General features: G+C 50.7%; 56 protein-coding genes (1 of these 56 cut by a window edge). 18 read left to right on the forward strand and 38 right to left on the reverse strand.

The genetic code is table 11. From position 1 onward, the window contains the following. Positions 1 to 180: 180 nt before the first annotated feature. The 14 genes from ptsG to yceD form a co-directional block, all read right to left on the reverse strand. A complete protein-coding gene (ptsG, locus tag GC128_RS00005) occupies positions 181 to 1,614 on the reverse strand; it encodes a PTS glucose transporter subunit IIBC (RefSeq protein ID WP_151992585.1) in 1,434 nt (477 codons plus the stop codon). 301 nt (positions 1,615 to 1,915) lie between these two features. After that, on the reverse strand, positions 1,916 to 2,710 hold the full coding sequence (locus tag GC128_RS00010) for a metal-dependent hydrolase (protein WP_151992586.1): 795 nt from the start codon (positions 2,708 to 2,710) through the stop codon (positions 1,916 to 1,918). A gap of 11 nt (positions 2,711 to 2,721) precedes the next feature. Continuing rightward, a complete protein-coding gene (gene holB, locus GC128_RS00015; protein ID WP_151992587.1) occupies positions 2,722 to 3,729 on the reverse strand; it encodes a DNA polymerase III subunit delta' in 1,008 nt (335 codons plus the stop codon). Beyond that, positions 3,729 to 4,367 carry a dTMP kinase gene (gene tmk, locus GC128_RS00020; RefSeq protein ID WP_151992588.1) on the reverse strand — a complete coding sequence of 213 codons (639 nt, stop codon included), beginning with the start codon at positions 4,365 to 4,367 and terminating at the stop codon, positions 3,729 to 3,731. Before tmk ends, holB begins: the two co-directional genes overlap by 1 nt. Next, positions 4,357 to 5,379 (reverse strand): cell division protein YceG, encoded by a 1,023-nt coding sequence (gene yceG, locus GC128_RS00025; protein WP_151992589.1) that lies wholly within the window; start codon positions 5,377 to 5,379, stop codon positions 4,357 to 4,359. Before yceG ends, tmk begins: the two co-directional genes overlap by 11 nt. Positions 5,380 to 5,389: 10 nt before the next feature. Next, positions 5,390 to 6,190, reverse strand: coding sequence for an aminodeoxychorismate lyase (pabC, locus tag GC128_RS00030; protein WP_151992590.1), 801 nt, complete (start codon positions 6,188 to 6,190; stop codon positions 5,390 to 5,392). 114 nt (positions 6,191 to 6,304) lie between these two features. Further along, positions 6,305 to 7,546: a beta-ketoacyl-ACP synthase II gene (gene fabF, locus GC128_RS00035; RefSeq protein ID WP_151992591.1), complete on the reverse strand. Its 1,242-nt coding sequence runs from the start codon at positions 7,544 to 7,546 to the stop codon at positions 6,305 to 6,307. Positions 7,547 to 7,633: 87 nt separating this feature from the next. Then, positions 7,634 to 7,870, reverse strand: a complete 237-nt coding sequence (gene acpP, locus GC128_RS00040) for an acyl carrier protein (protein WP_034456161.1) — start codon at positions 7,868 to 7,870, stop codon at positions 7,634 to 7,636. Between the two features lie 155 nt (positions 7,871 to 8,025). Next, the gene (fabG, locus tag GC128_RS00045) at positions 8,026 to 8,760 is read right to left on the reverse strand and encodes a 3-oxoacyl-ACP reductase FabG (RefSeq protein WP_034456162.1); all 735 of its coding nucleotides are present in this window, start codon (positions 8,758 to 8,760) and stop codon (positions 8,026 to 8,028) included. A gap of 13 nt (positions 8,761 to 8,773) precedes the next feature. Next, positions 8,774 to 9,703, reverse strand: a complete 930-nt coding sequence (gene fabD / locus GC128_RS00050) for an ACP S-malonyltransferase (RefSeq protein WP_151992592.1) — start codon at positions 9,701 to 9,703, stop codon at positions 8,774 to 8,776. Positions 9,704 to 9,720: 17 nt separating this feature from the next. Then, complete coding sequence (locus GC128_RS00055; protein WP_064517907.1) at positions 9,721 to 10,674, reverse strand: beta-ketoacyl-ACP synthase III; 954 nt, start codon at positions 10,672 to 10,674, stop codon at positions 9,721 to 9,723. A 5-nt stretch (positions 10,675 to 10,679) separates the two neighbouring features. After that, positions 10,680 to 11,714, reverse strand: a complete 1,035-nt coding sequence (gene plsX / locus GC128_RS00060; protein WP_151992593.1) for a phosphate acyltransferase PlsX — start codon at positions 11,712 to 11,714, stop codon at positions 10,680 to 10,682. An 11-nt stretch (positions 11,715 to 11,725) separates the two neighbouring features. After that, positions 11,726 to 11,896 (reverse strand): 50S ribosomal protein L32, encoded by a 171-nt coding sequence (gene rpmF / locus GC128_RS00065; RefSeq protein WP_034456167.1) that lies wholly within the window; start codon positions 11,894 to 11,896, stop codon positions 11,726 to 11,728. Positions 11,897 to 11,912: 16 nt separating this feature from the next. Then, positions 11,913 to 12,434, reverse strand: a complete 522-nt coding sequence (gene yceD, locus GC128_RS00070; protein ID WP_034456169.1) for a 23S rRNA accumulation protein YceD — start codon at positions 12,432 to 12,434, stop codon at positions 11,913 to 11,915. A 140-nt stretch (positions 12,435 to 12,574) separates the two neighbouring features. Between yceD and GC128_RS00075 the strand changes: the two genes are divergently transcribed. Continuing rightward, positions 12,575 to 13,159 carry a Maf family protein gene (locus GC128_RS00075; protein WP_151992594.1) on the forward strand — a complete coding sequence of 195 codons (585 nt, stop codon included), beginning with the start codon at positions 12,575 to 12,577 and terminating at the stop codon, positions 13,157 to 13,159. Between the two features lie 38 nt (positions 13,160 to 13,197). On the opposite strand, the gene rluC is transcribed toward GC128_RS00075, so the two are convergent. Further along, a complete protein-coding gene (rluC, locus tag GC128_RS00080) occupies positions 13,198 to 14,154 on the reverse strand; it encodes a 23S rRNA pseudouridine(955/2504/2580) synthase RluC (protein WP_193216209.1) in 957 nt (318 codons plus the stop codon). Positions 14,155 to 14,727: 573 nt separating this feature from the next. On the opposite strand from rluC, the gene rne reads away from it, so the two are divergent. Beyond that, a complete protein-coding gene (gene rne / locus GC128_RS00085) occupies positions 14,728 to 17,976 on the forward strand; it encodes a ribonuclease E (RefSeq protein WP_151992596.1) in 3,249 nt (1,082 codons plus the stop codon). A gap of 232 nt (positions 17,977 to 18,208) precedes the next feature. Here the strand turns inward: rne and flgL are convergent, their stop codons facing one another. The 11 genes from flgL to flgB form a co-directional block, all read right to left on the reverse strand. After that, a complete protein-coding gene (gene flgL, locus GC128_RS00090) occupies positions 18,209 to 19,165 on the reverse strand; it encodes a flagellar hook-associated protein FlgL (RefSeq protein ID WP_151992597.1) in 957 nt (318 codons plus the stop codon). 16 nt (positions 19,166 to 19,181) lie between these two features. Further along, positions 19,182 to 20,861 (reverse strand): flagellar hook-associated protein FlgK, encoded by a 1,680-nt coding sequence (gene flgK, locus GC128_RS00095; protein ID WP_151992598.1) that lies wholly within the window; start codon positions 20,859 to 20,861, stop codon positions 19,182 to 19,184. A gap of 272 nt (positions 20,862 to 21,133) precedes the next feature. Then, on the reverse strand, positions 21,134 to 22,075 hold the full coding sequence (gene flgJ / locus GC128_RS00100) for a flagellar assembly peptidoglycan hydrolase FlgJ (RefSeq protein ID WP_151992599.1): 942 nt from the start codon (positions 22,073 to 22,075) through the stop codon (positions 21,134 to 21,136). Further along, positions 22,075 to 23,169 carry a flagellar basal body P-ring protein FlgI gene (locus GC128_RS00105; RefSeq protein ID WP_151992600.1) on the reverse strand — a complete coding sequence of 365 codons (1,095 nt, stop codon included), beginning with the start codon at positions 23,167 to 23,169 and terminating at the stop codon, positions 22,075 to 22,077. The genes flgJ and GC128_RS00105 overlap by 1 nt, the downstream gene beginning before the upstream one ends. A 12-nt stretch (positions 23,170 to 23,181) precedes the next feature. Next, positions 23,182 to 23,877: a flagellar basal body L-ring protein FlgH gene (flgH, locus tag GC128_RS00110; protein WP_151992923.1), complete on the reverse strand. Its 696-nt coding sequence runs from the start codon at positions 23,875 to 23,877 to the stop codon at positions 23,182 to 23,184. 64 nt (positions 23,878 to 23,941) lie between these two features. Continuing rightward, a complete protein-coding gene (flgG, locus tag GC128_RS00115; protein ID WP_064517889.1) occupies positions 23,942 to 24,724 on the reverse strand; it encodes a flagellar basal-body rod protein FlgG in 783 nt (260 codons plus the stop codon). A 31-nt stretch (positions 24,725 to 24,755) separates the two neighbouring features. Next, positions 24,756 to 25,511, reverse strand: a complete 756-nt coding sequence (locus GC128_RS00120) for a flagellar basal body rod protein FlgF (RefSeq protein ID WP_151992601.1) — start codon at positions 25,509 to 25,511, stop codon at positions 24,756 to 24,758. Between the two features lie 19 nt (positions 25,512 to 25,530). Further along, positions 25,531 to 26,739: a flagellar hook protein FlgE gene (flgE, locus tag GC128_RS00125; protein WP_151992602.1), complete on the reverse strand. Its 1,209-nt coding sequence runs from the start codon at positions 26,737 to 26,739 to the stop codon at positions 25,531 to 25,533. Positions 26,740 to 26,766: 27 nt separating this feature from the next. Next, on the reverse strand, positions 26,767 to 27,444 hold the full coding sequence (flgD, locus tag GC128_RS00130; protein ID WP_064517883.1) for a flagellar hook assembly protein FlgD: 678 nt from the start codon (positions 27,442 to 27,444) through the stop codon (positions 26,767 to 26,769). Between the two features lie 11 nt (positions 27,445 to 27,455). Beyond that, complete coding sequence (flgC, locus tag GC128_RS00135; RefSeq protein ID WP_151992603.1) at positions 27,456 to 27,860, reverse strand: flagellar basal body rod protein FlgC; 405 nt, start codon at positions 27,858 to 27,860, stop codon at positions 27,456 to 27,458. Between the two features lie 3 nt (positions 27,861 to 27,863). Further along, on the reverse strand, positions 27,864 to 28,280 hold the full coding sequence (gene flgB / locus GC128_RS00140) for a flagellar basal body rod protein FlgB (protein WP_064517881.1): 417 nt from the start codon (positions 28,278 to 28,280) through the stop codon (positions 27,864 to 27,866). 152 nt (positions 28,281 to 28,432) lie between these two features. Here flgB and flgA point away from each other — a divergent pair, with 152 nt between their 5' ends. From flgA to flgN, 3 genes are all read left to right on the forward strand, one after another. Further along, on the forward strand, positions 28,433 to 29,092 hold the full coding sequence (gene flgA / locus GC128_RS00145) for a flagellar basal body P-ring formation chaperone FlgA (RefSeq protein WP_151992604.1): 660 nt from the start codon (positions 28,433 to 28,435) through the stop codon (positions 29,090 to 29,092). A 119-nt stretch (positions 29,093 to 29,211) separates the two neighbouring features. Further along, positions 29,212 to 29,532, forward strand: coding sequence for a flagellar biosynthesis anti-sigma factor FlgM (gene flgM / locus GC128_RS00150; RefSeq protein WP_151992605.1), 321 nt, complete (start codon positions 29,212 to 29,214; stop codon positions 29,530 to 29,532). A 100-nt stretch (positions 29,533 to 29,632) separates the two neighbouring features. Further along, positions 29,633 to 30,055 (forward strand): flagella biosynthesis chaperone FlgN, encoded by a 423-nt coding sequence (gene flgN / locus GC128_RS00155; protein WP_064517876.1) that lies wholly within the window; start codon positions 29,633 to 29,635, stop codon positions 30,053 to 30,055. A 47-nt stretch (positions 30,056 to 30,102) separates the two neighbouring features. Here flgN and GC128_RS00160 read toward each other — a convergent pair whose 3' ends face one another. From GC128_RS00160 to rimJ, 5 genes are all read right to left on the reverse strand, one after another. Then, positions 30,103 to 30,588, reverse strand: coding sequence for a cold shock domain-containing protein (locus GC128_RS00160; RefSeq protein WP_064517874.1), 486 nt, complete (start codon positions 30,586 to 30,588; stop codon positions 30,103 to 30,105). 112 nt (positions 30,589 to 30,700) lie between these two features. After that, positions 30,701 to 32,236 carry a murein biosynthesis integral membrane protein MurJ gene (gene murJ / locus GC128_RS00165; RefSeq protein WP_151992606.1) on the reverse strand — a complete coding sequence of 512 codons (1,536 nt, stop codon included), beginning with the start codon at positions 32,234 to 32,236 and terminating at the stop codon, positions 30,701 to 30,703. A gap of 118 nt (positions 32,237 to 32,354) precedes the next feature. Beyond that, positions 32,355 to 33,278: a Gfo/Idh/MocA family protein gene (locus GC128_RS00170; protein WP_151992607.1), complete on the reverse strand. Its 924-nt coding sequence runs from the start codon at positions 33,276 to 33,278 to the stop codon at positions 32,355 to 32,357. Positions 33,279 to 33,281: 3 nt separating this feature from the next. Next, positions 33,282 to 33,932 (reverse strand): YceH family protein, encoded by a 651-nt coding sequence (locus tag GC128_RS00175; protein ID WP_151992608.1) that lies wholly within the window; start codon positions 33,930 to 33,932, stop codon positions 33,282 to 33,284. 9 nt (positions 33,933 to 33,941) lie between these two features. Next, positions 33,942 to 34,526: a ribosomal protein S5-alanine N-acetyltransferase gene (rimJ, locus tag GC128_RS00180; protein WP_034456200.1), complete on the reverse strand. Its 585-nt coding sequence runs from the start codon at positions 34,524 to 34,526 to the stop codon at positions 33,942 to 33,944. A 241-nt stretch (positions 34,527 to 34,767) separates the two neighbouring features. Between rimJ and mdtH the strand changes: the two genes are divergently transcribed. The 7 genes from mdtH (at position 34,768) to solA (ending at position 40,914) form a co-directional block, all read left to right on the forward strand. Next, entirely contained in the window at positions 34,768 to 35,976 is a 1,209-nt protein-coding gene (gene mdtH / locus GC128_RS00185; RefSeq protein ID WP_151992609.1) for a multidrug efflux MFS transporter MdtH, read from the forward strand. Between the two features lie 75 nt (positions 35,977 to 36,051). Then, a complete protein-coding gene (gene grxB / locus GC128_RS00190) occupies positions 36,052 to 36,699 on the forward strand; it encodes a glutaredoxin 2 (protein ID WP_151992610.1) in 648 nt (215 codons plus the stop codon). A gap of 170 nt (positions 36,700 to 36,869) precedes the next feature. Beyond that, positions 36,870 to 37,430, forward strand: coding sequence for a lipoprotein (locus GC128_RS00195; protein WP_151992611.1), 561 nt, complete (start codon positions 36,870 to 36,872; stop codon positions 37,428 to 37,430). Positions 37,431 to 37,563: 133 nt separating this feature from the next. Beyond that, entirely contained in the window at positions 37,564 to 38,610 is a 1,047-nt protein-coding gene (gene pyrC, locus GC128_RS00200) for a dihydroorotase (protein WP_151992612.1), read from the forward strand. Positions 38,611 to 38,809: 199 nt separating this feature from the next. After that, positions 38,810 to 39,055 carry a DNA damage-inducible protein I gene (gene dinI / locus GC128_RS00205; protein WP_064517858.1) on the forward strand — a complete coding sequence of 82 codons (246 nt, stop codon included), beginning with the start codon at positions 38,810 to 38,812 and terminating at the stop codon, positions 39,053 to 39,055. Positions 39,056 to 39,406: 351 nt separating this feature from the next. Beyond that, the gene (gene bssS, locus GC128_RS00210) at positions 39,407 to 39,661 is read left to right on the forward strand and encodes a biofilm formation regulator BssS (RefSeq protein WP_034456211.1); all 255 of its coding nucleotides are present in this window, start codon (positions 39,407 to 39,409) and stop codon (positions 39,659 to 39,661) included. Positions 39,662 to 39,795: 134 nt separating this feature from the next. Then, positions 39,796 to 40,914, forward strand: a complete 1,119-nt coding sequence (gene solA / locus GC128_RS00215; RefSeq protein ID WP_151992613.1) for an N-methyl-L-tryptophan oxidase — start codon at positions 39,796 to 39,798, stop codon at positions 40,912 to 40,914. A 67-nt stretch (positions 40,915 to 40,981) separates the two neighbouring features. Here the strand turns inward: solA and trhO are convergent, their stop codons facing one another. Continuing rightward, positions 40,982 to 42,031 carry an oxygen-dependent tRNA uridine(34) hydroxylase TrhO gene (trhO, locus tag GC128_RS00220; RefSeq protein ID WP_151992614.1) on the reverse strand — a complete coding sequence of 350 codons (1,050 nt, stop codon included), beginning with the start codon at positions 42,029 to 42,031 and terminating at the stop codon, positions 40,982 to 40,984. A 229-nt stretch (positions 42,032 to 42,260) separates the two neighbouring features. Between trhO and GC128_RS00225 the strand changes: the two genes are divergently transcribed. From GC128_RS00225 to GC128_RS00235, 3 genes are all read left to right on the forward strand, one after another. Further along, entirely contained in the window at positions 42,261 to 43,181 is a 921-nt protein-coding gene (locus tag GC128_RS00225; protein ID WP_151992615.1) for a Kdo(2)-lipid IV(A) acyltransferase, read from the forward strand. 154 nt (positions 43,182 to 43,335) lie between these two features. Beyond that, complete coding sequence (gene mdtG / locus GC128_RS00230) at positions 43,336 to 44,562, forward strand: multidrug efflux MFS transporter MdtG (protein WP_151992616.1); 1,227 nt, start codon at positions 43,336 to 43,338, stop codon at positions 44,560 to 44,562. Between the two features lie 228 nt (positions 44,563 to 44,790). Continuing rightward, entirely contained in the window at positions 44,791 to 45,165 is a 375-nt protein-coding gene (locus tag GC128_RS00235; RefSeq protein ID WP_151992617.1) for a MysB family protein, read from the forward strand. A 3-nt stretch (positions 45,166 to 45,168) separates the two neighbouring features. Here the strand turns inward: GC128_RS00235 and GC128_RS00240 are convergent, their stop codons facing one another. The 3 genes from GC128_RS00240 to mdoG form a co-directional block, all read right to left on the reverse strand. Further along, positions 45,169 to 45,390, reverse strand: coding sequence for a YceK/YidQ family lipoprotein (locus tag GC128_RS00240; RefSeq protein WP_407643426.1), 222 nt, complete (start codon positions 45,388 to 45,390; stop codon positions 45,169 to 45,171). A gap of 68 nt (positions 45,391 to 45,458) precedes the next feature. Continuing rightward, the gene (gene mdoH / locus GC128_RS00245; RefSeq protein ID WP_151992619.1) at positions 45,459 to 47,990 is read right to left on the reverse strand and encodes a glucans biosynthesis glucosyltransferase MdoH; all 2,532 of its coding nucleotides are present in this window, start codon (positions 47,988 to 47,990) and stop codon (positions 45,459 to 45,461) included. Further along, entirely contained in the window at positions 47,983 to 49,518 is a 1,536-nt protein-coding gene (gene mdoG / locus GC128_RS00250; RefSeq protein ID WP_151992924.1) for a glucans biosynthesis protein MdoG, read from the reverse strand. Before mdoG ends, mdoH begins: the two co-directional genes overlap by 8 nt. A 294-nt stretch (positions 49,519 to 49,812) precedes the next feature. Here mdoG and mdoC point away from each other — a divergent pair, with 294 nt between their 5' ends. Beyond that, positions 49,813 to 50,964 (forward strand): glucans biosynthesis protein MdoC, encoded by a 1,152-nt coding sequence (gene mdoC, locus GC128_RS00255; protein ID WP_151992620.1) that lies wholly within the window; start codon positions 49,813 to 49,815, stop codon positions 50,962 to 50,964. Positions 50,965 to 51,109: 145 nt separating this feature from the next. Here mdoC and GC128_RS00260 read toward each other — a convergent pair whose 3' ends face one another. Together GC128_RS00260 and ymdB are read right to left on the reverse strand one after the other, a co-directional pair. Next, positions 51,110 to 52,597 carry a phospholipase D family protein gene (locus GC128_RS00260; protein WP_151992925.1) on the reverse strand — a complete coding sequence of 496 codons (1,488 nt, stop codon included), beginning with the start codon at positions 52,595 to 52,597 and terminating at the stop codon, positions 51,110 to 51,112. Next, positions 52,548 to 53,072 carry an O-acetyl-ADP-ribose deacetylase gene (gene ymdB / locus GC128_RS00265; RefSeq protein ID WP_151992621.1) on the reverse strand — a complete coding sequence of 175 codons (525 nt, stop codon included), beginning with the start codon at positions 53,070 to 53,072 and terminating at the stop codon, positions 52,548 to 52,550. Before ymdB ends, GC128_RS00260 begins: the two co-directional genes overlap by 50 nt. Positions 53,073 to 53,323: 251 nt before the next feature. Between ymdB and adiC the strand changes: the two genes are divergently transcribed. Next, positions 53,324 to 54,655: an arginine/agmatine antiporter gene (gene adiC / locus GC128_RS00270; RefSeq protein ID WP_064517817.1), complete on the forward strand. Its 1,332-nt coding sequence runs from the start codon at positions 53,324 to 53,326 to the stop codon at positions 54,653 to 54,655. A gap of 12 nt (positions 54,656 to 54,667) precedes the next feature. Further along, entirely contained in the window at positions 54,668 to 56,971 is a 2,304-nt protein-coding gene (locus GC128_RS00275) for an Orn/Lys/Arg family decarboxylase (RefSeq protein WP_151992622.1), read from the forward strand. On the opposite strand, the gene GC128_RS00280 is transcribed toward GC128_RS00275, so the two are convergent. Beyond that, positions 56,961 to 57,337 carry the 3' portion of a 4'-phosphopantetheinyl transferase superfamily protein gene (locus tag GC128_RS00280; RefSeq protein WP_151992623.1) on the reverse strand. 229 nt of this gene lie beyond the right edge of the window, so only the last 377 of its 606 coding nucleotides appear in the window; the start codon falls outside the window, past its right edge; the stop codon is at positions 56,961 to 56,963. The two genes, GC128_RS00275 and GC128_RS00280, sit on opposite strands and share 11 nt — an antisense overlap.

Raw genomic sequence — 57,337 nt, forward strand, 5'->3', positions numbered from 1 at the left:
CGACTTGTTCGACAACGGCCAATTTAAAGGATAGAGGGTAATCGCGTTGCGTGCGTTTAACGTACTGGTTCATCACATTTTCCTCATAGTACGAGTTAAATGTGTCAACGCTATTTAGGACGGGTCATGGCAATAAAAAAGGGAGGCCAGTGGCCTCCCTTAGTTCTCCCCAACTACTTCTTAGCTGTTACGGATCCACTCATCCATTTCAGTTTTCAGGTTATCGGATTTAGTACCGAAGATTGCCTGAACACCTGAACCAGCTACAACTACACCTGCTGCACCCAATTTCTTCAGGCCAGCCTGGTCGACTTTAGAAATGTCAGCCACGCTAACACGCAGACGGGTAATACACGCATCCAGGTTAGTGATGTTTTCTTTACCGCCGAAAGCGCTAACCAGAGCTGGTGCCATTTCGCTTGTGGAAGTGGTAGTAGTCTCTGAAGTTGCGTCTTCACGACCTGGAGTTTTCAGGTCCAGCGCTTTAATCAGCACACGGAACACGGTGTAGTAAATCGCCGCGTAGCACAGGCCAACAATTGGGAACAACCACAGTTTGCTGCTGTTTCCGCTCAGCACGATGAAGTCAATCAGACCGTGAGAGAAGGAAGTACCGTCACGCATACCCAGAAGGATACAGATTGGGAACGCCAGGCCTGCCAACACCGCGTGGATGATGTACAGGATTGGAGCAACGAACATGAAGGAGAACTCGATTGGCTCGGTAATACCGGTCAGGAACGAGGTCAACGCAGCGGAGATCATGATACCGCCGACTTTTGCACGGTTCTCAGGTTTAGCTGAGTGCCAGATTGCGATAGCCGCAGCAGGCAGACCGTACATTTTAAACAGGAAGCCACCAGACAGTTTGCCCGCAGTTGGGTCACCTGCCATATAACGTGGGATATCGCCGTGGAATACCTGACCTGCAGCGTTGGTGTATTCACCAATTTGCATCTGGAATGGAACGTTCCAGATGTGGTGCAGACCGAATGGTACCAGGCAGCGCTCGATGAAGCCGTAGATACCAAACGCAACAACCGGGTTCTGGTATGCAGCCCACTGAGAGAAGGTCTGGATAGCCGTACCAATTGGAGGCCAGATGAAGGACAGCACAACGCCCATGAAGATCGCAGCCAGACCAGAGATGATCGGCACGAAACGTTTACCGGCGAAGAAGCCCAGATACTCAGGCAGCTTGATACGGTAGAAACGGTTAAACATGTAGGCCGCAATCGCACCCGCGATGATCCCGCCCAGAACACCGGTATCAGCCAAGTGTTTTGCAGTGATCTCTTCTGCAGGAAGATGCAGAACCAGCGGTGCAACAACTGCCATGGTTTTAACCATGATGCCGTAAGCGACTACAGCAGCCAGCGCAGAAACGCCATCGTTATTCGTGAAGCCTAACGCCACACCGATAGCAAAGATAAGCGGCATGTTGGCGAATACTGAACCGCCCGCTTCCGCCATAACATGAGAAACCACTGCTGGCAGCCAGCTGAAGTTTGCAGAACCGACGCCCAGCAGGATACCTGCGATAGGCAGTACGGATACTGGCAACATCAGCGATTTACCCACCTTTTGCAGGTTAGCAAATGCATTCTTAAACATAATTGAGAGTGCTCCTGAGTATTTGTGCTTTTTTTTACGCGTTATGCGCATCGGTCTGGGGGGAGATCCAGCCCATTAACAGGCATCTAAGTGCCTTTTGATTTATTACGCAGAGTAAAATAAATCGAAGAAAGTTTGTTTGACGGCTATCACGTTTCTCAAACAGCCCAGTGAAAAACTTTCATAAGTTTACATTATGCGTATCTGAATGTTACAAAAACAGCCTTCACCGCCATTTTTATGGCGGTGAACTTTACTCGCTTAGATAATTAATTACGAGCTTTAAAATAAGTCTGATTTATCATGCGGATTGCAAGCGGGAGTCAGGAATATGGAACAAAGTGGCGAAGTTTTTTGTCGTCGCAACGGCCAATTCCTCAAGTGAAACACCTTTCAGTACCGCCATATATTCCGCTACATCGCGCGTCATTGCCGGTTGGTTTTCCTTACCGCGGTGCGGTACTGGCGCAAGATAAGGTGAATCAGTCTCCACCAGTATGCGATCCAGTGGCACATAACGCGCCGCATCCCTGAGTTGTTCAGCATTGCGGAAGGTCACAATGCCGGAGAAAGAGATGTAAAAGCCCATATCGAGCAATTTTCCAGCAGTTTCTCTGTCTTCCGTAAAACAGTGTAGTACCCCACCGCAGTCTGTCACTTTCTCTTCGCGCAGAATGGCCAGGGTATCGGCACGAGCATCACGGGTATGAACAATCACTGGTTTGTTAAGCTCGCGGCCAATCTGAATGTGATGGCGGAATGATTCCTGCTGGCGTGGCTTGGTTTCCGGAGTATAGAAATAATCCAACCCGGTCTCCCCCATTGCCACCACACCCGGATCTGCGGCCAGGCGGCGAAGTTCTTCAACATCATATTCTTCGGCCTGGTTTAGCGGGTGTACACCACACGAATAAGCTACGTTCTGGCGCTCGCCCACCAACTGACGCATATCGCGATAACCTTCTAGCGTCGTCGCAACTGCAAGGCAGAACTTCACATCGCGCGCGGCAGCTTTTTCCAGGACATCATCGACGCTTTTGTGTAGGGATTGATAATCGAGGCCATCAAGATGGCAATGTGAGTCAACCAGGAACATACAAATACTCTTTAAAGATGGAAGGTAGGAAGGACAGCACCCGGTTGCATTAAACGCTCCCAGGTGAGCAATTGTTCAGTCAGCATTAATTCTCGGTTCACACCCACAACACTTAACAGTGTTTCACGGCATGAAAACCAACTATGCAGTATAGCTTGTAGCATCGCAGGGGTTGCGCTGGAGGCAAGGTTTGCTACCAATGTGTGTTGGTCATCATTGGTCAACCAAGTTGTAGCCCCTTGCTGCCATTTTAGTGCATCCACCAAAAGAGAGCATAACCAGTGAACACGGACAGTTGCATCATCGCTATTTAACGCGGGCAATAACGCCAGCATGTTTTTAGTCACACAGGCCTCATTGAGTTTGTCACACAGCAACTGCCGATGTTTCCACTGCTCGGGTTGCAGCAACGCCAAAGCGCCTGCTGGTGCTCCAGAACTTAAACGTAACGCAGCACGCAATTGTGCGTTATCAAGAGTGATTTCCCGTGCCAGCCAGGCAAGGGCAAAATTTTCATCCGGTGGAGTCAAATACCAGTACAGGCAGCGGCTTCTGAGCGTGGCGGGTAAACGAGCCGGTTCGCGGCTACCCAGGAAAAACCAGGTGTTCGCTGGCGGCTCTTCAAGCGTTTTTAACAGCGCATTGGCGGCCGCTTCAGTAAGCAGTCCGGCATCTTCAAGCCAGACGACTTTTGCCCCGCCCTGCTGAGCATGGCTGTAGAGCTTCTCAGTAATTTCGCGGATAGCGTCAATGCCAAGGCTTGATTTGCCTTTCTCGGGTGCAACCACATAGCTGTCCGGGTGCGTACCGGCCTGCATCAACTGGCAACTGCGACACTGGCCGCAGCTTTTACTCCCTTGTGGTTTCTGGCACATCAACCAGCGGGTGAGTGCGTAAATTAACGCGTCATCACCCATACCGGACAATGAATGAAGCAGTAATGCATGGTGCCCACGCCCGGCCTGATACTGGCTGAGTATTTGCTCAAACGGCGCGCGTAACCATGGATACCATTTCATTAGACCAGCCCCTTAGCCCACTCAAGTACGGCGTTACGCACGTCTTGCGACACTTCATCCAGCGATTGTGTTGCATCAATCGTATGAATACGGCTGTCGGCTGCTGCGAGTTCAAGGTAACGCGCACGGGTGCGGTTAAAGAAGTCGACAGACTCCTGTTCGATGCGGTCTAGCTCGCCACGCGCACGCGCACGTGTCAGACCCACTTCTGGCGTGACATCAAGATAAATCGTCAGGTCCGGGTAAAAATCACCAAGCACGGTGTTACGCAGTGCCATCAGTAATTCCTGATCGATGCAACGACCACCGCCCTGATAAGCCTGAGTAGAGAGATCATGGCGATCACCTATCACCCAGGCACCACGTGACAATGCCGGTTTGATAACCGTTTCCACCAGTTGCACACGTGCCGCGTAGAACATCAGCACTTCGGCTTTATCAGTAACGATTTCATCACCGATACCTTTGTTGTTCAGCGTCAGCTCGCGCAATCTCTCAGCAAGAGGGGTACCGCCGGGCTCACGCGTGAACACCAGATCGGTTACTCCCAGTTCTTTTAAAGTCGCAACTACCACGTTGTGCGCGTTAGTTTTCCCTGCTCCTTCGAGCCCTTCAATGACGATAAATTTACTGACCATTCTTATCCTTCAGCGCTTTGATATACACCTGCACAGCCTGGTTATGGCCAGCAAGGTTGGTATTGAATGTGTGACCGCCCTTTCCATCAGCGACAAAATAGAGATACGGCGTTTTCGCAGGGTGAGCGGCAGCCTGTAGCGATGCATTGCCTGGAATCGCAATTGGCCCAGGCGGCATACCGCTAATCACATAAGTATTATACGGTGTAGGCGTTTCAAGATCTTTACGTGACAGCTTACCGTTGTAGCTTTCACCCATGCCGTAAATTACCGTCGGGTCAGTTTGCAGACGCATGCCGATACGCAGACGGTTGATGAACACCGATGCGACCTGATCGCGCTCTGCTGCAACAGCCGTTTCTTTCTCGATGATCGAGGCCATAGTGACCAAATCATTTTGCGTTTTGTACGGTAGCCCCTCTTTTTTACCATCCCAGGCAACCTGCACCGCTTTGAGCATCCGTTCATGAGCACGCTTTAAGAGGGCAATATCTGTGGTGTTTGCGGTGTACAGCCAGGTGTCAGGGAAAAACCAGCCTTCAACCCATTCCGGGTTTTCGAATTTTAAGGCCTCGGCGACGGTCGCATAGCTGTCATCTTTAAGCTTGTGTTGAATGTATGGCGCTTCACGCAATTGTTTAAGCCAGTCACTCAGGCGAGTCCCTTCCACAAAGCGAATAGGGAACTGCGCTTCTTTGCCGCTCGCTAACAGTTTGAGCATCTCACGCACGGTCATTTGTGGCGTAAAGCGGTAAGTACCCGCTTTAAATTTCGCGAGATCGGGTTCAGCTTTAAGCAGCCACTGGAATACACGCGGGCGGTTTAGCAGCTTTTCATCATAAAGCTGTTTACCCAACGCCAGGCGACCGGTGCCTGGCTTAAGGGTGAAAATGGTTTCTTGCGCAATAGTCAGGTGACTGTTAGCGAGCTGGCGGACTTTGTATAAGCCAACGCCTGCCGCCACGCCAAATACCACTAATAGCAGCAGAAAGAAACGTAGCATCTTTTTCATCGTTAATCGGTTACTCACAAAGTGGTGCTAAAAATTGATAAAGCTCGCGAGATTCAAATCGCCATAATTCAGCCTGGTTCACAGGGACAACCGGCATCAATGCATTGCAAATGAGTAACTCGTCGGCTTGAGCCAGACTTTCAGGACGCTCCCGCACTTGCGTTACTTGCCAGGGTGAGTCTGCAAGACAGGCAATAATATGCTGGCGCATCGTGCCGTTTACACCAGATTTATCCATATAAGGGGTAAAGACCTGAGATCCTTTACGCCAGAATAAATTAGCGGCACAGCATTCCGTAAGCCACCCATCACTGTCAAGAACCAGGGCTTCCTGGGCTTGCGTCTGTTCAAGATGCGTACGAATCAGCACTTGCTCGAGCCGGTTCAGGTGTTTAATTCCGGCAAGATGCGGATTGATGCCCAATCGAATGGGGCTTAATGCCAGGGTAATCCCCTGCTCACGCCATTGTGGATAAAACGAAGGGTAAGCTGAAACGCTGAGTAGCCGTGTCGGATGTTGGCAATTTGCTGCACTGTAACCGCGCCCACCGCTACCACGAGTGATCATCACTTTTAGTACGGCTTGTGATTGTGACAATGCAAGCTGCTGCATTTCACTTTCCAGCAGTGACCATTCGACAAACGGGATAAGAAGTTTTTCACAGGCTTGTTTTAAACGCCCAAGGTGCTGCGCTAAAAAGCGAACGCTACCATCTTTGACCCGTGCCGTCGTAAAACAACCATCGCCAAACTGCACTGCGCGATCGTTCGCCGGTAGATTTGCCGTTAACTCACCATTGATTAAATACATCATCGTTCCTCAATGTTCCGTGAATTAAGAGTGCCAGTGTGGAAGATTTGCAGCAAGAGGGGGAAACTTTAGATGTATAAAGGGCCCGCAAGCGAGCCCTTTATTATTAGCAGGTTAGACCTTTTTAAAGATCAACGAGCCGTTTGTACCACCAAACCCGAAGGAGTTACACAGAGTGTATTCCATTCCTGTTACCTGGCGCGCTTCATGTGGGACAAAGTCCAAATCGCACCCTTCATCAGGATTATCGAGGTTAATCGTTGGCGGAATAGCCTGGTCGCGAAGTGCAAGAACAGAGAAGATTGACTCTACCGCTCCAGCAGCACCTAACAGGTGACCGGTCATAGACTTGGTTGAGCTCACCAGAACACGGTAGGCATCTTCACCAAAAATAGACTTAACCGCTTGCGTTTCAGCTTTATCGCCTGCAGGTGTTGAGGTGCCATGCGCATTAACATAGCCCACCATGCCCGGAGTCAGACCTGCATCACGCAGAGCATTTTCCATGGCCAGTGCAGCACCCGCGCCGTTTTCTGGCGGAGAAGTCATGTGATAAGCATCGCTGCTCATACCAAAACCAACGACTTCTGCGTAGATTTTCGCGCCACGTTTTTTAGCATGTTCGTACTCTTCGAGTACCATCATGCCCGCACCATCACCCAGTACAAAGCCATCACGGTCTTTGTCCCACGGACGGCTCGCCGCTTGTGGGTTTTCATTACGGGTAGAAAGTGCACGCGCAGCACCAAAGCCGCCCACGCCCAACGGAGTACTGGCTTTTTCCGCACCACCTGCCAGCATAGCGTCTGCATCGCCATAAGCGATGATACGCGCTGCCTGACCGATGTTATGCACACCAGAAGTACACGCTGTAGCAATGGAAATACTTGGACCACGCAGGCCGAACATAATGGTCAGGTGACCTGCCACCATATTCACAATAGTAGACGGTACAAAGAATGGGCTGATCTTACGTGGACCACCGTTGACCAACGAGGAGTGGTTCTCTTCGATAAGACCCAGACCACCAATACCAGAACCAATTGCGGCGCCGATACGGATTGCATTCTCTTCCGTTACTTCCAGACCAGAATCCAGCATGGCCTGGTGGCCAGCAACAATTCCATATTGAATGAAGGCATCCATTTTGCGCTGTTCTTTGCGCGAAATGATGTCGTCACAGTTAAAATCCTTTACTAAGCCAGCAAATTTCGTTGCATAGGCGGTAGTATCGAAATGGTCGATTAGGCTGATGCCACTCTGACCGGCAAGGAGAGCTTTCCAGGTAGACTCTACGGTATTGCCGACAGGAGACAACATGCCCAGTCCGGTCACAACTACACGACGCTTAGACACGTTTGTCCTCCAGGGAGGGAAAAAATAATACTAGTGGGACACTTAGATAAAACTCAGGCGGTCGAATGACCGCCTGGAGATGTTCACTTACGCTTGGTGACCGTTGATGTAATCAATGGCAGCCTGAACGGTGGTGATTTTCTCAGCTTCTTCGTCCGGAATCTCAGTATCAAACTCTTCTTCCAGAGCCATTACCAGCTCAACGGTGTCAAGAGAATCAGCGCCCAGGTCCTCTACGAAGGAAGCGGAGTTGATAACTTCTTCCTGCTTAACGCCCAGTTGTTCGCCGATAATTTTCTTAACGCGTTCTTCGATAGTGCTCATACTCTTAAATTTCCTATCAAAACTCGCTTTCGCGATGGTTTTCGTAGTGTATAAAATGTTGAAAAAGATGCAACTAAATCCCGGCAGGTCATACCACGATTTTACGCTATTTTGCGGGCATTCGCCCAAATAACGCAAATAGTTTTATCTTGCGGTTAAACCATGTACATTCCGCCATTGACGTGCAGGGTCTCACCAGAGATGTAACCCGCCTCGTCAGAGGCTAAAAATGCAACAGCACTGGCGATTTCTTTTGCGTCGCCTAAACGACCCGCTGGAACTTCCGCCAGTATACCCGCACGCTGTTCATCAGAAAGCGCACGTGTCATGTCCGTTTCAATAAAGCCCGGAGCAACAACGTTTACAGTAATACCTCGGGACGCAACTTCACGTGCCAGAGATTTACTGAAACCGATCAGACCTGCTTTCGCCGCAGCGTAGTTAGCCTGACCAGCATTTCCCATGGTACCAACCACAGAACCAATAGTGATAATACGACCATGACGCTTTTTCATCATAGCGCGCATTACCGCTTTTGACAGACGGAAAACTGATGACAGATTGGTTTCGATGATATCGTTCCATTCGTCATCTTTCATGCGCATTAACAGGTTATCACGAGTGATACCGGCATTATTAACCAGAATGTCGACTTCGCCAAATTCTGCGCGAATATTTCCTAAAACAGCTTCGATAGAAGCTGGATCGGTAACATTAAGCATATAACCTTTGCCGTTATCGCCCAGATAATCACTGATCGCCTGCGCACCACTTTCACTGGTAGCAGTACCGATAACTTTCGCACCACGGGCCACTAAGGTTTCCGCGATTGCGCGGCCAATACCGCGGCTTGCGCCGGTTACCAGCGCAATTTTTCCTTCAAAACTCATGGTTTTCCTCGTCTTATTGCTCGAGCGCTGCTGACATCGCTACCGGCTCGTTAATGGCCGATGCAGTCAGTGTGTCAACAATACGTTTTGTTAGGCCAGTCAATACCTTACCTGGCCCTACTTCCAGCAACTGGGTCACACCCTGCGCTGCCATAAATTCTACTGACTTAGTCCACTGTACCGGGCTGTAAAGCTGGCGTACCAGAGCACTACGAATAGCTTCCGCAGAGGTTTCACATTTCACGTCAACGTTGTTCACAACCGGAACAACTGGAGCATTGAAAGTAATATCTTCCAGCGCAACGGCAAGTTTATCTGCCGCAGGCTTCATCAATGCACAGTGAGATGGCACACTAACAGGCAGTGGCAGAGCACGTTTTGCACCAGCGGCTTTACAAGCTGCACCGGCACGCTCTACAGCGTCTTTGTTACCCGCAATCACAACCTGACCAGGTGAGTTAAAGTTCACCGGAGAAACCACTTCGCCCTGTGCTGCTTCTTCACAGGCTTTTGCAATAGACGCATCATCAAGACCGATGATGGCATACATTGCGCCTGTGCCCGCTGGGACCGCTTCTTGCATCAATTTGCCGCGTAATTCAACCAGACGCACCGCATCTGCGAAATCAATGACGCCAGCACAAACCAGAGCAGAGTACTCGCCCAGGCTGTGTCCTGCCATCATTGCAGGAGTTTTGCCACCCAGCTGCTCCCAGACACGCCATAATGCGACAGAGGCTGCCAGCAATGCTGGCTGAGTTTGCCAGGTTTTGTTCAGTTCTTCAGCCGGACCTTGTTGAGTCAGCGCCCACAAATCATAGCCCAGCACATCAGAAGCTTCACGGAAGGTTGCTTCAACAACAGGATTAGCTGCTGCGATTTCTGCCAGCATACCAACTGCTTGCGAACCTTGCCCTGGAAAAACAAAAGCAAATTGAGTCATGGTTAAATCCCTAATAATCAAAAACGAACCAGTGCTGAACCCCAGGTAAAGCCACCGCCGAAGGCTTCGAGCAATACCAGTTGGCCACGTTTAATCCGCCCGTCGCGTACCGCTTCATCCAGCGCTGCCGGAACAGAAGCTGCAGAGGTATTACCGTGACGATCCAGGGTAACGACCACATTATCGAGTGACATGCCGAGTTTTTTGGCCGTCGCGCTGATAATGCGCAGGTTAGCCTGATGCGGAACCAACCAATCCAGATCGGAACGATCCAGATTATTCGCCTCAAGGGTTTCATCAACAATGTGCGCAAGCTCTGTAACTGCGACTTTAAAGACTTCATTACCAGCCATCGACAGGTGAATCGAATTTTCAGGATTCACGCGGTCGACATTCGGTAGCGTCAACAGTTCACCATAGCTACCATCAGCATGCAGGTGGGTTGAAATAATACCAGGCTCTTCAGAAGCACTCAGTACAACCGCCCCTGCACCATCACCAAAAATAATAATTGTGCCGCGATCGGTAGGATCGCAAGTCCGTGCCAGCACATCAGAACCAATAACCAGCGCATGTTTTACTGCGCCGGATTTCACATATTGGTCTGCCACGCTTAATGCGTAGGTAAAACCGGCGCAAGCGGCTGCAACATCAAATGCAGGGCAGCCTTTAATCCCTAACATTGCTTGTACCTGGCAGGCAGCACTTGGGAAAGCGTGAGTTGAAGAAGTTGTGGCAACGATAATCAGCCCAATTTCAGACTTATCGATTTCTGCCATTTCAAGCGCACGCGTAGCCGCAGCAAAAGCCATTGTTGCAACGGTTTCATCTGGCCCAGCAATTCGACGTTCACGAATACCTGTACGGGTGACAATCCACTCGTCAGAAGTATCCACCATTTTTTCCAGGTCGGCGTTGGTACGCACGTGTTCTGGCAGATAGCTACCAGTACCAATAATCTTCGTATACATGTACGTCAGTCACTCTTGGGTAATACAGATTCCAGGCGGGCAGCAATCCGTTTAGGAACTTGCCGCACCACCGCCTGCACTGCCTGTTCTATCGCGACAACAAACGCTCGCTGATTGGCCGCTCCGTGACTCTTAATCACTGTGCCGCGCAATCCTAACAGACAGGCGCCATTATACTGGTCGGGGTTGAGGTGACTGAATCGCCTTGTCAGGCTTTTTTGTAACCAATGCTTCAATATAATTAGCCACCACGACCTTTTTTTCCCTTCGCCCTGTGATTTCAAAAGCGAGAGGAACATCCTTGCAACCCCTTCCATCGTCTTGAGGGTGACGTTACCGACAAAACCATCGCAGACCAGCACGTCGGTTTTTCCCGTCAACAACTCGTTCGCTTCAAGATAACCAATATAGTTGATAGAAGGCATTGTTTTTAATAAAGCTGAAGCATCGCGAATGCTATCAAGACCTTTCGTCTCTTCTTCGCCGATGTTCAGCAATGCGACACGTGGAGAGTTGATGCCGAGGAGTTCCTCAGCCATCACTGAACCCATTATCGCAAATTGCACCAGCATATTACTGTCACAATCCACATTCGCGCCAAGATCAAGCACGACTGTTTTACCTTTTTGCTGATGCGGCAATACTGTCATCAACGCCGGGCGCTCAATCCCTTCAATCGGTTTGAGCAATAATTTGGCCAGGCCCATCAGAGCACCGGTATTTCCTGCACTGACGCAAGCTTCTGCTCGCCCTTCTTTTACTAACTCAAGCGCCACTCGCATTGAGGATCCACGACTATTCCGGATCGCATGCGAAGGTCTTGCATCACTAGCAATAACCGACTCCGCAGGAACTATCTGCGCACGTGAGCGTTTTTCAAAATCAGCTTTGGCAAGTAATGGCGTGATGGCGTCGGGGTCGCCGACTAATAGAAGGTTTAACTGAGAGTTAGAGTCCAGTGCCTGCAATGCTGCAGGCACTGTCACGGAAGGACCGAAGTCCCCACCCATGGCATCTAACGCAAGGGTTAGACGTCTCAAGGTATCGCCAATTACTTAGCGATAACCTTGCGACCGCGGTAGAAACCGTCGGCGGTGATGTGGTGACGCAGATGAGTTTCGCCAGAAACTTTGTCCACGGACACTGCTGCTGTGGTCAGCGCGTCATGGGAACGACGCATGCCACGTTTAGAACGGGTTGGTTTATTCTGTTGTACGGCCATGGACCTTACTCCTTAATTACTTATGCTTTAAACTGGCTAATACGGCAAATGGGTTTGGTTTCTCCGCCTCGGAAGGCAGTTTGCCAAATACCATGTCCGCCTCGGACACTTCACAGTGTTCAGAATCATGCACCGGAACAACTGGCAAGGAGAGGATAATTTCATCTTCAACCAGCGCCAGAAGATCGATTTCACCAAATTCGTTGACCTGAACTGGTTCATATCCTTCCGGGAGTGCTTCAGCCTGCTCGTCTTTGACGATCGGGCTAAAACAATACTGTGTGTAAACCTGATGGGCAAATGGCTTTCCGCAACGCTGACACGCCAATGTTACCGAAACTTTCGCATCACCAGTAAGAACTGCGAGGCGTTGGTTATCGATGGCAAATGACATATCGCATTCCACATCACTGTCTACACTGACTACAAACTCGGCGACACGCTCCACCTGAATAGGGGTGTAAACACCCGTGTAATCAAGGCGTTTTTGAGCCGTACGAACCGGATCGAGAGTCAGGGGTAATTTTACTTTTTGCATAGGGCGCGCATATTAACTTTGTAACGTCATAGAGTCAAAGAAAAAGCCTGTAAACAGTGCCTTTTCTACTTATTCGCACACATTGCGGTGGCATAGTTTAAAATGCCTTTTCTCGGATCGCTATCATTAATGAAAAAAATATGACGCAAATTATTCTGGCCTCAACTTCGCCATACCGTCGAGAGCTGCTTGAAAAGCTCGGCATGCCCTTTATCACCGCGGCCCCACAGCTCGATGAAACGCCAATTCCCGGTGAGGATGCCCGTCATCTCGTCATGCGACTAGCGCAAGCCAAAGCACAGGCGTTGAGCCCGGAGTACCCAAATCATTTGATTATCGGCTCAGATCAGGTCTGCGTTTTAGAAGGGAAAATCGTCGGCAAGCCGCACACAGAAGAAAAAGCAGTCGAACAATTGCTGATTGCGCGCAACAGTATTGTTACTTTTTATACCGGCCTTGCACTTTATAATTCCTCCGCTGGGAATTTACAGGTGATTTGCGAACCCTTTGATGTGCACTTTCGTCATCTGAGTGAGCAAGAAATCCGCAATTACGTGCATAAAGAACAGCCGTTGCAATGTGCCGGAAGTTTTAAGAGTGAAGGTTTGGGCATTACGTTGTTTGATAGGCTTTCAGGAAAAGATCCCAATACTCTGGTGGGCCTGCCGCTTATTAGCTTGGGTGATATGCTGCGCAACGAAGGTGTCAATCCGTTGCTGATATAAGTGGCCAAGGGTGGATAGCTCCACCCTGGCAGCAACAACTATCGCGCGTTGTTACGCAATACAGTAAGACAACGCTTTAGCTTCTCATCCAGCGGTGCTTCAACTCGCATAATTTCACCGGTGTTAGGATGAGTGAAGCGCAAGGCCGCAGCGTGCAAGAACAAGCGATTCAGACCCGTTCCTGCGAGTTGCTTATCAAACTCACGATCGCCATAACGATCGTCAAACGCAATCGGGTGGCCTGCGTGAAGCGTGTGCACACGAATCTGGTGAGTTCGCCCGGTAATCGGGCTACAACGCACAAGTGTGGCAAACTCGTAACGTTCTTCCACTTTAAAACGCGTCTCTGAAGGTTTCCCTTCGCTATTTACGCGCACAATGCGCTCACCGCTTTGCAAAATATTCTTAAGCAACGGAGCCTGCACAGATTTCACATGCGATTGCCATTGGCCACGAACTAGCGCCAGGTAATCCTTCTGCATTCCTTTTTCACGCAGTTGCTCGTGTAACGAACGTAATGCAGAACGTTTCTTCGCAACCAGCAAAATACCGGAGGTATCACGGTCCAGACGGTGCACAAGCTCAAGGAAACGCGCTTCGGGGCGTAAAGCACGCAACCCTTCAATTACACCGAAGCTCAGACCGCTGCCGCCATGGACTGCCGTACCCGATGGCTTATTTAGTACCAGAATGTGGTCGTCTTCATAGAGAATCGCATCGGTCAATGCCGCCACTTTTTGCAGATGCGGGGAAACCGCCTCTTCTTCACGTTCAGCAACGCGAACTGGTGGAATACGGATTTCGTCACCATCCTGAATTTTATATTCAGGCTTGATGCGTTTTTTATTCACGCGCACTTCGCCTTTACGCAAAATGCGATAAATCATACTTTTCGGTACGCCTTTTAAGCGCGAGAGCAAAAAGTTATCGATACGCTGCCCGGCTTCGTCGGACGAAATGGCAACGATTTGTACTGAAGGTGTCTGAGTTTTCATGGTCGGCGATTCTAAATAGCGTGCGCGCATAGCGCCACTCATTTTTATGTGCTTAACTGAGAAATTGCCTGGTTTTAAGTCGCCTGACTCTCCTTTTTCAAATTTCTGCGACGCACAGCGAAAAAGTGAGTTAAAAAACTGTAAGAAACGAGGCATCAAAGGCAAAAGTCATCTTGCTATAATAAGGTTAGCAATGGAATAATGTTGCGGTTTTCCGTGTTGATACTTGTTAGAACAAGGAATTTTGCGGAATTACCAGTTTTGCCTGAATGTTCATCCACGCAGCAATGGCGTAAGACGTATTGTACTTTCAGGCAGTTAGCGGGCTGCGGGTTGCAGCCTGACCGGTAAAATGGAATCAACTCTTAAGAAATTTTCTAAGGTTATTCCCACGATAATTGCGCTGTATTTCCGTATGAAATACAGGCTACCGACACTTTGCGCCTCTCAGCAAGCGACAACCGTGAGGTTGGCGACTTAATGCGTTTAGTCACGAGGCCATCGGTTCACTCCCGGTCAGCGTCACCATGCCCGTAGCTCTGTCACCAATGTAAGAATAATGAGTAAGTTACGATGAAAAGAATGCTAATAAACGCGACTCAGCAAGAAGAGTTGCGTGTCGCCCTTGTAGATGGGCAGCGCCTGTACGATCTGGATATTGAAAGTCCTGGACACGAACAGAAAAAAGCCAACATCTATAAAGGCAAAATCACCCGTATTGAACCAAGTCTGGAAGCGGCATTTGTAGATTACGGCGCGGAACGTCATGGTTTCCTTCCCCTTAAAGAAATTGCCCGCGAATATTTCCCGTCTAATTATTCATCACATGGTCGTCCAAACATTAAAGATGTTCTGCGCGAAGGCCAGGAAGTGATTGTCCAGATTGATAAAGAAGAACGTGGTAATAAAGGCGCAGCCTTAACCACCTTTATTAGCCTGGCGGGTAGTTATTTGGTACTGATGCCTAACAACCCACGTGCTGGTGGTATTTCCCGCCGCATTGAAGGTGACGATCGTACCGAACTGAAAGAAGCACTGTCTTCTCTTGAACTGCCAGATGGCATGGGTCTGATTGTACGTACAGCTGGCGTGGGTAAATCCGCCGAAGCACTGCAATGGGACTTAAGTTTCCGTCTGAAGCATTGGGAAGCCATTCAGAAAGCGGCAGAAAATCGCCCGGCTCCATTCCTTATCCATCAGGAAAGCAACGTTATCGTCCGTGCTTTCCGTGATTATCTGCGTCAGGATATCGGTGAAATTCTTATCGATAACCCGAAAGTGCTCGAACTGGCTCGCCAGCATATCGGCGCGTTGGGTCGTCCTGATTTCAGCAGCAAAATTAAGCTCTACACCGGTGAAATCCCGCTGTTTAGCCACTATCAAATTGAATCGCAGATTGAATCCGCGTTCCAGCGTGAAGTTCGCCTGCCTTCCGGCGGCTCGATTGTTATCGACTCCACCGAAGCATTAACCGCCATCGACATCAACTCCGCGCGCGCAACTCGCGGCGGCGATATCGAAGAAACGGCGTTCAATACCAACCTTGAAGCTGCTGATGAAATCGCACGCCAACTGCGCTTGCGTGACCTCGGTGGCCTGATTGTTATCGACTTCATCGACATGACGCCTGTGCGCCACCAACGCGCGGTAGAAAACCGTCTGCGCGAAGCGGTACGCCAGGACCGTGCTCGCATCCAGATTAGCCATATTTCACGCTTTGGCTTGCTGGAAATGTCACGTCAGCGTCTCTCCCCTTCTCTGGGCGAGTCCAGCCACCACGTCTGCCCGCGCTGTAGCGGAACAGGTACGGTGCGTGACAACGAATCCATGGCACTCTCCATTCTGCGTCTGATTGAAGAAGAAGCGCTGAAAGAGAATACCCAGGAAGTTCACGCGATTGTTCCAGTACCCATTGCCTCTTACCTGCTGAACGAAAAACGTGATGCGGTGAGCGCGATTGAAACCCGTCAGGGCGGCGTGAAAGCCATCATCGTTCCTAACGATCAGATGGAAACTCCACACTATTCCGTATTGCGCGTACGTAAAGGCGAAGAAAGCAAAACTCTGAGCTACATGCTGCCGAAGCGGTATGAAGAAGAGATGGCTGTGCCGTCTGAAGAAGAGTACGCAGAGCGTAAACGTCCTGAGCAACCTGCACTGGCAACCTTCGTGATGCCTGAAGTGCCGCCAGCTCCGCCTGAGTCAGCTCCTGCGGCAACTGCGGTGCAAACTCCAGTGACTAAACCAGTAGCTGCGAAAGTAGCAACAACAGAGCAGCCTGGCTTGCTTAGCCGCTTCTTCGGTGCGTTGAAAAACCTGTTCGCAGGTGAACCAACTACTGAAAGCAAAGAAGTTCAGGAAGCAAAACCTGCTGAGACTGAAGGCCAACGTCAAAATCAGGATCGCCGTAACAACCGTCGCCAGAATAACCGTCGTGATCGTAACGACCGTGGCGATCGTAATAACCGCGATCGTGATAATCGTGGCGAAGGCCGTGGAGAAAATCGCAGCGAAAATCGTGACAACCGCGAGCCGCGTGAAAACCGCGACCGCGACGATAACCGCCGTAATCGCCGTCAGGGTCAGCAGCAAAATACTGAAGTGCGTGAAAACCGCCCTGCAGTTGCTGAAGAAATTGAGAAGCCAAAAGCACGCGACGAGCAGCAACCACGTCGTGAGCGCAACCGTCGTCGTAGCGATGACAAGCGTCAGGCGCAGCAAGAAGTTAAAGTTCTGCAACGTGATGAAACTGTAGAAGTTGAAGTCGAGACTGAGCAGGAAGAACGCGTCCAGGTTATGCCTCGTCGTAAACAGCGTCAGCTGAGCCAGAAAGTTCGCTTCGAATCAGCTCAAGATTCTGCTGTTGAAGTTGTGGCTACCCCTGAAATCGCTGAAGCAGTTGCAGCACCAGTTACCCACACTGAACTGGCAACTATCCCGTTACCAGCTGTTATCGAGAAGCCAGTTGTTGAGCATGAAGACAACAACGATTCACGTAACGACTCTAACGGTATGCCGCGCCGTTCTCGCCGCTCTCCACGTCATTTACGTGTTAGTGGCCAGCGTCGTCGTCGTTACCGTGATGAGCGTTACCCAGCACAGTCGCCAATGCCGTTGACCGTAGCATGTGCATCTCCTGAACTGGCCTCTGGTAAAGCCTGGATTAGTTATCCGGTTGCCCGTTCGCAAGAAGAGTCGCAGTACGACAACGTTGAGCGTACCCCGGTCTTCGTCTCTCACGAGCAAGAAGTTCCAGAAGTGATTATTTCACAACCAGTTGTTGAGACTGCACATGTTGAAACAACACATCCGGAAGTGATTGCAACGCCAGTCAGCGAGCAGCCACACCTGATTGCTTCTGAAGATGACATTGTCGCTGAACAAGTGATTGACGAAGTTGCACCTGCACAAGATGAAGAAATTGTAGAAACTCATCCACAGCAGGCAGCAGAAGTTGCTCAGGAAGCGCCGGTTATTGTTGCAGAAACTGTGCCAGTGGCTCCGGTTGAAGAAACAAAACCAGTCGAAGTGGTTGAAGTGCAAACTTCTGTTACTCAAGAAGCAGCTGTTGCAGAAACTGCCGCTGAAACTGTGCCAGAAGTGAAAGCAGCCCCTGCAGAAGTAGCCGTAGTTGCTCACGCCGTTAAGCATGCGACGGCACCGATGACTCGTGCTCCAGCACCGGAATATGCGCCAGAATCACCACGTCAAAGTGATTGGGTACGCCCAACTTATGACTTTAGTGGTCGCGGTTCTGCCGGTGGTAGCAGTGCAACTCATCAGGCAGCAGCACCAGCAACACGCCCGCAAAGCACTGACTAATCGCTAAGCGTTGCTAAAAAGCCGACCAGGACTCTGGTCGGCTTTTTTATTTCTGCGTGTGCTGTCATGTAGCAACCCAGATCCTACCTACAAAAGCAATTTGTCTATTCATAGGGAAATTGCCAGCGCCCCCCTTACCCTCTATTTTTAGGCAAAAAAAAGCCCACTCTGGGGTGCAGAAGCGGGCATATAAAGCGTGCCCAGTTTCATGGCACACCCAAAATGTTAAAGCTTATTTGTTTAGCTGGAACAAGGACATCCCTTGCATATCGCTGAAAGCTTTATAAGAGGCCTGAAGGGCTGCCTGCTGCATCACATAAGAAGAGATTGCTGAGTTCCAGTCCACATCAACCAAATCACTCATTTGCTGAGCCTGACCCAACGCGCGATCGCTACCTAACTCATCAAGCTTATCCAACTCGTTCAGTTGCGTACCGAGTTCAGCACGTACAGTCAGCACGTTATTGAGGGAGTTTCTCAACCCACGGTTGGTTTTATCAATTGCACCCTTTTCTACATCCGTCAAATCAGCAGCTGGCGTTTTCAACGCGCTAATTGCCGTATCAAGCATCTCAAAGAGATTAGTCTCTGATGTAGAACCATCAGGTTCAGGCACCGCATTACTGGTCAGTGACTCGAAAATCTCTGAGCCCAGATGCCCTACGGTCATGGTACGAGATGCGTCTACAGATTGCGTAACAGCAGTACCACCACCGCCATATTCGATTTTTCCGGTAACAGCATCCGCGCTAAACGGTGCCGAATCCGTTTTATAACCCGCAAAAATATAGCGCCCGTTGCCGTCCGTACTGTTGGCAAGGTTCAATATCTGATTGCGAATACCTTCCAGATCGGTCGCCAGTGATGCACGGTCGTCATCGCTTAACGTACCGTTACCGGCGTTAACGATTCTTTCTTGTGCTGACTGGATAGCTGTTGTCACCTGCCCTAACACGTTTTCTTCCAGCGAAATCTTTTGAGTCGCAAAGGTACGCGCCAACGCATACTGGCTGTTTTGTGCCTGAGCCTGAGACAGCACTACGGCCTGCGATGCAGCAATCGGATCGTCAGAAGGTTTAGTAACGCGCTTACCGGTCGACATCTGCTCGCCATAACGCAACCACTCACTTTGCGAGTTAGTTATGCCGCGCATGTTCTGTTGATACATCATTGCGGTACTGATACGCATACGCCAGATTCCTTAATTAACGGATGGACAGTAACGCATCAAACAGAGTTGATGCCGTCTGTAGTACCTGGGCATTGGCCAGGTAATATTGTTGGAAACGCTGCAAGTTACCGTACTCTTCGTCGAGATTGACGCCAGAGATAGACTGCTGTTGGTTACTCAACTGCGTGACCACGTTGTTTTGTGTGGTGCTGGTGACTTTCAGCGTGCTGGTTTTGTTGCCAACATCGCTTACAAGGCTCGCATACGCATCGTTAAACGATTTGTTACCGTTAACGATTTTGCCACTTTGCAAATCCAGCATTGCCTGGGCATTACGGTTATCGCTTGCGCCACCGCTGGTATTGCCAGTGCCACCATTAGGGTTACCCGCCAGGGCCAGCTTACTTTCGTCGGTAATCAGCACGCCCATGTTCACAACAGCGTCAGAAACAGGTTTAACTATGAAGCTGTCATTTTTGCTCGGCGCCGTACCGCTAATATCAAGTTTCAGGCCATCAAAGCTCATGCTTTTGCCATCAGTAGAGAGCGTGGCTTTGAATTGCTTATTATCCGCCAGTCGCGTGACTTGCCAGTCCTTGCCGTCATAGGTCACTTTGTAGTCGCTGGCCTGCACTTCCGAGCTGTTCGTCATGCTTACTTTAAGCGAGGTATCTTTAGCCACATTGTTGGCGTTCCCCCAGGCTGTCGGCCCGCCGATTGAAAAGAAATCACCACCAGCCTCCGCTGGGTCACCAGCATCAACCCCTTTGCCATGTTGTTGATTTATCGCATCGGCAAATGTCAGAGCCAGTTGCCCCAGGCGGTTACGTGCGCTATCTAAATCCTGAGAACGGAAGGTCAACACGCCGCCCAGCGTGCCGCTGCTCAATTGGTTTTCCGGGATTTCCTTAGTGCCGGAAACTGGGTCAACATACGCAACAGTAGTGCGTGAAGGGTCAGCACTGGAAGGGACTGCCGCCAGTTTATTGGCTTTATCACCCTGCACCAGGGACAAACCATTCGCGATGGAGACGTTATAAGTACCGCCATCCTGAACACTGACTTCAACACCGACAATCTGGTTTAACTCGCTAACCAGTTGGTCGCGCTGATCGAGCAGATCGTTCGGTGCTGCACCTGCGCCCACACCCGTCAGACGCGAAATCTGGTTATTCAGATTGGCAATCTGGCTGGCGTAATTGTTGATTTGCTCCACGCTGCTCTGGATGCTGGTATTCACCTGCTTATCCTGGTCGCGTAGATACTGATCGGTCACCTTAAACTGGTTAACCAAGCCGTTGGCATTACCGAGCAACGCCTGGCGTGCCGCCGGGTCTTCGGAGTTACTAACCAGAGTCTGCAAGCCGCTAAAAAAGCTCTGCATGGTTGTAGCGAGGGTATTTGTAGTGCCAGACAGAATATTGTCAATTTTAGACATCTGCTGGTACTGAGTATTCAGACCACTGCTTTGCGTTTGTGCCGCACGCAGTTGGTTAGTGATGAACGCATCATATTCACGTTGCACTCCGCTGACCTGTACGCCATTACCAATCCAGCCACCTGCGCCAAGCGTACTTTGCGACTGCGACAACACGGTAGTCTGGCGGGTATAGCCTGTGACGTTATAGTTAGAAATGTTGTTACTGACAGTATTCAGTGCCGCCTGGGCAGCACCCAGGCCACTCATGGCACTGTTAATCAGGCTACTGGACATGAAATTTCCTTAGCGCGTTAATCACGATTCCTGTTGGTAAGTATCGGCAGCGTCTGGCAACACTTGAGGTGTTAGCTCTAAATAATTCGAGTTGCAGGAAGGCTGCAAGGGAGCAACAAATTTGTCTGGAACAAATTTGAACGCTGCTTGCAGCGTCCCCAAAGGGGTAAGGCCCATGGATGGGCCGCATAATCCCCAGGAGCTTACATAAAGTAAGTGACTGGGGTTTGTGAGTGCAGCTAACGCACTTGCGGCTCGAAGTATGATGAGCTTCAGAATAAATTGGATAAGTCATTGCTATACGCTTTTGCGACCTTTTCACCCATCGCCTTCATCTGTTGAATCATGCCCGTCAGCTTACGGGCATAGTTCGGATCGGTTGCGTAACCGGCATTTTGCAATGCCTGTGCACCCTGTTCTGCGGTATTGGCGTTAGTGACTGCGGCGTATCGCGGGTTGCGCGTCAGCAAACCGACGTAATCAGAAAGTGCTTCGAGGTAAGAGCTATAGACACGGAATTTCGCTTTCACCTTTTTCGCTTCACCATTTTCATACTCGGTAGTGGTGATTTCCGTCGTCGGGCCTTTCCAACTTCCCGACGCCTTCACGCCAAACAAGTTAAAACTCGGCTCACCTTTCTCAGTAAGAATCTGCCGCTGGCCCCACCCTGACTCCAGGGCAGCCTGCGCCAGAATCAAGTGATGCGGAATACCGCTCTGTTCACTGGCAAGCCTTGCTGGTAACGAAAGCTGCGCCAGGAAGTCTTTGCTGTCACCCGTCAGCGGCTCTTCGTTAGAAGGCGCTTTCGGAATGGCCTGACGCACCATTTGCGTTAACGCCTGGTTCTGGAAACTGGTCGCAGTTTGCAGATCAAACTTCATCGGCACTTTGCCAGCATCTTCCGATGGGTCGGCATTGCCGCCCATTTGCTCCACCATCATATCGGCCAGCCCAAGTCCTTTAGAACTGAGCTGCTGTGCGATTTGCTGGTCATAGATGCTGGTGTACATGCGCGTCTGCTCGCTGCTAAATAAGCCATCTTTTGGCAGCGCCTCACGCATGCTTTTCAGCATCATCTGCACGAACATCCCCTCCACCTGGCGGGCAACCGATTTCATGTTGCCTTTTGGATCTTGCCCGGTTTTCGCTTTTAGCTCGTTAAGAGAGTTAGCATCCCATGCAGCATTCGCCAGTGACTGGGTATCGTTAAGCATCAGATGATTTCCACTTTGGCACGCAGACATCCGGCGGTTTGCATCGATTGCAGAATCGACATCAATTCCATTGGTGAAGCACCCAGCGTATTCAGTGCACGAACCACATTATTCAGATTGGCACTGGCGTTAACCCGTTGCAGCGCACCGCCGTTCTGACGCAGATCGATTTGGGTTTGCGGCGTCACCACTGTTTGGCCGCCACCAAATGGCGTATCCGGCTGGCTTACCTGTGCTGAACGGTTAACCGTTACAGACAAGTTACCCTGCGCCACAGCACAAGTGTCTAGTGTCACTTCCTGGTTCATCACCACCGAGCCGGTACGTGAGTTGATAATCACTTTCGCGTCCTGCGCAGGCATGTTGACTTCAAGGTTCTGAATATCAGCCAACAAACGCACTTGCGAACTGTTACCGCTTGGTACACGAATCTGAATAGTGCGCGCATCTAAAGCTGAAGCACTGCCAAAACCACGTGAGCGGTTGATGGTGTCAGTTATCTGCTGCGCAAGAGTGAAATCATCGTTGTTAAGTTGCAGGCTAATCATATTCCCGGTGCCAAAAGTGCCCGGCAACTCACGTTCGATAACCGCACCGTTTGTGATACGACCGCCGTTAAGCTGGTTAACCTGAACGCTGCTGCCGCCCGCTGAAGCCCCGGCACCGCCCACCAGAATGTTACCCTGCGCGAGCGCATAAACCTGGTTATCAACACCTTTCATCGGCGTCATCAGCAAGGTGCCACCACGCAGGCTTTTGGCGTTACCCATGGATGAAACCACCACATCAATATTCTGCCCGGATCGTGCAAATGCGGGGTATTTTGCCGTCACCATTACCGCTGCGACGTTTTTAAGCTGCATGTTGGTGCCCGCCGGAACGGTGATCCCCAACTGCGAAAGCATGTTGTTAAGTGTCTGGGTAGTGAACGGTGTTTGTGTGGTTTGGTCGCCTGTGCCATCGAGCCCAACCACCAGACCGTAACCAATCAAGGAGTTTTCTCGCACGCCCTGAACCGTTGTCAGGTCGCGGATACGGTCGGCTTGCGCAAAGGTTGCCACCAGAATCAGCAATCCGAATAAATATTTGGTCATGAGTTTCCTCGCTTACATCGGCGATAAATTAAGGAAGAAGCGTTGCAACCAACCCATATTCTGCGCTTCGTTGATATAGCCGTTACCGACATATTCGATGCGTGCATCCGCCACTTGCGTAGACGGCACGGTATTGGAGCCGCTAATAGTGCGAGGATTCACCACGCCGGAGAAACGAATAAATTCGGTGCCCTGGTTAATGGCTATCTGTTTTTCACCCACGACGTGCAGGTTGCCGTTTGCCAGTACCTGATCCACCGTCACGGTTAAGGTTCCACTAAAGGTATTACTGGCGTTTGCCCCACCTTTACCGTTGAAACTGTTGCCGCCAGAGGCATCCACTGACGCGCGATCGTTGCCGAATAGCCCCTCGAGATAACGAGGCGTTACGTCAAAGCCAAAGTTTGTTTTGCCATCACGGCTGGCATTAGCCGACGAGCTTTTGCTGGCACTGACATTTTCCTGGAGCTGAATAGTCAAGGTATCGCCGACATTCCTTGGACGGCGGTCTTCGAACAAAGGCTGATACCCATAGTTCACCGGTTGCGCCGTCTGGAAAATTGAACCATTGACGATAGGCGCAGGGCCTGGCACTGGCTGGGCCGTTGTCGCCCCTTCCACCAGCGGTTTAGTTGGTATCAGCGCGCAGCCTGTTGAGGCGAGCACCAGACACATCACGATAGGACGGAGAACCATTGGGTTTTGCATTGCTTTCATCTTCAGGTCATTCAGATAAAGACAGCCGGTGCAAAACTGCACACCGGCAAACGCCTTACAGTTGCGTCAGTTTTTGCAGCATCTGATCGGTGGTAGAAACGGCTTTACTGTTGATTTCATAAGCGCGCTGAACCTGGATCATATTCACCAGTTCTTCTGCAACGTTCACGTTAGAGGTCTCAACGTACCCCTGATACAACAGACCAGCGCCATTAAGCCCCGGAGTACTTTCATTAGGCGTTCCGGAGGACTGGGTTTCGGCATAGAGGTTTTCACCCAGGCTTTCCAGACCCGTATCATTCATAAAGGTGGTCAAGTTAAGCTGGCCTACCTGCACGGGTTGCGCCTGACCCTGCTGAGTCACACTCACGATGCCGTCACGTCCAACGGTAATCGTCAGGGCGTTAGCAGGAATGGTGATTGCTGGCTGAACCTGGAAACCACCCGCCGTCACCAGTTGGCCGTTTTGATCAACCTGGAATGAACCATCGCGCGTGTAGGCACTGGTACCATCCGGCAGTTGTACCTGGAAGAAACCCTGACCTTTGATAGCCACATCTTTACTGTTGTTAGTCTGAGAAAGGTTACCCTGGCTATGCAGACGCTCAGTGGCGACTGGACGCACACCCGTACCAATCTGCAAACCTGAAGGCAACGTGGTTTGCTCAGAAGATTGCGCACCAGGCTGGCGAATAGTCTGGTAAAGAAGATCTTCAAACACAGCACGCTGACGCTTAAAACCGTTGGTGGAGACGTTTGCCAGGTTGTTGGCAATCACATCCATGTTGGTTTGCTGGGCATCAAGACCGGTTTTGGCGATCCATAAAGAACTGATCATTTTGAATTCCTGTTAGTTTCGCGGCTGATTATCAAGTCATCGACAGCAGTTGGTTGGCCCGTTGCTCGTTTTCATCCACGCTCGAAATAATCTTCATCTGCATTTCAAAACGACGGGCGTTGGAAATCATGTCAGCCATGGCTTCAACAGGTTTAACGTTACTGCCTTCCAGTACGCCAGGCATCAAAGAGATGCTGGCATCGGCTTGTAAAGTCGCACCGCGTGTGGCTTGAGCTGCTGGGCTCAAACGGAAAAATCCATCATCACCACGTACAACTTCTGTACCGGTAGCTTTCACCAGTTTCAGGCGGCCAATCGGTGCTACCGTATTAGGCTGGTCACCCGCGTTAAGTGCAGAAATGGTGCCATCAGCCGCGATAGTTAGCTGTGCGCCTTGAGGAACAGCAATCGGACCACCTTCCCCCATCACCGGTTGCCCGCCGATGGTCAGTTGCCCGGCAGGACTCACCTGCATATTGCCGTTACGGGTATAAGCTTCTGTACCATCAGCACTTTGTACCGCCAGCCAGCCATCTTGTTGCAGGGCAACATCCAGCGGGCGTTGGGTGTAATCAAGCTGACCTTGGGACATATCAGCGCCAGGCGTTGACGCGGTCACCAGGGTACGCGTTGGCAAAGAAAGCCCTTCCACCGGAACTGCGCGCAAAGCCGTTAGCTGTGCACGAAAACCGGGAGTTGAAGCATTCGCCAGGTTGCTGGCCGTCACCGCTTGTTGATTCAGCGTCTGACTGGCCGCGCCCATGGCGGTATAAATTGCGTGATCCATTAAGCTTTCCCGTCAGTGCTTAGCGCAGGTTAACCAGGGTGTTAAGTATCTGGTCCTGGGTTTTGATGGTCTGCGCGTTAGACTGGTAGTTGCGCTGTGCGACAATCATATTGACCAGTTCTTTACTCAGATCGACGTTTGAGGCTTCCAGCGCACCGTTAGTCAGCGTACCGAAGTTACCTGAGCCTGCCGTACCCAACAGCGCAACACCTGAAGCATTGGTCGCCGCCCAGACGTTGTTACCCTCAGAGGACAAGCCTTCTGGGTTCGCAAAGTTGGACAACACAATCTGCCCGAGCAATTGGTTTTGTTCGTTGGAGTAGTTACCGACTACGGTGCCATCTTCATTGATCTGATAACTCACCAAATCGCCTGGCTTGTAGCCATTCTGGTTCGCGGCAACGATGTTGTTGGATCCGGTGTTTTGCTGCATGGAGTTGAGGAAGCTGAGATTGAATGTCGCAGGCGTTGCACCATTAATAGCCTCAGTCTTAAAATCGCTAGCGGTACCTTTGGTTAAGACACCACTACTACTGAACTCCAGAGATGTCCCTTTTTGAATCGGGCTCCCCGCAACGCTGCTGTCCTGGGTATAAACATCCCAGGTATTTGCCGTAGAAGACTTCACAAAGAAGACGTTCATATCATGGGAGTTACCCTGGCTGTCATAGACAGTGATTGAGCCTTTTTTGTTGTAACTCTCTGAATCTGCTGGATCAAATTTCGTTTTGGCGGGCACCTTATCGGTAGAGTTCAGGTTAATCTGCATCGAGGCCGTGGTAGTGATTTTTGCCGCCATCAAAGTATTAGGAATTGAAAGCCCTACCGGGTTTGCCCCTTCCTGAATCGTTGGCGGTGTGCCGGTTGCCGGATAACCCGTCAGTTGCATACCCTGCATGTTCACCAGGTTGCGGTTTTGATCCAGTTTGAACTGACCGTTGCGGCTGTAATAGACCGAACCGTTAGTGTCCACCATACGGAAGAAACCATTCTGGCTAATCGCCACATCCAGGCCACGCCCGGTGTTGGTCGTAGTTCCGTCGCCAAAGTCCTGCGTGATGCCTGCGACTTTAACGCCCAGACCCACTTTAGAACCTGCAAACATGTCAGCGAAAGATACGCTGCCGGACTTAAAGCCATAGGTGGCGGAGTTGGCAATGTTGTTACCAATTACGTCCAGGTTGGTGGCGGCGGCATTCAGGCCGCTGACCGCTTGAGAAAAGGCCATGTCTTACTCCTGCAAAGGGTTATAGGCTTAAATAATCTGCCTGATGTCGTCGAGAGTGGAGGTGCCGTAAGTACCGAGGTCGAGCAAGGTCTTGCCATTACTGAGTGTCACACCGTTGACCATCGCAAAATTGAGCGGCTGAGCAACCAGCTGTGTCCCACCATTGGTGGCATTGATAGCGACGTTATAAGCACCGTCTGGCGCCGTCGAACCGTCCGTCATCGTCCCATCCCAGGTAAAGGTATGAACGCCTGCGCTTAGGCCACCAATATCGAGCGTGCGTACCACTTTGCCGGTGTTATCGGTGATCGTTGCGGTAACTTTATCGGCGGCTTGTTGCAGCTCCACACCAAACGGCGTGGTCGCCTCTTTGCCTGCCAGAATTTTAGAACCAGGGATCATCACGCCATGACCAATCAGGGCGCTTGCCTGAACTGACTGGTTATTGTTTAACTGGCCTGACACTGAACCGAGCGTGGTGTTGAGTTTTTCAATACCGCTCACGGTACTGATTTGCGCAAGCTGCGTAGTCAGTTCGTTATTTTGCAGAGGGTTGGTCGGGTCCTGGTTTTTGAGCTGCGCAACCAGCAGGGTCAGGAAACTACTTTGAAGATCGGCAGCATTGTTCCCGGTAATGCTGCTATTACCCGATAAAGTATTAACACCACTGGTCGTGGTGTCGTTCATATTAACGGCTATGCCCATCAGTCACTCCTTTACTGACCAAGAGTCAGGGTTTTCAACATCATGCTTTTCACCGTGTTGAGTACTTCCACATTTGCCTGGTAGCTACGGGAGGCAGACATGCTGTTGACCATCTCACCTACCACATCAACGTTTGGCATCCGCACGTAACCTTTAGCGTCAGCGAGCGGATTACCTGGCTGAAATACCAGCTTGTCTGGTGCCTGGCTCTCTTCAACGCCAGTCACTTTCACACCACCGGTTTCAGCACCCGGAGCTGCATCCACCTGGAAAATAACTTGCCTGGCACGGTACGGTTGACCATCCGGGCCAGTGACGCTGTCGGCGTTAGCCAGGTTACTCGCCGCCACGTTCATACGCTTGGACTGCGCGGCCATCGCTGAACCGGCAATATCAAAAATATTCAGTAAAGCCATCTATTAGCCACCCTGTTGCAGCACAGACATCATGCCCTTGATTTGGCCGCCGAGAACCGTCAGGTCTGACTGGTATTTCAGGCTGTTATCGGCAAATTGTGTACGTTCGCGGTCCATGTCGACGGTGTTGCCATCCATGGATGGCTGGTCAGGAATGCGGTAGAGGAGATCAAGCTGTGGGACAGTTTGAGTTTGTGCCGGAATATGGCGCGAAGAGGTAAGAGCAAGCGAGACACCGCTGCCTTCAACACGTCCTCGGTCCATCACTTTTTTCATTTCACTGGCAAAATCTATATCGCGAGCCTGATAACCTGGGGTATCGGCATTAGCGATATTCCCTGCCAGAATTTCCTGACGCTGGGCGCGCAAATTTATCGCTTCTTGCTGAAATCGCAGCGCGGCATCCAGTTTGTCTAGCATGTTCCCTCCGCATAATTAGGATTTGTCCGACAGCTTAAAGCCCCTTACGCGTGCGTTATCGTTGGAATAGACACAAAATGCGTCGCTATTTGTCGCCTTGATCAATTCCGTGTGCGGTTAAAATCACTGCAACCTGAACAAGGAGAGACGTTATGAACGGTCTGAAAACCTGGAGCACGATTGCGCTTTTACTGGCATGCCAACCGGCATTTGCCAGTGTTCTGGATGCACCTTTGAACCAGTTTTTTCAGCAACGTCTGGCGGGCATAAGCGATGAAGTATCGGTAAAAGTCAAAACACCCGATGCCCAATTACCCTCCTGCCCGCTTCCCGATTTTTCAATGCCGGGTAATGGTCGCCTATGGGGAACCGTGAGCGTGTTAGCTCGATGTGGTGATACCAAACGCTTTATTCAGGCAGAAGTGCAGGCTATTGGAAATTACGTCGTTGCAGCCCAGGCGCTACCACGTGGCAGTGTCATTAATGAAAGTCAGGTACAACTTAAACGCGGGAGATTGGATCAACTCCCTCCGCGTGCCATGTTGGATATCCGCCAGGCAAACGATGCTGTAACACTGCGCGACATCGCACCCAATCAGCCAATTATGCTGTCGATGGTGCGCCAGTCATGGCGAGTGAAAGCCGGGCAACGAGTCCAGGTTGTGGCTGCAGGTGAAGGTTTTAGTGTGAATAGCGAAGGCAAAGCACTCAACAATGCGGCTGTCGCGCAGAATGCGCGTGTACGAATGGATTCTGGTCAGATTGTAAGCGGGACAGTCGACGTTGATGGGAATATTCTGATTAATTTGTAATATTCAACGGGTGATTAAGAAGGGTATAAAGGTTCTGCGGCGACTGCCGATAGTGTGTTAACAGATGATAGATATTGGCAGGCTCAAATGCTGCGAGCCACCTCGATGAGGATAGAATAATGAGCATTGATCGCACGTCTCCTTTGAAACCGGTAAGTACCGTACAACCACGTGAAACATCAGAAGCTCCGATTCAAAAGAGCCGTCTGGAAAAAAGTACCACGCCAAACAGCACCAACGTGACACTCAGTGACGCGCAGGCTAAGTTAATTCAGCCAGGCAGCGGTGATATTAATATGGAACGCGTTGAAGCACTCAAAACTGCGATCCGTAACGGTGAGCTTAAAATGGATACCGGCAAAATCGCCGATGCATTAATCCAGGAAGCTCTCAGCGATACCCAAAATAATTTAAGTGGCGGGAAGGCGACCAGGCCGTAAGTCCCCAGGAGCATAGATAACTATGTGACTGGGGCGCACGGGTGCAGTCAACGCACCAGCAGCTTGAAGTATGACGGGTATATATCGAGTAAATAATTGCATGAATCGTCTGTTAGAAGTGATGGATCAAATGACTGTGGTGCTCAACTCTCTGAAAGAGGTGATGGACGCCGAGCAGCAACAACTATCCGCAGGCCATGTGAATGGCAGTGCGTTGCAGCGCATTACCGAAGATAAAAGCTCGCTACTTGCGACGTTAGATTATCTCGAACAGCTTCGCCGTGACGCACAGAAAGCCGAAAATACCAGCAGCACGGATATTACCCAGCGTTGGCAGACGATTACGCAGAAAACGCAGCACTTACGTGATATCAACCAGCATAACGGTTGGCTTTTAGAGGATCAGTTAGCGCGTAATGAACAAGCGCTGGCGGTACTCAAACCGCATCAGGAACCTAATCTTTATGGGGCTGATGGGCAGGCGACCACGGTCAGTCGTGGTGGGAAGAAAATAACGATTTAGTGCCAGAAAGAATAAGGGCGGTTTCAAAGCACCGCCCAAGTAACGCGTTAAAGACCCTTCAGAATCTTCATTGTCGCTTCTACATCAATTTCATCTTCCGAAAAGATTAACGTTGTGCCCTGGAAAGTGGTCACTGCCAGCTTTTTCAAGGTACGCATCTGACCCTGTTTCGGGTCAACCTTCGGACGAATGCTATTCATCAATGCGCCCACAGACAGCACCGCATTCTCTTTATCAATCTTGGTTTCGGCAGGCACTTCTTCGCTGTAAACCAGGAAGGATTTAATCGAGGTGATTTTCATGCGCTCGCCTGCGATATAAATGTACTTGCTGTCTGGTTCAACCTTCACAGAAAATGCCGACAGGCCTTTGTTGTTCGTCGTTGGCTCGAAAGTGACTGAAGCATCTTTCTTAATCAGTTCAGGGTTGGCGACCTTAATCACATGAAAATAACGATTGTCACCGTTTTCATCTTTGATAAAACCGAAACCTTTATCTTCAAACCAGGTTGTGATTGTCCCGTGCATCGCTATTACCGCCTAATTAATCGTTCAATAAGTCAAATTTTGCAGCGCGCAGTTTAATGCAGAATGCGCGTGCCGACTATGTCTTTGGCACGTGTCGGCACGATAAATTGCCATCACGCTACATTGTGCGTCGGGCAAAATCCTTCACTCTGAATCCCAACACCGTAAGCGTTGCGAAATACGCTGCGATACCGGCCACGACAACGGCCATTAAGCGCAGTAAACGGTACGGCATGGTGCCCAGATCCCAGGCAGGCATAATGTGCATCATGCCAACCAATACCGCTGACATCACAATGACACCAGCAAACAGGCGCCAGAGGAATGCGATCCAACCCGGCTGAGGTTGAAAAATATCCTGTTTACGTAGTTGCCAGTATAGCAGGCTGGCATTCAGACACGCCCCCAGACCAATCGACAGCGACAGCCCGGCGTGCTTGAGCGGGCCAATAAATGCAAGGTTCATTACCTGGGTTAAAATAAGCGTCACGATGGCGATTTTAACCGGGGTTTTGATGTCCTGGCGCGAATAAAAACCGGGCGCCAATACCTTCACTACGATAAGCCCCATCAAACCGACGGAATAAGCCACCAGCGCACGTTGCGTCATAGAGGCATCAAAAGCGGTGAACTTGCCGTACTGGAACAGTGAAACGGTGAGCGGCTTAGCCAGAATCCCCAATGCAACCGCACTTGGCAGCGCCAGCAAGAAACACAGACGTAAACCCCAGTCCATCAGGCGTGAATATTCATCGTGATTACCGCTGGCAAAACTCTTCGCCAGTGATGGCAGCAAAATGGTTCCCAGTGCCACACCCAGCACACCCGATGGGAACTCCATCAGACGGTCGGCGTAGTACATCCAGGAAACTGAACCGGAAGCAAGGAATGAAGCAAAAATGGTGTTGATGATTAATGAGATCTGACTGACGGATACACCAAGAATCGCCGGCCCCATCTGTTTGATCACCCGCATAGCGCCAGCATCTTTCAGGTTCACGCGCGGTAAAACCAGCATGCCAATCTTTTTCAGATGCGGTAACTGATACGCCAGTTGCAACACACCACCAACGGTAACCGCCCACGCCAACGCCAGAATCGGCGGGTTAAAGTGCGGTGCGGCAAAGAGTGCAAAGCCAATCATGCTCAAGTTTAAGAAGGTTGGCGCAAACGCGGGGACCGAGAAGCGGTTCCAGGTATTCAGTATCGCCCCACACAGCGAGGCCAGAGAGATCAGGAAAATATACGGGAAAGTAATTCGTAGCAGGCTTGAGGTGAGCGCGAATTTATCGGCCGTATCCGCAAAGCCAGGCGCTGTAACCAGAATAACCCACGGTGCCGCAATCATCCCGATGACGGTGACCACCGCCAGTGCAAGCGTCAGCAGTCCAGAAACATAAGAGACAAACACGCGTGTTGCGTCTTCACCTTGCTTACTTTTGTATTCAGCAAGAATCGGGACGAACGCCTGGGAAAATGCACCTTCGGCGAAAATACGGCGCAAAAGGTTTGGTAATTTGAATGCCACAAAAAAGGCATCCGTCGCCATCCCTGCCCCAAAAACCCTTGCCACAATGGCGTCACGTGCAAATCCGAGCACGCGAGAAAACATCGTCATCGAGCTGACTGCTGCCAGCGATTTTAATAGATTCATTTATTATATGGTTCCACAAACATCAACGCCTGCAAGGCAGGCGTTGTTAAGGGGCATTTCGATCAGGCGCTTAGTCTACCGATACCCAGCCGAAATACTACTATCAGATGTTACCGCATTATTCGCTCATGGCATCGCGCCACAGTTTCTCGACCACGCGCTGGGCCATCAATGCCTGCTCACCGGAGGTTTCAGGAACTGTCTGATTTGCCACACAATCAAGGAAATGACGCGCACATCCAGCGAAACCGCGTTGTTCGAGTGCGGTTTGCCAGCCCGGAATTGGACGATTCACCACGCCATTGCCGCACTCTTCACGCCATTCACGCATATCTGTAACGTCGTACAAACCACCCTCTGTGACCGCCTGAACCCACTCACGTTGGCTACCCGCCCGGCGATGCATACTGGTGGTGATTTGTAGGTTGCCCCGGGTAAAGTGATGCTCAGCAAAAAGCATCTGCCCTTGGTCGTTGGTCAACAGGGTTCCGCTTTGCAATTGTGCTTCCCCGCCAGACAGCCACAGTGCGGTATCAACCACATGCAGATAATCATCAAGCAAGGTAAAACGCAGATCGTTGGGCCCAACGCTGTCTGCTCGATGTTTATCCATCCGTACAGATGAACCATTCGCCAGTGTCGCTTTGAGATCCTGGTACAACGGTGAAAAACGGCGGTTAAAACCAACCATTAGCGTACGCTTTTGACGCTGTGCTATTTCCACTAAACGTTCAGCATCGGCAAGGTTTTCAGCCAGCGGCTTATCCACACAAACATGGACACCTGCCTGCAATAACTCGCTCACTACCGCGTAATGGCTGCTGGTCGCACTGTGAACAAACACGGCGTCACACTGTGCTGCAAGTTCAGCAATAGAAGGAATATAGGGGATACGCCAGGTGTCACACACTTTCTGCGCTTTCGCCTGTGTTGGGGAAAATGCCCCCTGAAGCGTCCAGTCGCTGGAGGCTCCCAGAACGGGTAACCATGCTTTTTGTGCAATGCCGCCTAAACCGACAACGCCTACGCGAAGTTTAGTCATCAATTAATCTCCGAGATGAGCGAGCAATGAATCCAGGCGTTGCTTAAGATCGGCAACTTCATTTTCGAGCTGTTCGACACGTGCCGTTAAATCACCGGCAGAGGCAACACTGCTTTCTGATGCTGCAACCTGCGACGCATCAACTTCACCGCTGAAAAGATGCATATAGCGGCTTTCGCGTTTGCCTGGTTCACGCGGTAAGCGCACCACAAAAGGACCGTCTTCGCGATTCGCGAGATGTTCAAGAGTCGCTTCTACCTGCGCCATATCACTGAATTCAAACATTCTTCCGGAGCGGGTACGCAATTCGCCTGGCGTTTGGGCGCCACGTAGCAGTAAGGCAGTAACCACTGCGACTTCTGCCACAGAAAGTTTAAGGTCACCAAACTCTGAATTACAGAAACGTTGCTCATATTTCGTTACGCGATTGCCAAACCCGCTGACGGTGCGCAAAAAGTGGCGTTTGACCAGAGTATCCAACGTTTCCTGAACATCATGCTCTTTCAGATCCATCACCGGTTCGCGGTTGGTCTTCTGGTTACATGCCGTCACCACACCGTTGACCGACATCGGATACTGTTCGGGAGTCGTCACCTGCTTTTCCATCAGGCTACCCACAACTCGCGCTTCAACCGCAGTTAACTGATATTTCATTTCTTGTCCTTAACGGCCAGGGGTCCATTCTTTGGTGGTTAGCGCGGTCAAAACATGATCCCGCCACACGCCATCAATCAGTAAATACTCTTTGGCATAGCCTTCTTTTTCAAAACCAAGGCGAGCGAGAAGATCGCCGCTGCGCTGGTTATGCGGCATGTAGTTCGCCATGATGCGATGGATATGCTGGCTACGCTGCATGTAGCGAATAGCCGTGGTCAGAGCTTCAAACATCATTCCCTGCCCCTGCCATTTCTCACCAAGTGAGTAGCCGAGATAGCAGGCATGAAATGAGCCCCGCACTACGTTTGAGAAGTTGGCAACACCAAGGATCTCTTTCTCTTCTGGATCGAGCAGCGCAAAGTAATAAGCACTACCGGTTTTATGCATTTCGCTAATCATGCCAAGCCGCGCTTGCCAGCCGGAAGGATAGCAATGGCTGTCATCACGAATGGGTTCCCAGGGTTTCAGGAACTGACGGTTTTCGGCGTAATAATCTGCCAGACGCCAGGCATCTCGCTCGTACACCAGACGCACCACCATGCGGTCCGTTGTTAAGCGTACTTTCGGCACGTTACTGCGGTAGCCAAACATGTTCACCCTACTCCTCACATCCCACGTATTTTTGAGCCAACGTAATTACTATACCTGCCCCTTGCGATGGAAGGAAAACAACAACATGCAGATTTCTCATCCGGCCATACTTTTTTCGATTAACGAGTTAAATCAAAGCGCCGGATTGATAAAAAAATATTGTCGCCGTACGCCCTGTCAAAAACCCTGAGAGCAGTGGAGAATAGAGGTTTGTCACACTTTTAAGTTCCCTGGAGGGGAGATGTCACGGGTAGCGCAGGCCAGGAGCCTGGGTAAATACTTCTTATTGCTCGATAACATGTTAGTTGTATTAGGCTTCTTCGTGGTTTTCCCTCTTATTTCCATTCGCTTTGTCGACCAAATGGGTTGGGCGGCGTTAATGGTCGGCATTGCGTTGGGCCTGCGTCAGCTTACTCAACAAGGGCTGGGTATTTTCGGTGGCGCCATCGCCGACCGGCTAGGTGCCAAACCGATGATTGTCACCGGAATGCTGCTGCGAGCCGTCGGTTTTGCGCTGATGGGCATCGCTCATGAACCCTGGGTTTTGTGGCTCTCGTGTTTTATTTCCGCTATCGGCGGCACACTATTCGACCCGCCGCGCGCAGCCCTGGTCGTCAAACTGGTGCGTCCACATCAACGAGGTCGTTTCTTCTCGATATTAATGATGCAAGACAGCGCTGGAGCCGTCATTGGGGCGCTGCTCGGCAGTTGGTTGCTGCAATACGATTTTCGTCTGGTGTGCGGTGCGGGCGCGGTGATGTTTGTGATTTGTGCGATGGTCAACGCCTGGCTGCTTCCAGCTTATAAACTCTCTACCATTCGCACGCCAATGCTTGAAGGCATGGGACGCGTGCTGCGTGACAAACGTTTCATCACTTATGTGTTAACGCTGGCCGGATATTACATGCTGGCGGTGCAGGTGATGTTAATGCTGCCGATTATGGTGAACGAAATTGCCGGTACGCCTGCGGCGGTGAAGTGGATGTATGCCATTGAAGCGGCACTATCCTTAACTCTGCTATACCCGATTGCGCGCTGGAGCGAAAAACGCTTCCGTCTCGAGCAGCGCCTGATGGCGGGTTTATTCCTGATGTCCCTCGCCATGTTACCGATGGGATTGGCTAACAACCTCCAACAACTGTTCACTCTAATTTGCGTGTTTTATGTTGGTTCAATCATTGCGGAACCTGCCCGTGAAACGCTGGGCGCATCACTTGCTGACTCCCGCGCTCGCGGCAGTTACATGGGCTTTAGCCGACTGGGTCTGGCGATTGGCGGCGCATTTGGTTACGCCGGTGGCGGTTGGTTATTTGATGCCGGGAAAAGCATCAACCAGCCGGAACTTCCGTGGCTGATGTTAGGGATTATAGGTTTCATCACGCTTATCGCATTATGGTGGCAATTTAGCCCGAAACCGATAGACCCCTCTATGCTTGAGCCCGGCAACTAGTTTGCAGCCCCTGATATTCTCCTCCATACTCAAAAATTGACGGATTTTTCCTGACGATTGATATGGAGGAGTAACGTGAAGCTTTATATTTACGATCACTGCCCTTTCTGCCTTAAAGCACGCATGATTTTTGGCTTAAAGAATATCCCCGTTGAGCTGGTCGTCTTGCTAAACGACGATGAAGCAACCCCGACGAAAATGATTGGCAAGAAAATGGCGCCAATCCTGCAAAAAGATGACAGTCGCTACCTGCCTGAAAGCATGGATATCGTGCACTACGTCGACAAACTTGATGGTGAACCACTTTTGACCGGCGCTGCTAATTCAGCCATCAGTGACTGGTTACGCCACGTCAATAGCTATGTCCAACACCTGTTATTGCCGCGTATTGCGAAAGCGCCTTTTGATGAGTTTGCCACTCCCGCTGCCCGTGCTTACTTCACACAGAAGAAAGAGGCAATGATCGGTTCTTTTGCTGACCATCTGACGCATTCGCCGGGTCTGACCAAAAAAATCAGCGATGATTTACGCAAGCTCGATAAACTTATCGTGCAGTCGAATGCTGTTAACGGTGAGTTGTCTGATGACGATATCCACCTCTTCCCACTGCTGCGTAACCTGACGCTGGTTGCCGGAATTGAGTGGCCGAGTCGTGTTGCGGCATACCGCGATAATATGGCCAAACAGACGCAAATTAACCTGCTGTCATCCCACGCTATTTAAAGATTGTTAATTGTCCTACGGCGGGTAAGTTAACCCGCCTTTATCTCATGGTTCAAAAACTTATTCTGTCGAATAAAAAATTAAGCCTTTTCCTGTAGCACGCCCGGTACTAGTACATCATGATGCTTTATGTCAGGATCTGTGACCGATGCAGCATGTTAAGGATATCCATGAAAAAAATAGTATTAGCCGCAGCCTTGATGCTCAGCGGATTAGTGGTGGGTTGTAACCAGCTAACGCAATACACCGTCAGCGAACAGGAAATCAACCAGGCGCTGCACAAACGGAATAATTTCTCTAAAGACATTGGCCTGCCAGGCGTTGCCGATGCCCATATTGTCTTAACTAATTTAGCCAGTGCGATTGGCCGAGAAGAACCGAACAAAATCACCCTGACTGGCGATGCCAAACTGGATATGACATCTTTGTTCGGCAATCAAAAAGCTAATATCAAACTTAAACTCAAAGCTCTGCCAACCTTTAATAAAGAGCAAGGTGCTATCTATTTGCAAGAAATGGAAGTGGTAGATGCAACCGTCGAGCCTGAGAAAATGCAGACGATTGTCCAGACACTGATTCCATATCTCAATCAGTCGCTACGCAATTACTTCAACCAACAGCCAGCTTACGTGTTGAGTGAAGATAACAGTGCAGGCGAAAAACTGGCGAAGAAATATGCCAAAGGGATTGAGGTTAAACCAGGCGAAATCATTATCCCGTTCACCGAGTAAGCTCTCAAACACTGGGGAGGCACATCCTCCCCAAGAAAATCTCTACGAAAATGGTGCAAAGCTAAACGTTTGCGCTTATCCTTTGTGCCCGGCATAAATCATCGTTATTTCCTTCCTACGCCGGAGCACTTTCATGACCGTATTACCTCAGGTATTAAAAATTCGCCGCCCAGACGACTGGCATGTTCACCTTCGTGATGGTGATATGCTCAAAACGGTGGTGCCTTATACCAGCGAAATTTATGGTCGCGCGATTGTGATGCCAAACCTGGCGCCGCCAGTAACAACGGTTGAAGCTGCCATCGCTTATCGCCAGCGTATTCTCGACGCCGTACCGCAAGGGCATAGTTTTCAGCCTTTAATGACCTGCTACCTGACTGACTCTCTGGACCCGAACGAAGTTGAACGCGGGTTTAACGAAGGTGTGTTTACTGCGGCAAAACTCTACCCGGCAAATGCGACAACTAACTCAAGCCATGGTGTTACCAGCACTGCTGCGATTTTGCCAGTACTTGAGCGTATGCAGAAAATCGGTATGCCGCTGCTTATCCACGGTGAAGTGACTCACGCTGACATTGATATTTTTGACCGTGAAGCACGCTTTATCGAAACCGTGATGGAACCGCTGCGTAAGCAACTGCCGGAACTGAAAGTGGTGTTTGAACATATCACCACCAAAGACGCCGCACAGTATGTGAAGGAAGGCAATTCCCTGTTAGGTGCAACTATTACTCCGCAACACCTGATGTTTAACCGCAACCACATGCTGGTTGGCGGCGTGCGTCCTCACCTGTATTGCCTGCCTATTTTAAAACGCAGTGTGCATCAGGAAGCGTTACGCGAGCTGGTAGCAAGCGGATGTGACCGTGTGTTCCTGGGGACTGATTCCGCACCACACGCACGCCATCGCAAAGAAGCAAGCTGTGGTTGTGCTGGCTGCTTTAACGCCCCTTCTGCTTTGGGTGCTTACGCGACGGTATTTGAAGAGATGAATGCAATGCAGCACTTCGAAGCGTTTACATCCCTCAATGGCCCGCGTTTCTACGGTTTACCTGTTAACGAAGAAACTATCGAACTGGTTCGCACTCCTGTTGAAATGCCAGAAAGCATCGAAACATCCGATGACAGCATCGTGCCATTCCTGGCTGGTGAGAAAGTAGCCTGGTCAGTTAAAGCATAATTTTTACCGCCCCCTGTTGCATCACTGGCGATATGACTGTATAAATATCCAGTATATTATTAACCCTAAATAATTCCAGTTGCATCGCGGCGGCAAGAGAACGAATCCCGATGAGCTTACATAGGTAAGTGATTCGGGTGAGTGAACGCAGCCGACAAAGGGGCAACTTGAAGTATGACGGGTTCTACAGGGGGCTGTTATGCGTATTGAAGTCACTATTGCCAAAACTACATCTCTGCCACCAGGCGCTATTGATGCGCTTGCCAATGAACTTTCACGCCGTATTACTCAACACTATCCTGAAAACGTTAACCACGTTCAGGTGCGTTATGCCGCTGCAAATAACCTGTCGGTTTTAGGGGCTACCAAAGAAGACCGCGATCGCATTAGCGAAATATTGCAAGAGACCTGGGAAAGCGCTGACGACTGGTTTGCTGCGGATTAAAAAACATAATGGGAATGGGCTGGCTTTAGATCAATTTGCCGCTCATTTCAGGTAAAAATTCCCTCGTTGTTATCTTTATACCGGGTGTCGCCATCCGGTTTTTTAATTGTATGAAATTCGCTCATTTAAATAATTTCCCTTCTTGTAAGTTACCCAGAATCATCTGATTCAATAAAGAATATCATGCGGGTTTATTGTGCAATTAAGCGCTTTATTGTAAAAAAAGTGTTGCAGGGTATTTATTTCTCCGTCGAAATAGCTTAATCATTGATATACTTAACTGGCTTCACATTAAACAAGCATTAAACCTCACGAACCGTTGTCTCAAACACACGTATAAAAGGGGTTATGATGGAAAAAAATAGTGATGTTATCCAGACCCATCCCCTTATCGGATGGGACATCAGCACTGTTGATAGCTACGATGCGCTGATGCTTCGCCTGCACTACCTGACCTCGAATACGCAAAAGCACGACGAAACTGAAATCGGTCAAACTTTATGGCTGACCACGGATGTTGCCCGGCAATTTATTTCTATTTTAGAAGCCGGGATTGCTAAGATTGAATCTAGTGATTACCAGGTAAACGATTATCGTAAGCATTGATTGTCGATGCTGCTCAAATAACGCAAGGCACCTAAAGGTGCCTTTTTTATTATTCAGGTTTCGCTCAATTGCCAGTCGGCCGAGAATTAATTAACCTGCTATATACTTTTTGCCAGAGAGAAGAGAAAAGCATCATGCATTATGACCTTATCATCGTCGGTAGTGGTTCCGTTGGCGCAGCCACCGGATGCTACGCCACTCACTCCGGCTTAAACGTGCTTATGATCGACAGCAACCACCCTCCCCACCAGCAAGGTAGCCATCATGGCGATACTCGCCTGATGCGCCATGCCTATGGCGAAGGGGAAAAATATGTCCCGCTGGTGTTACGCGCCCAGACTTTATGGGATGCGTTGCAGGAAATCAGCGGTGAGAAAGTCTTTCATCGCACTGGTGTGATTAACCTTGGCCCTGCGGATTCAGCATTTATCTCAACGGTGCAAAGCAGTGCGCAAACTTGGTCACTACCGCTTGAAACACTGACGGCTGAACAAGTGATGACACGCTGGCCACAAATTACCGTTCCAGAAAACTATCTTGGCTTATTTGAGCCAGATTCTGGTGTGCTGCGCAGCGAGTTGGCGGTGGAAACTTATATCCGTCTGGCAAACCAGGGCGGGTGCGCGCAGTTATTTAATTGCCCAGTGACGGACATTCGCCATACCGCACAAGGCGTGGAAGTGGAGACTCCGGAAGGCATATTCACCGCGAATAAACTGCTGGTCAGCGCCGGAACCTGGGTCACCAAATTATTACCCGAACTGCCCGTAACGCCATGGCGCAAAATCTTTAGCTGGCACCAGGCAGACGGGCGCTATAGCGAAAAAAATAACTTCCCGGCGTTTACCGCTCAATTGCCTGACGGGAGCCAGTACTACGGGTTCCCGGCTGGTGAAGATAACGAGCTGAAACTGGGCAAGCATGATGGCGGGCAGATGATAAGCGAGCCGCAACAGCGTAAACCGTTTGGCGCTATCGCCACCGACGGCAGCGAAGTGTTCAGCTTCTTGCGCCAGATAATGCCAGGTGTGGGGGTTTGTATGCATGGCGCGGCCTGCACTTACGATATGTCACCGGATGAAGATTTTATTATTGATGCCCTGCCCGGTCATGACAACACTATGGTGATCACCGGCCTGAGCGGGCATGGTTTTAAATTCGCTTCGGTGCTGGGGGAAATTGCCTGTCAGTTTGCACTGGGCAAAGAGTCGAGTTTCGATCTGACGCCGTTTTCGCTTTCACGATTTAGCTAGTATTGAGTGATGTCGGATGACGCTTACGCTTATCCGACCTACTTAAGCGCAAGCGACATCCATTTCTTTACTCTGGGTCAGGAATGCCCAACGTGGTGTTCAACACGCCACGCGATTTATTGAAAATCTTATTGCCGTTTTCACGGCCAGCGCGGCGGCGGCGCTGTTCTTCAGGTGAGAGTGCCAGTTCTTCGCGGCAAATGTCGCTACAGCATCCGGCATATTTCTCAGCGCAGCTTGGGCACTGAATAAACAGCAAATGGCAGCCGTCATTTTTGCAGTTGGTGTGGCTATCACAAGAAACCCCGCACTGATGGCAGTGGGCAATCACATCATCGGAAATTCGTTCACCCATACGCTCGTCAAAGACAAAGTTTTTGCCGACAAAGCGCACCGGGATCCCTTGCTCACGAGCACGACGGGCGTATTCAATAATCCCGCCTTCGATGTGGTAGACGTTCTTGAATCCGTTATGCATCATCCAGGCGCTAGCCTTTTCACAGCGGATCCCACCAGTACAATACATGACGATTTTTTTGTCTTTGTCGTCCTGCAACATATCTACCGCTTTCGGCAACTGCTCACGAAACGTGTCTGCCGGGATTTCCATAGCGTCCTGGAAATGGCCCACTTCATATTCGTAATGGTTCCGCATGTCGATAAACACGGCATCCGGGTCGTCGAGCATCGCGTTAACGTCTGCGGCTTTCAGATAAGCACCGACATTGCTGGCATCAAACGACGGGTCATCAATCCCATCAGCAACAATACGGTCACGCACTTTCATGCGCAGCACCCAAAACGACTTACCGTCATCTTCAAGTGCGATATTCAGACGCACGCCGTTAAGCGCGGCATGGAAACCGTAGAGTGTTTCGCGGAAGGCATCGACACGGCTTTGAGGAACGCTAATTTGCGCGTTAATCCCTTCATGGGCGAGATAGACTCGGCCAAAGACATTCAGCGCGGTAAAAGCCTGATACAACGCATCGCGCGTGGCTTTAGGTTCTTCAATGGTGAAATATTTATAGAATGAGATTGTGGTGCGTGGCTCGGTTTCAGCCAACATACGCACGCGCAATTCATCATTCGATATGCGGTTGTGTAACACTGGCATGGTGTTCGCTCGGCTATCGTTGAGAAAAAAGTGGGCTGCATCATAAAGCAATTAACGTTAATTTACATCCCTGCATTTTGCGCTACATTTCACTTATTACTTCGCATTTAATTCAACAAACGCTGAAATATCAAACACTCTACATCTGTTAATTTTGGAAGATTCTTAATTAATGTCACAATAGTCTGACTCAAGAAGATCCGGCATTTGCCGTCACAATAGGTTTTACATGACGAACTTACCGCAATTCTCGCGCGCTTTGCTTCACCCCCGATATTGGGGAACCTGGTTTGGTATTGGCCTGCTGTATCTCATTACCCTGCTCCCCTACCCCGTGATTTATCGAATTGGCTGCGGCCTCGGCCATTTAGCTATGCGGTTTATGAAACGCCGCGTCAGAATTACCCGCCGGAATATTGAACTCGCTTTCCCACACGTCACGCCCGAAAAGCGTGAATATTATCTGAAGAAAAATTTCGAGTCCGTGGGGATGGGGCTGATGGAAACCGGCATCGCCTGGTTCTGGCCAACATGGCGTATCCGGCGCTGGTGCGACGTTAGCGGCGTCGACCAGATTCATGCGGTACAAGAAGCCAAACGCGGCGTACTCCTGATTGGTATTCACTTCCTGACGCTTGAATTAGGTGCACGCATGTTCGGCATGAACACACCCGGCATTGGCGTTTACCGTCCGAATGACAATCCCCTGTTAGACTGGCTGCAAACCTGGGGTCGAATGCGCTCCAACAAAAGCATGATCGATCGTAAAGATCTCAAAGGGATGATCCGCGCGCTCAAACAGGGCGAGATCATCTGGTACGCGCCTGACCATGACTACGGCCCGCGCGGCAGCGTATTCGTACCATTTTTTGGCGTTGATCAGGCGGCTACAACCACCGGCACCTATACGCTGGCACGCATGTCGGGTGCGGCGATTGTCCCGATGGTGCCACGCCGCAAACCTGACGGAAAAGGCTATGAGTTGATTATTCTACCTGCAGAGTTTTCACCACCATTAGAAACCCCGGAAGGCACAGCGCTGTGGATGAACAAAATCATCGAAGAATGCATCATGATGGCGCCTGAGCAATACATGTGGCTGCATCGCCGTTTTAAGACACGTCCAGAGGGTGTGCCGTCGCGTTACTGATTCGCTATTCGATTAAGTCATAGGGCGACGTAAAGTCGCCTTTAATCGTTCTAAAACTGCATTTCATAAACATTGCCACTCTCCATTCATCAGGCGCATAATTAGCAAGGTAATAATTCCCCCGCATATCTTCTCTGCACTAAACTGGAGCGTTATGACTCTCTCCGAGAGCAACATCAACTGGAAACGAAATCTCACCGTCGCCTGGCTTGGGTGTTTTCTGACCGGCGTCGCATTCAGCCTGGTCATGCCTTTCCTACCCTTGTACGTCGAAAGTCTTGGCGTGACAGGCCATAGCGCATTGAATATGTGGTCGGGCATCGTTTTCAGTATTACGTTCCTTTTCTCCGCGATAGCATCGCCTTTCTGGGGCGGGCTTGCCGACCGTAAAGGTCGCAAAATCATGCTGCTGCGTTCAGCGCTTGGCATGTCTATCGTGATGGTGTTGATGGGTTTTGCGAGCAATATCTGGCAATTTTTAGCGCTGCGCGCCCTGCTCGGTTTGCTGGGTGGATTTGTCCCCAATGCCAACGCGCTGATTGCGACTCAGGTTCCGCGCCATAAAAGCGGCTGGGCGCTCGGCACGTTATCGACCGGAGGCGTGAGCGGTGCGCTGCTCGGCCCAATGATTGGTGGTTTTTTGGCGGATACTTACGGCCTGCGCCCGGTGTTTTTCATCACCGCCGCCGTGTTATTTACCTGCTTCGTTTTCACTCTTTTCTGCATCCGCGAGCAATTCACGCCGGTTAACAAGAAAGATATGCTGCACGCGCGTCAGGTTTTCATGTCGCTTAAAAACCCAAAACTAGTGCTGAGTCTGTTTGTCACCACCATGATTATCCAGGTGGCGACCGGTTCGATTGCACCAATTCTGACGCTTTATGTGCGCGAGCTTGCAGGGAATGTCAGCAACCTGGCGTTTATTAGCGGCATGATTGCTTCCGTTCCCGGTGTGGCCGCGTTGATAAGCGCACCGCGCCTCGGGAAGCTGGGTGACAGAATCGGGCCGGAGAGAATTTTAATCTGCGCGCTGGTGATTTCGGTTCTGCTACTTATCCCCATGTCGATGGTGCAAACACCTATGCAACTCGGTGTACTACGCTTCCTGCTCGGTGCTGCCGATGGCGCGCTGCTGCCTGCTGTTCAAACGCTACTGATCTACAACTCCAGCAACCAGATTGCCGGGCGTATCTTTAGCTACAACCAGTCTTTCCGCGATATTGGTAACGTCACCGGCCCGCTGGTCGGGGCCGCCGTTTCGGCCAACTACGGCTTCCGCACGGTATTTTTAGTCACCGCTTGCGTGGTGCTTTTCAACGCGCTTTACTCGTGGATTAGTTTGCGACGCCCTACTGAACGCGCCCGTATTTTGGAAGAGTAACGCCGTAATCCTCTAAATAATTCGAGTTGTATCGCTGCGGCAAGTGAACGAATCCCCTGGAGCTTACTAAAGTAAGTGACAGGGGTGAGTGAACGCAGCCAACAAAGAGACAACTCGAAGTATGACGAGGATTAAATTTCATACTTGCAACTTTGCAAACAGCGTCAACAATTAACTTGAAATTGCACCGGAGCGCGTGCTCCCTGACCTGTAACAAAGGAGATGAGTATGAGTCTGTACGCGACGCTGGAAGAGGCCATTGATGCCGCACGCGAGCTTTTCCTTGTAGACAACCCTGAACTTGATGAAGAGAGTGCCAGTGTTCAACAACTGAACATTCAGAAATACATTCTTCAGGATGGCGACATCATGTGGCAGGCTGAGTTCTTTGCTGATGACAGTGAAGATGGCGAGTGTTTGCCGATGCTGAGCGGTGAAGGTGCTCAAAGCGTGTTCGACGGCGACTACGATGAGATCGAGTTACGTCAGGAATGGATTGAAGAAAACACGCTGCATGAATGGGACGAAGGTGAATTTCAACCTGAGCCGCCGTTGGATACCGAAGAAGGGCAAACTGCGGCTGATGAATGGGATGAGCGGTAACGCTTATTCGTACGGGCCGTGGCTGGCATCAATCGGCAGCAACAAGGTGTCGAAGACCAGCGAAAATGGTAAATCGAGCACTGTAATATAGCGCCATGCACTATCACGCACGTCCCACTGCACGCCGGGGTAATACTGATTACCATGTCCCTGCCCCGGTACTGCACGGCTGATAATGCTGCCACAGCCGCTGAGCAAGCACGCAACTGTTATCACAGCCATCATTCTTAACATTCTTTGACTCCAAAAAAAATACCGGCCCGAAGGCCGGCATTGTGAGCGCGTTTGCCGGGTTACTTAGTCGGCAACGCCTCAGGGTTAAGCTCAACCGTTTTGTAGCTATCCACCCACGAAGAGTAACGCTGCGGGTTGGACCACACACGGTAATGCAGACGGGACATAGTCACCGGGTCGCTTAACAGCACCAGACGACGATCGCGGTTCAGCTTATCAGGCGTTTCGTTCAGTGCCTGTTCAACGTGACGATCGCGGGCAATTTCCAGCACCTGGCTGGCACGGTGACGCGCGGTTGCCATTGCGGTTGCCAGGGCATTAAACGACGGGTTAAACACCGCGTGCATAAAGCCATCGTCGAGCGTGCGGCTGCGGTTCAGCTTCAGGTAGTTGTCGGTATCGACCAGCACCTGCGGAGGAGAATACTCTTCCGGGATCAGGAACAGCTTCCAGCGCTTGGTGCGTAAACCGAGGGTCGCGCGGCTCGACAGCACCGAAACAAACGGCGATAGGATCAGCGAGAACACGATTGGCGCAAGCCAGAACAGGAAGCGTAAATCCAGCCACGCCATGCCAACAGCCCATACCAGACCCAGCAGAAGCTGAGAACCGTGGCGCATAAACGCTTCGCCCCAAGGGGTTGAATCGTCATCACGCTGTGGTGAATTCCAGACCACTTCCCAACCGAGGAACGCGCTCACCACAAACACGGTGTGGAACAGCATACGTACCGGTGCCAGCAACACGGAGAACAGCACTTCCAGCAACAGAGAAGCCGTTACGCGGAAGAATCCACCGAACTCTTTCGAGCCTTTGCACCAGATCAGAATGATGCTCAGAAGCTTCGGCAGGAACAACAACACCATGGTGGACGCGAACAACGCAATCGCAAGCTCCGGACGCCACTGCGGCCACACCGGGAACAACTGGCGCGGTTGCAGGAAGTATTGCGGTTCTGTCAGCGCATGCACCACCTGCAAGGCAGTTGATAATGCGAGGAACATAAACCACAACGGCGCAGACAGGTAAGACATAACGCCCGTCAGGAACACCGCACGGTGAACCGGGTGCATGCCTTTTACCAGGAACAGACGGAAGTTCATCAAGTTACCGTGGCACCAACGGCGGTCACGCTTGAGTTCATCCAGCAAGTTCGGCGGCAGTTCTTCATAAGAACCCGGCAAGTCATAGGCAATCCACACGCCCCAACCTGCACGGCGCATCAAAGCAGCTTCCACGAAGTCGTGCGACAGGATTGAACCGGCGAATGAACCTTCACCCGGCAGCGGCGCTAGCGCACAGTGCTCGATGAACGGCTTAACGCGGATAATCGCATTGTGGCCCCAGTAGTGAGATTCACCCAACTGCCAGAAGTGCAGACCCGCCGTAAACAGCGGCCCGTAGACGCGCGTCGCAAACTGCTGGCAACGTGCATACAGGGTGTCCATACCAGACGCTTTTGGTGAAGACTGAATGATGCCCGCGTTCGGGTTAGCATTCATCAGGCGCACCAGGTTGGTCAGACAGTCACCGCTCATTACTGAGTCGGCATCCAGCACCACCATGTAGCTGTACTGATTACCCCAACGACGGCAGAAGTCATCGATGTTGCCGCTTTTACGCTTCACACGACGACGACGACGACGGTAGAAAATCTGCCCTTCGCCCTGCACTTCGTTGATGAGTTCCATCCACGCTTTTTGCTCGGCAACACAGATATCCGGGTTGTAGCTGTCGCTCAGGATATAAACGTCGAAATGCTGCTGTTGGCCCGTCGCTTTTACCGATTCCCACGTTGCACGCAGACCCGCAAACACACGGTCTACGTCTTCGTTACAGATAGGCATGATAAGCGCGGTGCGGTTCGCCGGATCAATAGGCTCATCGCCCACCGTTGAAGCAGAGATACTGTATTTATCTTTGCCCATCAGCAGTTGCAGGAAGCCCATCAGCGCAGTCCAGAAACCCGCCGACACCCAACAGAACAGGATAGCGAACAGGATCAGGATGCCCGTTTGCAGCACATACGGCAGCAGCTGCATGAAGGAAACCCATAAATCCTGGCCAATCATGTCTGACGGATTGATCAGCGCCCAGCCCTGGTAAGGAAGAATGGTCTTCATATACCAGGTTGCTACGACAGTCTGAGCAATAGTCAGCACCAGCAGAATGTAACGTCGGATAGTCCCGACGGTACGCCATTTCTGCTCGGCTTCCGCCTCTTCCTTCGACATATAGCGAGGGTTAACTTCACGCCCGCGTAAACGATCCCAGAAACGACCAATCGGGTTGGTGCGCCACGGATCGGGGAACATAGAAGAACGCGTTGCCTTAGGCATTGCCTGCAGTTGGGTGCGCCCCTCTTCGTCCTCAATCAGTTGATCACCGCCCAACGATCCAGGCCAGCTTGCTTCAAGCCGGGCCTTTACCGAGGCTAAAGGGGAATCATCGGCTCTGTCATAGTGGTGCCCTTGCGCATCAAGCGCTTCATGCACCGCTTGCAGATCTGATGCAGGAAGAGCCGCCTTCTGCTGCGCAGAAAGCGGAAGAGCATCAATATAATCAGACGCAGTATCAGTAATCTTATTCATTGGCAGGTAGCTGGTAGCTCCAGGTTTCACTCAACGTTTGATCACCATTGACCAGCGCTGCACGCATTTCAGTCGGTTTCTTCTCATCTTTGACTTTCACACGTACAGTCAAACGCCAGCCTTTAGTGACCGGGTTGTAACGTACCTGGCTGTCAACGATTTCACCGTTGTCACCAATGCTGGTTTGCGCGGTAACCGGCGTATCTTGCGGCAGTTTTTTCATGTCCGCGCCGACGTAATCCACGACAAACGCAATAGTGCCGTCTGGCTGGCGAATCAGATTCGACTGCTTCACATCACCGGTTGAGCGGCGAGTCTGCGCAACGTATGCGTTATCAGGCGCATGCATTTTGTCTTCATCACGGCTGAAGGTAATGGTGTACTTGAAGTTCATCTCTTTGCCTGGTTCCGGGAGCTGATCCGGAGTCCAGTAAGCAACGATGTTGTCGTTAGTTTCGTCGTTGGTTGGAATTTCAACCAGCTCAACGCGACCTTTACCCCAATCACCTTGCGGCGCAACCCATGCACTTGGGCGCTGATCGTAACGATCGTCTAAATCCTCGAAACGAGAGAACTGGCGGCCGCGTTGCAGCAAACCGAAGCCAACTGGATTCTCGGTTGCAAACGAGCTCACCGCCAGATGTTTCGGGTTATTCAACGGACGCCAAATCCATTCACCGTTACCGGCATGGATAGACAGACCGTTGGAGTCATGCAATTCCGGACGGAAGTTGGTGCTTGGCGACGGTTGATTTGGCCCAAACAGGAACATACTGGTCAGCGGTGCAACACCCAGTTTGCCTACTTTATCGCGCAGATAAACCTTCGACTGCACGTTAACTACAGTGTCGCGACCAGGAGTAATCACAAAGCGATACGCACCGGTTGCACGTGGGGAATCGAGCAACGCATAAAGAGTCAGCGTTTTCTCGCCAGCTTTCGGGCGTTCAATCCAGTATTCACGGAAACGTGGGAACTCTTCGCCAGATGGCAAAGCAGTATCAATAGCCAAACCACGAGCAGACAGGCCATAAACCTGGCCTGAGCCAATCACACGAAAGTAACTCGCTCCGAGCATGCTGACAATTTCGTCGTTCTTATCTTTGCTGTTGATCGGATAGAGCACTTTGAACCCGGCAAAGCCGAGATCTTTCACGGTGTCTTTATCGTGTTTTACATCACCGAAATTAAAGTAATCCGGGTTGTATTTGATCTTATGAACCGCAGTTGCTGTCACTTCATTGATAGCAACCGGGGTGTCGAAATACATACCCTGGTGATAAAATTCAAGCTTAAATGGGGTCTTTAACTTGCTCCAGTAGGCTTTGTCGTGATTGAACTGGATCTGCTGGTAGTCCGCATATTTCATGTCACGGAACTGCGATGGCAGATTAGTTTTAGGTGCTTCGTAGCTTTTGCCCGCTAATGTTTTCGCTTGTTTTGCGACATCATCGATATTGAAGGCCCAAACTGAGGTGGTATAAAGTGACAGCATGACTGCAGCACCGAGCCCACACACTTTCATCATTTTTAGTTTATGTTTCATATTAACCAGCACATCCCCCTTTGTGTGCTTAAATCAATCCAATCCATTTTAATGGAAACTTCTGCTTTCCGACAACCAATTACCCGCATTGTTCAGCGCACCGGCTCAGCCTTTAAGCAAAAAAAGACAACTGCTTACGCTTTCAGCATCCATCCTGGAGACAGGATGTCATGGTTAGTGTAGGGTTGCCACGGAATTGATACCATTCGGGACTTTAAGCCTATTGGGATATGTTCTTAAGGATAAGGCGATTCGTCCGATAATGTTTGGAGTATTATGAGTAAAGCACCACAACAACGCGAGTTTTTCCTGGATTCTATCCGGGCCTGGTTAATGCTTTTAGGCATCCCGTTTCATATCTCGCTCATCTATTCAAGCCATACCTGGCATGTCAACAGCACTGAAGCATCGTGGGGTTTAACCCTGTTTAATGATTTTATTCATGCCTTCCGCATGCAGGTATTCTTTGTTATTTCAGGATATTTTTCTTACATGCTGTTTCTGCGCTACCCGCTAAAACGCTGGTGGAAAGTACGCGTGGAGCGCGTCGGCATCCCTATGTTGACGGCCATTCCATTACTAACCTTGCCGCAATTTTTAATGTTGCAACACGTTAATGACAAAGCAAAAAATTGGCCCGGCCTGACACCCTATGAAAAATACAACACCCTGGTTTGGGAGCTGGTTTCTCATTTGTGGTTCTTGTTAGTGATGGTGGTACTTACAACCGTATGTTTATTTTTGTTTCAACAAATGAAAGCACGCATTGCTGAAAAGTCAGAAAATATTCCATCTTCTATTACTTTAGGAAAGCTCTCAGTCGCCTTCCTGGGGTTCGGTATTCTATACGGCGTTATTCGCCGTACTATTTTTATTATTTACTCACCGATATTAAGTGATGGATTATTTAACTTCGTAGTGATGCAAACGCTGTTTTATCTACCATTCTTCATGCTTGGGGCTCTGGTGTTTGTACGCCCACAGTTAAAAGCGCTATTTACCACACCGTCGCCATGGTGTGCGGTAGGAGCGGCACTGGCATTTTGCACCTATCTGCTTAACCAACGTTACGGTAGCGGTGACGCCTGGATGTATGAAACCGAGAGCGTGATCACCACGGTGATGGGTTTGTGGATGGTCAACGTGGTGTTCTCGCTGGGCCATAAGTTGCTGAACTTCCAGTCAAAACGTGTGACCTATTTCGTGAATGCGTCGCTGTTTATTTACCTGGTGCACCATCCGTTGACGCTGTTCTTTGGCGCGTACATCACACCGCATATTGCGTCTAACGCGCTGGGCTTTATCACCGGATTAATTTTCGTGATTGGTATCGCGGTGATTCTGTATGAAATCCACCTGCGCATTCCGTTGCTGCGTTTCCTGTTCTCCGGCAAGCCGCAGAATGTAGCGGTTAAAGTGACGAGTTAACCCGACCAAAAAACAAAGAATAAACTCAAAATAATTCGAGTTGCAGCAAGGCGGCAAGGGAGCAAATCCCCAGGAGCTTACTTAAGTAAGTGACTGGGGTTTGTGAGTGCAGCCAACACAGCTGCGACTTGAAGTATGACGAGTTTTATAAAAGCCACTCAATAGGCAGTCGATAAACTAACCTCACCAACACCCGCTGCCAAAAGCGGGTGTGTGGTTCTTTCTTCCAGACAATCTCTTTGCCTTCACTGTGTTCCACCCAATTCACTCGCCCCCACTTATCCAGACGCAGCGCCCAGGCATTCTCTTTCTGGCTTTGGGTAAAACGCTGGTGAATATCTTGCGCCAGCGCTTCGCTCTCAATGACAAATCCCATCTCGGTATTGAGCATTGCTGAACGCGGGTCAAAATTAAATGAGCCGATAAACACCTTTTGTTTATCCACACTAAACGTTTTGGCATGCAGACTGGAACCTGAATTCCCTGTTAAGCCACGGTCATGTGGTCTGCGTAGGCCATCCTGTTCGGGCTTTAACTCATAAAGCTCGACTCCGTGGCGCATCAGTTTTTTGCGCCAACGCGCGTAACCAGCATGAACGACCGCCACATCGTTTGCGGCCAGTGAGTTAGTCAGGATTGCTATTTTTACCCCTTTACGCACAAGCCCTAATATTTGCGCAATGCCCGCGCGAGTGGGCACAAAGTAGGCTGAAATAATGTCTATCTCACGCTCAGGCATACCAATCACATTCATCAGGCGTTGCGGAAGTAACGTGTGGTTGCGCGCTCTGCCCTGCCCCTTACGCGGGTCATCACTGAGTAAGCGTGTTTTCGCCCAATACATATTCAGCGTGCGGGCGACCAGGTTGGTCGCAAACTGGCTGGTGGTCAGGCGGTCAAGATAGCGACGCGCCGTCGGGTCATCACGCCAGTCGTCAGGAAGTTGTACCCGCTGCTGTAAGGCATCGGTATCGACATCCAGCACCTTTTCCAATGTTGAGACACACTGGCTGTTCCAGTAGCGCTCAAAATCCTGGCTGACATCCTCGACAACCGGGCCTACGGCCAGCACATCTAAGTCTGAAAACAGCGGTTGTTTACCCACACCAAAGTACGCATCCCCCACGTTTCGCCCACCAATAATCGTGGTTTCACCGTCAACAGTGAATGATTTGTTGTGCATACGACGGTTAAGCCTGGCAAAGTCAGTCAAATAACCAATGGCGCGAAACAGGCGAAATGAAAAGGGATTAAAAAGACGAACTTCTATTTGAGGATGGGCGTTCAGAAGCGCTAACGTATCATCAAGGCCGTTGGTGTTGTTATCGTCAAGCAACAGTCTGACTTTTACTCCGCGATCTGCCGCTGCCAGTAATGCACTAAACATCAGCCGCCCAGACATATCGTCCTGCCAGATGTAGTACTGCACATCGAGGGTTTTCTCCGCCATCCCACACAGCAGATAGCGCGCGGCAAACGCATCAAGGCTATCCGCAAGCGGATGAATCCCGCTAAGCCCAGGATGCCCAGCGGTAGCCGGGGCAATCGCTCGACCCAGACGTGTGGCATGAGGATTATTCACTTTAGAGTTGGGCAAGTAGTTGCTCGTAAATATGGGTGTTTTCATCGTCAAAGCAGACAAAAACTACCTGTTCTGGTAACGGGCGCAGGCCGATATAACGGTAGACGGTATCAACGGCTATTTTCGCTGCCAGCTCTTTCGGATAACCATACGCACCGGTGCTAATCGCCGGGAACGCAATAGTGCGATAGCTATTAGCTGCCGCTAAGTCGAGGCTATTGCGGTAGGTCTGTTCAAGTAATTCAGCTTCATGTTTTTCACCGCCCTGCCATACCGGGCCAACTGCATGAATCACGGCCTTAACCGGAATGTTTCCCGCCTCGGTAATGACAGCATGTCCTGGCGCGCAGTCACCCTGCTGGCGACGAATAACTTCACAGGCTGCCAATAAAGCAGGCCCTGCAGCATGATGAATAGCCCCATCAACACCACCGCCTCCCATCAAGGATGGGTTTGCGGCATTTACTATCACGTCAACTTCAACGCGGGTGATATCACCTTGTATCACCGACATTCTTTCACTCATTGGGAATTCTCCAGTTAGTCTTTGATAGTAGTCTAAACTTACCGAACAGCAGACGTATATCACTTCCTGAGGATTTCACGACATCTCCTAACCTCTGATTTTTTCTCGTTATCTACAAAAAAGATCCGTTAGACCTGACACATTTTTTATCTGCAGCCGCATCTGTAGAAGGCGTTTTCGCTGCGAAAAATGGGATCTGAAATGTGCGTTTTATACATTTCAGTAGTTACTTTCGTTTCAGGAGAGGTTCTATGGCTAGTGAAGCGCAAAAAGTCGGGTTGGTCCCGGTGATGTTAATGGTGGCAGGCAATATCATGGGTTCCGGGGTTTTCCTGCTTCCGGCAAACCTTGCAGCAACAGGCGGGATTGCCATTTTTGGCTGGATGGTGACAATTATCGGCGCACTGTCTTTGTCGATGGTGTACGCCAAAATGTCATCACTTGATGACAGCCCCGGTGGTTCTTACGCTTATGCCCGCCGCGCATTTGGCCCCTTCCTCGGCTATCAAACCAATCTGCTTTACTGGCTTGCTTGTTGGATAGGTAACGTCGCGATGGTGGTAATTGGCGTCGGTTATCTCAGCTATTTCTTCCCGATGCTCAACCAGCCCTGGCCGCTTACCGTGACCTGTATTGCCATTTTGTGGCTGTTTGTCGGGCTCAATATTGTTGGCCCGAAAATGATCACCCGCGTGCAGGCGGTCGCCACTATTCTGGCACTGATTCCGATAGTCGCCGTCGCCGTCTTAGGCTGGTTCTGGTTTAAAAGCGACACCTATATGGAAGCCTGGAACGTCAGCGGCAAAGGCACTTTTGGCGCAATTCAGAGTACTTTAAGCGTCACGCTGTGGTCATTTATCGGTGTTGAGAGCGCCTCAGTTGCCGCAGCGGTAGTGAAAAATCCCAAACGCAACGTACCCATCGCCACCATTGGCGGGGTATTGATTGCCGCTGTTTGTTACGTACTTTCCAGTACTGCCATTATGGGCATGATCCCTAACGCAGAGCTGAGACTTTCTGCGTCGCCATTTGGCGATGCCGCGCGCATGGCAATGGGGCCAACTGCTGGGGCTATTGTTTCATTCTGTGCCGCAGCCGGGTGTTTAGGAAGCCTTGGCGGCTGGACGCTACTCGCCGGGCAAACCGCCAAAGCCGCCGCCGATGATGGTCTGTTCCCACCTATTTTTGCCAAAGTGAATAAAGATCAGACTCCGGTCGCGGGTTTGCTGATTGTTGGCGTTCTGATGACCATCTTCCAGCTTGCCAGTATCTCGCCTGACGCAACCTCACAGTTCGCGGTGGTTTCATCTGTCTCAGTCATCTTTACGCTGGTGCCGTATATCTACACCTGCGCGGCTTTAATGCTGGTCGGTCAGGGGCATTTGGGCAACCAACGTTTACCGTTCCTGTTCATCACGCTGATTGCTTTCATTTACTGTATTTGGGCCGTCGTTGGCACAGGCGCGACCGAAGTGATGTGGTCGTTTGTCGCCATCATGGTGATTACTGCGATGTACACCGTTAACTACAACCGTCGTCATAAAAACCCCTACCCGCTGGATAAACCTGTGGTTAACGACTAACTGGAGATCGCTATGCTTGATTTAGGCACGCATCAAAAACGTAAAATTCTGGTGGTCGATAGCAGTATTCAGGACGTTAACACCGCCAACGGGCGCGCAGTGGCAGAGCTTATCGAGGCGCTTGAAGAGAACAACTTTGCCGTGATTTCAGCGGCAACATTTGAAGATGGCATCGCAACGGTCACCTCCGATGCCTCACTGTGCTGCATTTTTGTTGACTGGACTTCCGGCGGCAATGACGACGAATCCCACAGCCAGGCTTTCGCGCTGTTGCAAACTATTCGCCGCCGCAATAAGAGTGTGCCGGTGCTGTTAATGGCCGAGCACTCTTGCGTCGATACATTAACGCTCGATTCAATGCGGCTGGTGAATGAGTTCGTCTGGATGCATGAAGATACTGCCGAATTTATTGCCGCCCGTGCACGTTCGCTGATCCAGCGCTATTACGAACAACTGCTCCCACCTTTCACCCGCGCACTGTTTAATTACACCCTGGAAAACCCGGAATATTCATGGGCGGCACCGGGACATCAGGGTGGTGTTGCCTTTACTAAATCGGCGGTGGGACGAGAGTTTCTCGATTTCTTCGGTGAGAACCTGTTCCGCACAGATACCGGTATTGAACGCGCAGCCATGGGTTCGCTGCTTGATCACAGCGGGCCAATTAAAGCCTCAGAAACTTACGCAGCCGAGGTGTTTGGCGCACATCAAAGCTATTCGGTGTTGAATGGCACCTCCGGTTCTAACCGTGCCATTATGCAGGCGGTTGTGGGCGAACTGGAGATTGCGCTGTGCGACCGCAACTGCCATAAGTCCATCGAACAAGGGTTAGTGATGACGGGGGCGCTGCCGGTCTATTTCGTGCCGACGCGTAACCGTTTTGGCATTATCGGGCCGATTCCGAAGCGCCAGTTCACACCAGAAAGCATTCGTGCAGCCATTGATGCCAACCCACTTAAGCATGAAGTAGTGAGCGATAAACCCGTGTACGCCGTGGTGACTAACTGCACTTATGACGGCATGTGTTATCACGCCGAAGCAGCGCAAGAATTGCTGGCGCAAAGCGTTGACCAGATTCACTTCGACGAAGCATGGTACGCCTACGCCCGCTTCAATCCGATGTACAAAGGTCGCTTTGCCATGCGTGGAGATCCGAAAGATTTTGACCGCAATGGGCCAACGGTTTTTGCTACTCACTCAACGCACAAACTATTGGCAGCACTGTCGCAAGCCTCATACATCCATATTCGCAACGGCAAAAAGCCCGTCGAGCATTCGCGGTTTAACGAGTCATATATGCTGCAAGCCACCACTTCCCCGCTGTATGCGATTATCGCTTCCAACGAAATCGGTGCAGCGATGATGGATGGCGGCCAGGGTGAAGCGTTGACCCAGGAAGTGATCGTTGAAGCGGTGGATTTCCGTCTTGCACTGGCGAAAGTGCATGCCGCATTTGCCAAAAAAGGCGAGTGGTTCTTCTCGCCATGGAATGCGCCAACCATTACCGATGCATCCGGTGCTGAAGTGCCGTTTGTTCAAGCCTCACGTGAGCAGCTCACCACCGATCCCGCCTGTTGGACGCTAAAGCCTGGCGATAAATGGCATGGCTTTGAGCAACTGGAAGATGAGTGGTGTCTACTTGATCCGATCAAAGCCGGGATCCTTGCTCCCGGGATGGGCGATGATGGCAACTTACTTGAGTCAGGTATTCCTGCCGCGATGGTGACCGCCTACCTTGGCGAGCGTGGGATCGTACCCTCGCGTACCACCGATTTTATGGTGCTGTGCCTGTTCTCAATCGGCGTAACAAAAGGCAAATGGGGCACGCTGATTAACGTGTTGCTGGAGTTTAAAGATGACTACGACAACAACACGCAACTCAAACGTTGCTTGCCCGACCTTATCAGTGCCGATGCCGCGCGCTATGCGGGTATGGGGCTAAAAGATCTGTGCGATGAGATGTTTAACTACATGAAAACGAGCCAGATGGACAAACTGCAGGCAGAGGCGTTTGGCAATATTCCCGTTCCGGCAAAACGTCCGCGCATTGCCTTCCAACAACATATGGCAGGCAAAGCAGACCATTTACCTATCGACCAATTACCGAACCGGATTTCCGCCGTCGGTGTGATCCCTTATCCACCGGGCATTCCGATTGTGATGCCGGGCGAGAGTTTTGGTGACGCAGACGGGCCGTGGCTGAAATACATTCGCAGCATCGCGCAATGGGGCGAGAAATTCCCTGGTTTTGAGAAAGAACTGGAAGGAGCAGAGTTAATTGATGGGGTTTATCACATCTGGGCGCTTAAACAATAATTAGCTCAGGGGAAAAACTCTCGGGAAAAGGCTGTTCGCCGCAACACGCGATCAGCCGGTTCTCGACGCAAACATGATGAAGATATCGGTCTGGCGGGCAAAGTGACTCCAGCGGTAAATTGAGCTGATTCATTTGCCAGACCGTTCCTCCACGCTGTTTGAGCACCGCCTCGTGCGCCGTCCAAAAACGCCAGAACGCCACCATTTTTTCATCTTCAGGCAACGATTCCAGCCAATCACAAAGTGGCGCACCAAAACTATGCCGGGCAATCGCCATAAAACGCGCACGCGGGCGAATGAACTCAATATCGCAACCCACATCCCCTTCACCCACCAGCACCGCAACAGATGAACCTGTGTTACTGA

Source organism: Buttiauxella massiliensis, from assembly GCF_902500225.1.
Classification (GTDB): Bacteria; Pseudomonadota; Gammaproteobacteria; order Enterobacterales; family Enterobacteriaceae; genus Buttiauxella; species Buttiauxella massiliensis.

What these genes read in the sequence shown, in the direction of transcription:
- ptsG (WP_151992585.1), bottom strand. Translation starts at nt 1,614, where the DNA reads ATGTTTAAGAATGCATTTGCTAACCTGCAAAAGGTGGGTAAATCGCTG.
- GC128_RS00010 (WP_151992586.1), bottom strand. Translation starts at nt 2,710, where the DNA reads ATGTTCCTGGTTGACTCACATTGCCATCTTGATGGCCTCGATTATCAA.
- holB (WP_151992587.1), bottom strand. Translation starts at nt 3,729, where the DNA reads ATGAAATGGTATCCATGGTTACGCGCGCCGTTTGAGCAAATACTCAGC.
- tmk (WP_151992588.1), bottom strand. Translation starts at nt 4,367, where the DNA reads ATGGTCAGTAAATTTATCGTCATTGAAGGGCTCGAAGGAGCAGGGAAA.
- yceG (WP_151992589.1), bottom strand. Translation starts at nt 5,379, where the DNA reads ATGAAAAAGATGCTACGTTTCTTTCTGCTGCTATTAGTGGTATTTGGC.
- pabC (WP_151992590.1), bottom strand. Translation starts at nt 6,190, where the DNA reads ATGTATTTAATCAATGGTGAGTTAACGGCAAATCTACCGGCGAACGAT.
- acpP (WP_034456161.1), bottom strand. Translation starts at nt 7,870, where the DNA reads ATGAGCACTATCGAAGAACGCGTTAAGAAAATTATCGGCGAACAACTG.
- fabG (WP_034456162.1), bottom strand. Translation starts at nt 8,760, where the DNA reads ATGAGTTTTGAAGGAAAAATTGCGCTGGTAACCGGCGCAAGCCGCGGT.
- fabD (WP_151992592.1), bottom strand. Translation starts at nt 9,703, where the DNA reads ATGACTCAATTTGCTTTTGTTTTTCCAGGGCAAGGTTCGCAAGCAGTT.
- GC128_RS00055 (WP_064517907.1), bottom strand. Translation starts at nt 10,674, where the DNA reads ATGTATACGAAGATTATTGGTACTGGTAGCTATCTGCCAGAACACGTG.
- rpmF (WP_034456167.1), bottom strand. Translation starts at nt 11,896, where the DNA reads ATGGCCGTACAACAGAATAAACCAACCCGTTCTAAACGTGGCATGCGT.
- yceD (WP_034456169.1), bottom strand. Translation starts at nt 12,434, where the DNA reads ATGCAAAAAGTAAAATTACCCCTGACTCTCGATCCGGTTCGTACGGCT.
- GC128_RS00075 (WP_151992594.1), top strand. Translation starts at nt 12,575, where the DNA reads ATGACGCAAATTATTCTGGCCTCAACTTCGCCATACCGTCGAGAGCTG.
- rluC (WP_193216209.1), bottom strand. Translation starts at nt 14,154, where the DNA reads ATGAAAACTCAGACACCTTCAGTACAAATCGTTGCCATTTCGTCCGAC.
- rne (WP_151992596.1), top strand. Translation starts at nt 14,728, where the DNA reads ATGAAAAGAATGCTAATAAACGCGACTCAGCAAGAAGAGTTGCGTGTC.
- flgL (WP_151992597.1), bottom strand. Translation starts at nt 19,165, where the DNA reads ATGCGTATCAGTACCGCAATGATGTATCAACAGAACATGCGCGGCATA.
- flgK (WP_151992598.1), bottom strand. Translation starts at nt 20,861, where the DNA reads ATGTCCAGTAGCCTGATTAACAGTGCCATGAGTGGCCTGGGTGCTGCC.
- flgJ (WP_151992599.1), bottom strand. Translation starts at nt 22,075, where the DNA reads ATGCTTAACGATACCCAGTCACTGGCGAATGCTGCATGGGATGCTAAC.
- GC128_RS00105 (WP_151992600.1), bottom strand. Translation starts at nt 23,169, where the DNA reads ATGACCAAATATTTATTCGGATTGCTGATTCTGGTGGCAACCTTTGCG.
- flgH (WP_151992923.1), bottom strand. Translation starts at nt 23,877, where the DNA reads ATGCAAAACCCAATGGTTCTCCGTCCTATCGTGATGTGTCTGGTGCTC.
- flgG (WP_064517889.1), bottom strand. Translation starts at nt 24,724, where the DNA reads ATGATCAGTTCTTTATGGATCGCCAAAACCGGTCTTGATGCCCAGCAA.
- GC128_RS00120 (WP_151992601.1), bottom strand. Translation starts at nt 25,511, where the DNA reads ATGGATCACGCAATTTATACCGCCATGGGCGCGGCCAGTCAGACGCTG.
- flgE (WP_151992602.1), bottom strand. Translation starts at nt 26,739, where the DNA reads ATGGCCTTTTCTCAAGCGGTCAGCGGCCTGAATGCCGCCGCCACCAAC.
- flgD (WP_064517883.1), bottom strand. Translation starts at nt 27,444, where the DNA reads ATGGGCATAGCCGTTAATATGAACGACACCACGACCAGTGGTGTTAAT.
- flgC (WP_151992603.1), bottom strand. Translation starts at nt 27,860, where the DNA reads ATGGCTTTACTGAATATTTTTGATATTGCCGGTTCAGCGATGGCCGCG.
- flgB (WP_064517881.1), bottom strand. Translation starts at nt 28,280, where the DNA reads ATGCTAGACAAACTGGATGCCGCGCTGCGATTTCAGCAAGAAGCGATA.
- flgA (WP_151992604.1), top strand. Translation starts at nt 28,433, where the DNA reads ATGAACGGTCTGAAAACCTGGAGCACGATTGCGCTTTTACTGGCATGC.
- flgM (WP_151992605.1), top strand. Translation starts at nt 29,212, where the DNA reads ATGAGCATTGATCGCACGTCTCCTTTGAAACCGGTAAGTACCGTACAA.
- flgN (WP_064517876.1), top strand. Translation starts at nt 29,633, where the DNA reads ATGAATCGTCTGTTAGAAGTGATGGATCAAATGACTGTGGTGCTCAAC.
- murJ (WP_151992606.1), bottom strand. Translation starts at nt 32,236, where the DNA reads ATGAATCTATTAAAATCGCTGGCAGCAGTCAGCTCGATGACGATGTTT.
- GC128_RS00170 (WP_151992607.1), bottom strand. Translation starts at nt 33,278, where the DNA reads ATGACTAAACTTCGCGTAGGCGTTGTCGGTTTAGGCGGCATTGCACAA.
- GC128_RS00175 (WP_151992608.1), bottom strand. Translation starts at nt 33,932, where the DNA reads ATGAAATATCAGTTAACTGCGGTTGAAGCGCGAGTTGTGGGTAGCCTG.
- rimJ (WP_034456200.1), bottom strand. Translation starts at nt 34,526, where the DNA reads ATGTTTGGCTACCGCAGTAACGTGCCGAAAGTACGCTTAACAACGGAC.
- mdtH (WP_151992609.1), top strand. Translation starts at nt 34,768, where the DNA reads ATGTCACGGGTAGCGCAGGCCAGGAGCCTGGGTAAATACTTCTTATTG.
- GC128_RS00195 (WP_151992611.1), top strand. Translation starts at nt 36,870, where the DNA reads ATGAAAAAAATAGTATTAGCCGCAGCCTTGATGCTCAGCGGATTAGTG.
- pyrC (WP_151992612.1), top strand. Translation starts at nt 37,564, where the DNA reads ATGACCGTATTACCTCAGGTATTAAAAATTCGCCGCCCAGACGACTGG.
- dinI (WP_064517858.1), top strand. Translation starts at nt 38,810, where the DNA reads ATGCGTATTGAAGTCACTATTGCCAAAACTACATCTCTGCCACCAGGC.
- bssS (WP_034456211.1), top strand. Translation starts at nt 39,407, where the DNA reads ATGGAAAAAAATAGTGATGTTATCCAGACCCATCCCCTTATCGGATGG.
- solA (WP_151992613.1), top strand. Translation starts at nt 39,796, where the DNA reads ATGCATTATGACCTTATCATCGTCGGTAGTGGTTCCGTTGGCGCAGCC.
- trhO (WP_151992614.1), bottom strand. Translation starts at nt 42,031, where the DNA reads ATGCCAGTGTTACACAACCGCATATCGAATGATGAATTGCGCGTGCGT.
- GC128_RS00225 (WP_151992615.1), top strand. Translation starts at nt 42,261, where the DNA reads ATGACGAACTTACCGCAATTCTCGCGCGCTTTGCTTCACCCCCGATAT.
- mdtG (WP_151992616.1), top strand. Translation starts at nt 43,336, where the DNA reads ATGACTCTCTCCGAGAGCAACATCAACTGGAAACGAAATCTCACCGTC.
- GC128_RS00235 (WP_151992617.1), top strand. Translation starts at nt 44,791, where the DNA reads ATGAGTCTGTACGCGACGCTGGAAGAGGCCATTGATGCCGCACGCGAG.
- GC128_RS00240 (WP_407643426.1), bottom strand. Translation starts at nt 45,390, where the DNA reads ATGATGGCTGTGATAACAGTTGCGTGCTTGCTCAGCGGCTGTGGCAGC.
- mdoH (WP_151992619.1), bottom strand. Translation starts at nt 47,990, where the DNA reads ATGAATAAGATTACTGATACTGCGTCTGATTATATTGATGCTCTTCCG.
- mdoG (WP_151992924.1), bottom strand. Translation starts at nt 49,518, where the DNA reads ATGATGAAAGTGTGTGGGCTCGGTGCTGCAGTCATGCTGTCACTTTAT.
- mdoC (WP_151992620.1), top strand. Translation starts at nt 49,813, where the DNA reads ATGAGTAAAGCACCACAACAACGCGAGTTTTTCCTGGATTCTATCCGG.
- ymdB (WP_151992621.1), bottom strand. Translation starts at nt 53,072, where the DNA reads ATGAGTGAAAGAATGTCGGTGATACAAGGTGATATCACCCGCGTTGAA.
- adiC (WP_064517817.1), top strand. Translation starts at nt 53,324, where the DNA reads ATGGCTAGTGAAGCGCAAAAAGTCGGGTTGGTCCCGGTGATGTTAATG.
- GC128_RS00275 (WP_151992622.1), top strand. Translation starts at nt 54,668, where the DNA reads ATGCTTGATTTAGGCACGCATCAAAAACGTAAAATTCTGGTGGTCGAT.